Origin of the sequence: Paraflavisolibacter caeni, assembly GCF_025628885.1 — a bacterium.
GTDB lineage: Bacteria > Bacteroidota > Bacteroidia > Chitinophagales > Chitinophagaceae > Flavisolibacter > Flavisolibacter caeni.
In genome coordinates, this window is the sequence record NZ_JAOTIF010000002.1 from 57,672 (window position 1) to 115,342 (window position 57,671).

Annotated in this window: 47 protein-coding genes (2 of these 47 cut by a window edge); 26 read left to right on the forward strand and 21 right to left on the reverse strand. The window is 42.6% G+C overall.

Annotated features, from left to right (window positions below):
- A protein-coding gene (locus tag OCK74_RS04335) for a sensor histidine kinase (RefSeq protein ID WP_279295775.1) crosses the window boundary here: on the reverse strand, positions 1-293 show its 5' portion. Its footprint begins 907 nt before the window's first position; 293 of the gene's 1,200 nt are visible here — the first part of the coding sequence; it begins with the start codon at positions 291-293; the stop codon falls past the left edge of the window.
- On the reverse strand, positions 268-1,272 hold the full coding sequence (locus OCK74_RS04340) for a Kelch repeat-containing protein (RefSeq protein ID WP_279295776.1): 1,005 nt from the start codon (positions 1,270-1,272) through the stop codon (positions 268-270). Before OCK74_RS04340 ends, OCK74_RS04335 begins: the two co-directional genes overlap by 26 nt.
- Before the next feature lie 309 nt (positions 1,273-1,581).
- Here OCK74_RS04340 and OCK74_RS04345 point away from each other — a divergent pair, with 309 nt between their 5' ends.
- The 4 genes from OCK74_RS04345 (at position 1,582) to OCK74_RS04360 (ending at position 7,306) form a co-directional block, all read left to right on the forward strand.
- A complete protein-coding gene (locus OCK74_RS04345) occupies positions 1,582-2,910 on the forward strand; it encodes a DUF4270 family protein (protein WP_279295777.1) in 1,329 nt (442 codons plus the stop codon).
- A gap of 4 nt (positions 2,911-2,914) precedes the next feature.
- Positions 2,915-4,177 (forward strand): BamG family beta-barrel-assembly machinery protein, encoded by a 1,263-nt coding sequence (gene bamG, locus OCK74_RS04350; RefSeq protein ID WP_279295778.1) that lies wholly within the window; start codon positions 2,915-2,917, stop codon positions 4,175-4,177.
- A 41-nt stretch (positions 4,178-4,218) separates the two neighbouring features.
- Positions 4,219-4,560 (forward strand): SRPBCC family protein, encoded by a 342-nt coding sequence (locus OCK74_RS04355; RefSeq protein ID WP_279295779.1) that lies wholly within the window; start codon positions 4,219-4,221, stop codon positions 4,558-4,560.
- Positions 4,561-4,852: 292 nt separating this feature from the next.
- Positions 4,853-7,306, forward strand: a complete 2,454-nt coding sequence (locus tag OCK74_RS04360) for a hypothetical protein (protein WP_279295780.1) — start codon at positions 4,853-4,855, stop codon at positions 7,304-7,306.
- A gap of 98 nt (positions 7,307-7,404) precedes the next feature.
- Here the strand turns inward: OCK74_RS04360 and OCK74_RS04365 are convergent, their stop codons facing one another.
- Both OCK74_RS04365 and OCK74_RS04370 read right to left on the reverse strand, forming a co-directional pair.
- A complete protein-coding gene (locus OCK74_RS04365) occupies positions 7,405-12,198 on the reverse strand; it encodes a RecQ family ATP-dependent DNA helicase (protein WP_279295781.1) in 4,794 nt (1,597 codons plus the stop codon).
- A gap of 17 nt (positions 12,199-12,215) precedes the next feature.
- Positions 12,216-13,250 carry a GntR family transcriptional regulator gene (locus OCK74_RS04370; RefSeq protein WP_279295782.1) on the reverse strand — a complete coding sequence of 345 codons (1,035 nt, stop codon included), beginning with the start codon at positions 13,248-13,250 and terminating at the stop codon, positions 12,216-12,218.
- A gap of 160 nt (positions 13,251-13,410) precedes the next feature.
- Here OCK74_RS04370 and OCK74_RS04375 point away from each other — a divergent pair, with 160 nt between their 5' ends.
- Positions 13,411-14,628, forward strand: coding sequence for an acyltransferase family protein (locus OCK74_RS04375; protein WP_279295783.1), 1,218 nt, complete (start codon positions 13,411-13,413; stop codon positions 14,626-14,628).
- Between the two features lie 3 nt (positions 14,629-14,631).
- Here the strand turns inward: OCK74_RS04375 and OCK74_RS04380 are convergent, their stop codons facing one another.
- From OCK74_RS04380 to OCK74_RS04400, 5 genes are all read right to left on the reverse strand, one after another.
- Positions 14,632-15,141: a hypothetical protein gene (locus OCK74_RS04380; RefSeq protein ID WP_279295784.1), complete on the reverse strand. Its 510-nt coding sequence runs from the start codon at positions 15,139-15,141 to the stop codon at positions 14,632-14,634.
- Positions 15,142-15,283: 142 nt separating this feature from the next.
- Positions 15,284-15,805: a GNAT family N-acetyltransferase gene (locus OCK74_RS04385; RefSeq protein WP_279295785.1), complete on the reverse strand. Its 522-nt coding sequence runs from the start codon at positions 15,803-15,805 to the stop codon at positions 15,284-15,286.
- 12 nt (positions 15,806-15,817) lie between these two features.
- Entirely contained in the window at positions 15,818-16,633 is an 816-nt protein-coding gene (locus OCK74_RS04390) for an alpha/beta hydrolase (protein ID WP_279295786.1), read from the reverse strand.
- Between the two features lie 42 nt (positions 16,634-16,675).
- Positions 16,676-17,203: a GNAT family N-acetyltransferase gene (locus OCK74_RS04395; RefSeq protein WP_279295787.1), complete on the reverse strand. Its 528-nt coding sequence runs from the start codon at positions 17,201-17,203 to the stop codon at positions 16,676-16,678.
- Between the two features lie 152 nt (positions 17,204-17,355).
- Complete coding sequence (locus tag OCK74_RS04400; RefSeq protein WP_279295788.1) at positions 17,356-17,832, reverse strand: DinB family protein; 477 nt, start codon at positions 17,830-17,832, stop codon at positions 17,356-17,358.
- A 281-nt stretch (positions 17,833-18,113) separates the two neighbouring features.
- On the opposite strand from OCK74_RS04400, the gene OCK74_RS04405 reads away from it, so the two are divergent.
- From OCK74_RS04405 to OCK74_RS04445, 9 genes are all read left to right on the forward strand, one after another.
- Positions 18,114-18,689: a nuclear transport factor 2 family protein gene (locus OCK74_RS04405; RefSeq protein WP_279295789.1), complete on the forward strand. Its 576-nt coding sequence runs from the start codon at positions 18,114-18,116 to the stop codon at positions 18,687-18,689.
- 646 nt (positions 18,690-19,335) lie between these two features.
- Positions 19,336-20,451: an L-rhamnose/proton symporter RhaT gene (rhaT, locus tag OCK74_RS04410; protein WP_279295790.1), complete on the forward strand. Its 1,116-nt coding sequence runs from the start codon at positions 19,336-19,338 to the stop codon at positions 20,449-20,451.
- An 82-nt stretch (positions 20,452-20,533) separates the two neighbouring features.
- The gene (locus OCK74_RS04415) at positions 20,534-22,654 is read left to right on the forward strand and encodes a bifunctional aldolase/short-chain dehydrogenase (protein WP_279295791.1); all 2,121 of its coding nucleotides are present in this window, start codon (positions 20,534-20,536) and stop codon (positions 22,652-22,654) included.
- A gap of 106 nt (positions 22,655-22,760) precedes the next feature.
- Positions 22,761-23,075 (forward strand): L-rhamnose mutarotase, encoded by a 315-nt coding sequence (gene rhaM, locus OCK74_RS04420; protein ID WP_279295792.1) that lies wholly within the window; start codon positions 22,761-22,763, stop codon positions 23,073-23,075.
- Positions 23,076-23,195: 120 nt separating this feature from the next.
- Positions 23,196-24,470: a sugar isomerase gene (locus tag OCK74_RS04425; protein ID WP_279295793.1), complete on the forward strand. Its 1,275-nt coding sequence runs from the start codon at positions 23,196-23,198 to the stop codon at positions 24,468-24,470.
- Between the two features lie 168 nt (positions 24,471-24,638).
- The gene (locus tag OCK74_RS04430) at positions 24,639-26,024 is read left to right on the forward strand and encodes an FGGY-family carbohydrate kinase (RefSeq protein ID WP_279295794.1); all 1,386 of its coding nucleotides are present in this window, start codon (positions 24,639-24,641) and stop codon (positions 26,022-26,024) included.
- The gene (locus OCK74_RS04435) at positions 26,021-26,770 is read left to right on the forward strand and encodes a (Fe-S)-binding protein (protein WP_279295795.1); all 750 of its coding nucleotides are present in this window, start codon (positions 26,021-26,023) and stop codon (positions 26,768-26,770) included. The genes OCK74_RS04430 and OCK74_RS04435 overlap by 4 nt, the downstream gene beginning before the upstream one ends.
- A gap of 42 nt (positions 26,771-26,812) precedes the next feature.
- The gene (locus tag OCK74_RS04440; RefSeq protein WP_279295796.1) at positions 26,813-28,246 is read left to right on the forward strand and encodes a lactate utilization protein B; all 1,434 of its coding nucleotides are present in this window, start codon (positions 26,813-26,815) and stop codon (positions 28,244-28,246) included.
- A gap of 31 nt (positions 28,247-28,277) precedes the next feature.
- Positions 28,278-28,892 carry a LutC/YkgG family protein gene (locus tag OCK74_RS04445; protein ID WP_279295797.1) on the forward strand — a complete coding sequence of 205 codons (615 nt, stop codon included), beginning with the start codon at positions 28,278-28,280 and terminating at the stop codon, positions 28,890-28,892.
- A gap of 311 nt (positions 28,893-29,203) precedes the next feature.
- Here the strand turns inward: OCK74_RS04445 and OCK74_RS04450 are convergent, their stop codons facing one another.
- Positions 29,204-29,452, reverse strand: coding sequence for a hypothetical protein (locus OCK74_RS04450; protein ID WP_279295798.1), 249 nt, complete (start codon positions 29,450-29,452; stop codon positions 29,204-29,206).
- A gap of 269 nt (positions 29,453-29,721) precedes the next feature.
- Between OCK74_RS04450 and OCK74_RS04455 the strand changes: the two genes are divergently transcribed.
- The 4 genes from OCK74_RS04455 to OCK74_RS04470 all read left to right on the forward strand — a co-directional run bounded on the left by OCK74_RS04455 (position 29,722) and on the right by OCK74_RS04470 (position 30,898).
- Positions 29,722-30,222: an FRG domain-containing protein gene (locus OCK74_RS04455; RefSeq protein ID WP_279295799.1), complete on the forward strand. Its 501-nt coding sequence runs from the start codon at positions 29,722-29,724 to the stop codon at positions 30,220-30,222.
- Positions 30,209-30,358, forward strand: a complete 150-nt coding sequence (locus OCK74_RS04460) for a hypothetical protein (protein WP_279295800.1) — start codon at positions 30,209-30,211, stop codon at positions 30,356-30,358. Before OCK74_RS04455 ends, OCK74_RS04460 begins: the two co-directional genes overlap by 14 nt.
- A gap of 120 nt (positions 30,359-30,478) precedes the next feature.
- The gene (locus OCK74_RS04465; RefSeq protein ID WP_279295801.1) at positions 30,479-30,682 is read left to right on the forward strand and encodes a hypothetical protein; all 204 of its coding nucleotides are present in this window, start codon (positions 30,479-30,481) and stop codon (positions 30,680-30,682) included.
- A gap of 54 nt (positions 30,683-30,736) precedes the next feature.
- On the forward strand, positions 30,737-30,898 hold the full coding sequence (locus OCK74_RS04470) for a DUF6728 family protein (RefSeq protein ID WP_279295802.1): 162 nt from the start codon (positions 30,737-30,739) through the stop codon (positions 30,896-30,898).
- Between the two features lie 12 nt (positions 30,899-30,910).
- On the opposite strand, the gene lpxB is transcribed toward OCK74_RS04470, so the two are convergent.
- Entirely contained in the window at positions 30,911-32,017 is a 1,107-nt protein-coding gene (gene lpxB / locus OCK74_RS04475) for a lipid-A-disaccharide synthase (RefSeq protein ID WP_279295803.1), read from the reverse strand.
- A 74-nt stretch (positions 32,018-32,091) separates the two neighbouring features.
- Between lpxB and OCK74_RS04480 the strand changes: the two genes are divergently transcribed.
- Positions 32,092-33,090: an MBL fold metallo-hydrolase gene (locus OCK74_RS04480; protein ID WP_279295804.1), complete on the forward strand. Its 999-nt coding sequence runs from the start codon at positions 32,092-32,094 to the stop codon at positions 33,088-33,090.
- 5 nt (positions 33,091-33,095) lie between these two features.
- Here OCK74_RS04480 and OCK74_RS04485 read toward each other — a convergent pair whose 3' ends face one another.
- The gene (locus OCK74_RS04485; RefSeq protein ID WP_279295805.1) at positions 33,096-33,392 is read right to left on the reverse strand and encodes a hypothetical protein; all 297 of its coding nucleotides are present in this window, start codon (positions 33,390-33,392) and stop codon (positions 33,096-33,098) included.
- Entirely contained in the window at positions 33,382-34,167 is a 786-nt protein-coding gene (gene surE, locus OCK74_RS04490; protein ID WP_279295806.1) for a 5'/3'-nucleotidase SurE, read from the reverse strand. Before surE ends, OCK74_RS04485 begins: the two co-directional genes overlap by 11 nt.
- A 234-nt stretch (positions 34,168-34,401) precedes the next feature.
- Here surE and OCK74_RS04495 point away from each other — a divergent pair, with 234 nt between their 5' ends.
- Positions 34,402-35,151: an XRE family transcriptional regulator gene (locus OCK74_RS04495; RefSeq protein WP_279295807.1), complete on the forward strand. Its 750-nt coding sequence runs from the start codon at positions 34,402-34,404 to the stop codon at positions 35,149-35,151.
- A 359-nt stretch (positions 35,152-35,510) separates the two neighbouring features.
- A complete protein-coding gene (locus tag OCK74_RS04500; RefSeq protein ID WP_279295808.1) occupies positions 35,511-38,024 on the forward strand; it encodes a DUF5916 domain-containing protein in 2,514 nt (837 codons plus the stop codon).
- A gap of 28 nt (positions 38,025-38,052) precedes the next feature.
- Here OCK74_RS04500 and OCK74_RS04505 read toward each other — a convergent pair whose 3' ends face one another.
- Positions 38,053-38,970, reverse strand: coding sequence for a histone deacetylase family protein (locus tag OCK74_RS04505; protein ID WP_279295809.1), 918 nt, complete (start codon positions 38,968-38,970; stop codon positions 38,053-38,055).
- Positions 38,970-39,659: a ligase-associated DNA damage response endonuclease PdeM gene (pdeM, locus tag OCK74_RS04510; protein ID WP_279295810.1), complete on the reverse strand. Its 690-nt coding sequence runs from the start codon at positions 39,657-39,659 to the stop codon at positions 38,970-38,972. Before pdeM ends, OCK74_RS04505 begins: the two co-directional genes overlap by 1 nt.
- Before the next feature lie 147 nt (positions 39,660-39,806).
- Here pdeM and OCK74_RS04515 point away from each other — a divergent pair, with 147 nt between their 5' ends.
- A complete protein-coding gene (locus OCK74_RS04515; RefSeq protein WP_279295811.1) occupies positions 39,807-41,003 on the forward strand; it encodes a hypothetical protein in 1,197 nt (398 codons plus the stop codon).
- Between the two features lie 48 nt (positions 41,004-41,051).
- Here the strand turns inward: OCK74_RS04515 and OCK74_RS04520 are convergent, their stop codons facing one another.
- Positions 41,052-43,580: a ligase-associated DNA damage response DEXH box helicase gene (locus tag OCK74_RS04520; RefSeq protein WP_279295812.1), complete on the reverse strand. Its 2,529-nt coding sequence runs from the start codon at positions 43,578-43,580 to the stop codon at positions 41,052-41,054.
- A gap of 310 nt (positions 43,581-43,890) precedes the next feature.
- On the opposite strand from OCK74_RS04520, the gene OCK74_RS04525 reads away from it, so the two are divergent.
- Complete coding sequence (locus OCK74_RS04525) at positions 43,891-46,530, forward strand: T9SS type A sorting domain-containing protein (protein WP_279295813.1); 2,640 nt, start codon at positions 43,891-43,893, stop codon at positions 46,528-46,530.
- 327 nt (positions 46,531-46,857) lie between these two features.
- On the opposite strand, the gene OCK74_RS04530 is transcribed toward OCK74_RS04525, so the two are convergent.
- From OCK74_RS04530 to guaA, 4 genes are all read right to left on the reverse strand, one after another.
- Positions 46,858-48,534, reverse strand: a complete 1,677-nt coding sequence (locus OCK74_RS04530; RefSeq protein ID WP_279295814.1) for an ATP-dependent DNA ligase — start codon at positions 48,532-48,534, stop codon at positions 46,858-46,860.
- An 83-nt stretch (positions 48,535-48,617) separates the two neighbouring features.
- Complete coding sequence (locus tag OCK74_RS04535) at positions 48,618-49,634, reverse strand: ligase-associated DNA damage response exonuclease (protein WP_279295815.1); 1,017 nt, start codon at positions 49,632-49,634, stop codon at positions 48,618-48,620.
- A gap of 3 nt (positions 49,635-49,637) precedes the next feature.
- Positions 49,638-50,822: an ABC transporter substrate-binding protein gene (locus OCK74_RS04540; RefSeq protein WP_279295816.1), complete on the reverse strand. Its 1,185-nt coding sequence runs from the start codon at positions 50,820-50,822 to the stop codon at positions 49,638-49,640.
- A gap of 84 nt (positions 50,823-50,906) precedes the next feature.
- Entirely contained in the window at positions 50,907-52,529 is a 1,623-nt protein-coding gene (gene guaA / locus OCK74_RS04545) for a glutamine-hydrolyzing GMP synthase (protein ID WP_279295817.1), read from the reverse strand.
- 268 nt (positions 52,530-52,797) lie between these two features.
- On the opposite strand from guaA, the gene OCK74_RS04550 reads away from it, so the two are divergent.
- Together OCK74_RS04550 and OCK74_RS04555 are read left to right on the forward strand one after the other, a co-directional pair.
- Entirely contained in the window at positions 52,798-53,010 is a 213-nt protein-coding gene (locus OCK74_RS04550) for a YgaP family membrane protein (RefSeq protein WP_279295818.1), read from the forward strand.
- A 311-nt stretch (positions 53,011-53,321) separates the two neighbouring features.
- Positions 53,322-54,044, forward strand: a complete 723-nt coding sequence (locus tag OCK74_RS04555; protein ID WP_279295819.1) for a head GIN domain-containing protein — start codon at positions 53,322-53,324, stop codon at positions 54,042-54,044.
- Between the two features lie 34 nt (positions 54,045-54,078).
- Here OCK74_RS04555 and pbpC read toward each other — a convergent pair whose 3' ends face one another.
- Entirely contained in the window at positions 54,079-56,415 is a 2,337-nt protein-coding gene (gene pbpC, locus OCK74_RS04560; RefSeq protein ID WP_279295820.1) for a penicillin-binding protein 1C, read from the reverse strand.
- 280 nt (positions 56,416-56,695) lie between these two features.
- On the opposite strand from pbpC, the gene OCK74_RS04565 reads away from it, so the two are divergent.
- On the forward strand, positions 56,696-57,671 hold the beginning of the coding sequence (locus OCK74_RS04565; protein ID WP_279295821.1) for an alpha-2-macroglobulin family protein. 4,436 nt of this gene lie beyond the right edge of the window; 976 of the gene's 5,412 nt are visible here — the first part of the coding sequence; its start codon is at positions 56,696-56,698; the stop codon falls past the right edge of the window.

The following is a 57,671-nucleotide window of genomic DNA, read 5'->3' on the forward strand; positions in this document are numbered from 1 at the left end:
AAATAAGCTAAATGCTTCTTGCTGATAAAGAATCTGGGAATTAAATAGTAATGATTGAAATAAAAGAACCCGATAACGAATAGTTTATCAAGCACCTGTTTGTAAATAAACCAGGGACTGCTGAATCGGAGCGGGTAAAACAGTAAGGGAAGACAAAGAAAAGTCAGCCAGCCAATAATATGAATAAAAACTACCCATATAAATTGAAGCCGGCTGCTGATCTTTTTAAATCCGAACACATGATAAAAAAGGTCTGAAGCCTTTCGCTTAATCGTCGGTGTCTTGCTCCTCATCAGGGTGAAGTTCATACATATTATCAAACGATAAAGTGCCACTTCTTCCGGTAAGCACAAAGCCCCTTTCATTCATACTGAATGCAACGGCCCCTGTTCTTGCTGTTCCTTCAAATGCTGTCTTTTGTTTCCACTGATCAGTAGAATAATTATATTCCCAGGTAGTCGACAGCATAGAACCAATCTCCCCTGTAGTAACATATGCATGGTCATTCATGACGAATGCTACACCATTATAACGTTGGATGGAATAATCATCATCATAATCGTCGTCGCTTACATTAGAGATCTTATTTTTCTGGGTCCATGTATCCGTTGTGGCATCATACATCCATAGGTCATTCAGGGAGCTTCCGTTATTGTTACCGGAGCATACATAGGCATTGTTGTTTAGCACGAAAGCCATAGCTGCAGACCTTTTAGTTCCTCCCAGGCTGGCCTTTTGCGTCCAGGCATCTTTAGTCGCATCATATTCCCACAAATCTTTTAAATAATTACCATCATAACCAGAGCAGATGTAGCCTTTATTATTGAGACTGAAAGCTACTGCATCATATCGCGCTGTACCTGGAAAATTTGCTTTTTGTGTCCACACGTTAGTAGCAGGGTCATATTCCCAAATATCATTGAGCCTATTGCTGCCATCATACCCGGTTCCTACATATCCTTTCCCATTGATGACAAAGGCAACTGCGGAACTTCTGGCATTACCTGGAAAGTCTGCCTTCTTGGTCCAGTATTTCTTGTCAAGATCGTATTCCCATAAATCGGCAAAACGCTCCCTGTCTGTTGTGCCCGTGGCTAAATAAGTCTTATTGCCAATTGTAAATGTAACAGCCTCACTACGGGCGTTACCATCAAAATCGGAACTTGTTACCCAGTTTCCTACCACTTCCTCACTCTCAGTAGTTTCTTTGGTACATCCAAATAATAAAAGACTGCTCATTAATGCAGCATAAACAAAAGGTGTTTTTGCCATTCGTATAAAAATTTCCGGCTAAAGTATTAGGCAGTCTGTGAAACATGCTCTTAAAATATACAAAACACTATTTTGTCTAGACAAGTAGTCTATTGATATCTATTGGTTCCTTTCAGTCGCTTAAAAGCTATGTGAAATCAGCAATTGTCAACCCCATTTTCAAGTTCCTAAATTTTCAAGTTCCTAAATTCCCACATTGTCTGCAAATTCTTCTGCCTTGTATATTTTTTTTCAGCACTAATCTAGTATAACAACTTAGCTGCACTACGTGCTAATACTTTGCACCCTCAATTCATTAAACACTTGTTCATGAACATGAAATATGGAAAACTCCTGCTGCTTGTTTGTATACTCTCTGTGATATTTTCTTCGTGCTATAAGAAAGACATTCAATTCGGTACAGACTTGGGCGAAACCTATACAAACCTTCTTCAAATCGATACGGTAGGTGTGGAAATGTCAACCGTGCTGCTGGATTCATTTGAAACAACCGCACCTTCATCATTCCTGCTGGGTAGGTACAAAGACGAAGTTTTTGGTGTAGTGGCTGCCAGGCCTTTTTTTCAAATTGGACTTCCATCAGATGTAACCATGGAAACCGGCGCAGTATATGATTCACTAGTCTTCTTTTGCAAGACCAATCAATATTATTATGGCGACACGACCCAAAGCATGACCATATCTGTAAATGAATTGTCAGAAAACCTGGAGTATTCTTACTCGGATGAGTTTTACAATACAACCAGCATAGCTCAAAAGCCAGTGCCTTTAGGTACAAAAACACTGAACGTAAGGCCGGTGAAAGACACCATGATTACCATAAGGCTGAATGATGCTAAAGGCCTGGAACTATTCAATAAACTGGTGCAAAAGAGTGATGAAATACAAAGTTCAGATGCTTTCATAGCCTATTTTAAAGGTATTGCACTTGGATTGGGCTCAAATGATAACGCTGTGATCTACGGCCTGAAAACTGCAACAGATGCTATAGCCATCAGGCTATATTATCATACCACCACACCCTACCAGGAAGAACACTACAAGGATTTTACATTCCTGTCTAATAACAAGTTTTTCAATCAGGTGCTTACCGATCGCTCCAACACATTGTTGGGAGGTAATGACTTGAAATTCATCGAGATACCGGCTTCTAAAACCAATAATTTGGCTTTTTCACAAACATCCACAGGTACTTTATTGAAGATGACTTTCCCAACGTTAAGAGAGTTACTGAAGATAAGTTCCAATGTTCAATTATTAAATGCAAGTATTGTGCTTCGCGTAGCCGAAGGCTCTTATAATACAGGCACAAGAAATCTTCCCGATTCCTTTTACTTGGCTCAAACAGATGGAAGCAATGCAATAGGTAGTTATGTGATCGATGCCAGTGGTACCAGTATTTTATATGCGGCACCGCAAATGGACCATATATACAACACCAATGCAACTTATACTTTCGACGTTACTGCTTACATCAAAAAAATCTTATCTACCCCTGGTAGTAGTGATAAAGGATTTTTCCTTTTGGAAAACAGTCCGAAAGAAGGTGCCCAGGTGAATAGGGCAATTATAAATGCAGCCAGAAATGGTAGTACAAGCTCACAGTTGATTCTTTCTGTTCTAACCGTAAAAAACTAAATTGATGAAATTTGTCCCTTATTTTACATATACCGCCATTGCTGCCATTTTACTATTGAATAGTTCCCAATCTCTGGCCCAGAGCATGAGCACACCTTATTCCGTATACGGTGTTGGAGACATCGACCCTCGCACGTATAACCACAACATCGGTATGGGATCCACAGGATTGGCACTGAAAACTACCTTGTTCTCATCTGGAAACAACCCAGCTTCGGTCGCAGGCATGCAGCGTAGCTTCTTTATGTTGGAAACCAATGGAACTTTTAAATCTGTCGGCTACAGCGGTAAGGCGATCACAAATGATAATAAATCCAACAGCGACTTTACCATCAAGAAACTTTCCCTTTCTACAAAGCTGAATTCAGTTTGGGCTAGTGGTATTGGATTTAAACAATACAGCAGCGTAAACTATCAGTTTCAGACTACAAAACCTATAGAGGGCTCTGAGCAGAACTATCTGATACAATACAGTGGCGACGGGGGACTGAATAGCTATTATTGGAACAATGCTTTTGCCTTAGGCAAAAATCTTTCATTGGGTGTTACTTCTTCCTTTCTGTCTGGCTCTGTTAACCAGACAGAAACCATTACAGAATCTTCCGGCAACGTGGTCCAAAGCCTTCGAAAAGATTACTACAAACAGTTTCACTTCGACTATGGTTTGATATATACAGCCGCTATTAGTAAAAAGTGGAACCTGGCATTGGGAGGTCGCTTTGCGCAACAAACAAAACTGAATAAAGAACGTTCTCTTACTGTGATTGCTAACAGCGATTCCCTGATCAGCCAGGATGTGATTCAAACCAGTAGCTTTTCATTGCCGCAATCTTATGGCGCTGGGATCGCCTTCTATAACAAAACTGGCACCACCACCTTCGCAGCTGACTATAGTCATGACAATTGGACTTCACTGAATTATAAAGGCTCCGGGTGGAAACTGGTAAACAGTGACAGGTTCTCTGTCGGTGCTGAATTTGCTTCATTTAAACAAACCTTGAACAAAACAGCTCAGAAAAGATCATTTCAACTGGGTGCATTCATCAACAATTCTTACCTCCAGGTTAAAAACTACCAGATCAACGATTACGGTATTACAGCTGGCCTTACTCGTTCATTGAACAATGGCCTGCTCTATACCATCGGCGCAGAAGCTGGGACAAGAGGTACAATAAACTCAAACCTTATTAAAGAAAATTATGTCCAACTCTCACTGACTCTTTCCTTTAGAGATTATTTATTCAGCAAAGGAAGAAAGTATGATTAAATCAGGACAACTACAGCGTATGGGCCAACATGGATCCTCAAATGAAAAAAGAATACAAAGGTACCGACGGAACCGTAGGTTTCGTTTCTGCCTGGGATAGTGAAAAAAGTGATGTTGGTAAAGGCGAGCAGGAAATAAAGAAAATTACAGAAGGTGAAAGAATTGACTTTGAACTGCGATTTATCAAACCTTTCGAATCTACCGAACCTGCCTATATGATCACAGAGCCGGTTTCTGATAGCCAGACGAAAGTAAAATGGGGATTTAGCGGCGAAATGAAATACCCTATGAACCTCATGCTTCTTTGTATGAACATGGAAGAAATGGTGGGTAAAGACCTGGAAACTGGTTTGAATAACTTAAAAAATACATTAGAGAAATAATTCAAACAGCAAGCGAAACTAAAAAGAGACCGCGTTTTAAGACGGTCTCTTTTTCATTTAATAGGCTCTGGGCGCACTTGTTTCATCGCTTCGGGTGGTAAAAATAGCATCAGTATTGGTCAATTTAATAGCAATATTCCTGCTATTTGAATAGGACCTTTATGCCATTATTTATTAAACAAGATCGATCAGCATGTTGTCTATTCTCAATGCTTCCCGAAGGCTTATCCTGATATTAGCGGTTGGTTGTAGCCTCCCAGCCATGGCGCAATTGAATTTACAAACTAAATTCATGAGTGTCAGCATCAACAACAAAGGATTTGTAACATCCATTAAAGACAAACGTACCAATAAGGAATATAGTCCTTCTGGGCGCGCTTCTGCTTTGTTGAGCATGCATGCCAATAAAAAAATCCTGTTGCCTCAATCGGCCCGGTTTAGCCAAACAAAACAGCAAATAGAATTATCTTATCTCAATGGTGCCAAAGCAGTGGTCAAAGTGCAGCTGAAAGACCAATACCTACGCCTGCAGTTGGAATCGCTGACCAACAGGGGTGATATTGACAATATTGTATGGGGACCAATAAATACAACCATTTCACAGACAATTGGAGATATTATCGGTGTTGTGCGTGATGGAAAATTTGCTTTCGGTATGATGGCATTGAACGATATTACAATTTCAGGTCCTCCTACTGAAAGTGATTTGGCAGAAATGTATTATTACATTCATAGTCCCGATCCTGTTAAATATCCCATCGATCCTAAATACAAGGAGGGCCAGCGATTTGGGATTGGCGGAGATGGCCATAGTGATGTGGCCTTTTATTCGCATCCTGAAGAATATTTTAGAATGAATGGCGGCAACGGTGCAATATTAGAACCTGCATTCGGGTCTTCTGTATCCATGCATGCCCGTGATAGGCGAAAACCATATACTTATTTATATTCGCTCCTTCCCGATTTCCCAAATGACGGCCATCCTCGTCATCAGGTTTCCGACACCATGGATGTGGATGTAGTGGGTTCTGCCATTGCACTTTATGGCTGCCCTGATGAGAAAGGCTTGCAGGTTATAGAAGATATTGTGCTGACAGAAGGTCTGCCCCATCCAACCATTGACGGAAAATGGATAAAAGATCCTGCGGCCTATAAGCCAGATATGGCTTGGTCAGGTGTACATGATAGCACCATCAGTTATGCCAGTCAATTAGGATTGAAAGCTATACAGGATGAAGGGCTGGGTGAATATTATGCAAATCCTGCTGATCGATGGGGCGGTAAAAGGATCAATTTTTCCAACAACAGGTTCCAGTCGATAAAGGAATTTACTGACCAAACCAATAATCATGGGATTCGTTATGGATTGCATACGCTTTGCGAGTTTATTCAGCCGCACAGCAGCGATGTGCATCCTGTTCCCAATGATGGGTTGCAAACTGTTTTGCGTACCAGGATCACCAATAATATAGCTCCAACAGATACCATCATAACTGTTGCCGATACTTCCTTCCTGAATGAAAAAGGTACCTGGCACAAAAACGGGACCAATGTGTTGAAAATTGGTAAAGAGTTGCTTACCTACGATGGGGTAACCACTTCCAGGCCTTATACATTGTTGCATGTAAAGCGTGGGCAGTATAAAACACAGGCATTGTCTCATCAGGCAGGCGATGTGATGGGAAAATTGCAGATAAACTGCTATAATGGTTTTGTCCCCGATATGAAGCTGCAACTGGAATATGCCGACTTCTATGCAAAGTTGTTGGTCGATGGAGGTATGGATTATATCGACTTTGATGGATTGGAAAGCTGCATGTATCAAAACCAGGGAAACTATTCATTCAAAAGTTTCTATAGAAGATTATTTGATACGTACCACAAATTAGGTGGAAAGTACCTGCGGGTAATGGGATCTACTATTGTGGAAGGCAACTGGCATTATATGAGTGTATGTAATGTAGGTGGAGGCGATCATATGTTTAGCCCGGTGCTGAACAAGTGGGGGATTGAAGGTAAAGATGTTCGGTATATTTGGGAAAGCAACTATTTGCCCGCCACTTTTGGGATCATTAGTCTTAGCCCTGATTGGAGTGTATATGATGCTGAAAACCTGCAGGCTAAATCAATAGGTTGGAATGCCACTTACATGCTGGGGCTCAGCCAGAATACAGTTGAAAAATGTGCCGAAAAGCAGGCTATCTTCAAGGCTTACCGCACCTGGGAAAATGCAAGAGCTGCCAATGTATTTACAGATGCTCATAAGCAATTGCTCAAAAACCTGGATTACAAATTCCATTTGGAGGAAATAGGCAATGGGGTATTTAATTTGTACCCTATCAGAGAAAGCCGGTTTAGCGTATTTGCCAATCCTGATAGCAGCAAACTATTCAGTGTCCCGAATGAGTTTAAAACACAGTCGCTGCAGTTTGCTGCAAAATTGGTAGGTACCAAAGGGGGCAGTGTTGGAGGCGCCACTATAAAGCTGGATAATAACAATGCAATTACTATTAATGCATCAATTAGTGAAGGGCAATACCTGATTACAGAAAATGGCAAACTTTACCTGGCCGACAGGAATAGAAAGAAATTACAGGAAATCCAGGATATTAAGCTGCCTCTGTTGTCGGCCGGCACCAATAAAATGCAATGGGAATTGCGCTCTGCCAGTCATGCTGACATGAAGTTTGAAGTAGTGATCAGCTCCATGGGAACTGCCCAAAAAATTGGAAATAAGAGAATATAATTCATAGAGCCAAATTAAATATTACAGATCAGCCGGTTAATAATCGTTGCTGGCACTTGAAATAAATAAAAAAGGCAAGCCGCTACAGCTTGCCTTTTTTATTTGGAAAGTTCCACCTCCGGCAAAACGATCATCACCTCCTCTTCTCCCTTCCAGTAAACAACCGCCTGGACGCTGGCTGAGTGCAGTTGATACCCACTGCTCCAATATTTCTTCAACTCCTCTTTAAAACGATTCGAAAACCTTACTACTGTACTTCCGTTAAAACTGCACCCAAAACCATCTTCTGTAAACTGTAGGGACATCCCTGGCAGCAAACGCTGAATCCTCCTTTGCGTATTACGGTTTTGAAAAAAACTTAACCATACATCTTCATGCGTCAACACCAACGAAAGAATAGGAGGTGCCTCAAATTCATGTTGGTTACATACATAATCTGTAACATGTCGGCTCCCCTCAAAATAACAGCCATTAGTATGAATATGCAGGTGATGACTGGTGCGTGTAATAGCAACATACAACAGCCGCTTATCTTCTTCTGAAAGTGGCTTATGATTGTTCAGCAACAGGAACACATTGTCAAACTCCTTGCCCTTTGCTTTATGAATAGTCGACACAAAAACGGTGCTTACATCAAGTGTATAAAACTCCTCCAACTTGGACTCAGCCAGGAAACTCCGCCAGTCGGTTTTGTACATCCGCTGTGGATATGTTTTGCGGAATTGCACAACGACCTGCAATACCAAAGCTGCCTTGGTTGAAGCATGGAACTGCTGTTGAAATTGCTGCACACAACTTTCAAAATGCTCTTTGCTGATTCGTGGATGGTCTGGTTGGTAATTCAGTAAGCAATCAGATAAAAACCGCAACTCCAATAAGTTATTCAACGGAAAACCATCATTGCTCTGCACCAACTTAACAGGATAACCGCTCCTGCGCAGCAACCCTGCTACTAATGCGGCTTCCTCATTGGTCCTTGTTAAAACACAACTGCTCCCTTGAAGGTTGGCCTGTATCAGATCTTCTACCAATGGCACCACCAGGTGCTGGCTGCTGTATTGTGTGATCCTCACCGTGCCACCTTCACCCTGTTTGGAGAGAATAGGCTTTGTTTTTAACCGGTTGCGGATACCAATTACAAATTCATTGGCGAATGAAACAATGACTTCCTTGCTGCGGTAATTGTCGACAAGCGTATAGGGACTTGCCTTTTTCTCTTTTAAAAACCATCTCATGCAAGCAATGGATGCTCCCCTCCATTCAAAGATGTTTTGATCATCATCACCTACCAGCAACACCCGCATATCTTCATTCCTTTCAGTGAGCAGCTTAATGAGTTCAAATTCTTCATCATTGATATCCTGTGCTTCATCAATTACAAGCACGGCTTTGGTGATCCGGTTTTGAATGATCTCGTTGCTCCTGATTTTGGCAATGGCTTCTTTTATGATGAGTTCCGATTTTTCCAGGTCTCCTACCTTGCCCAACAGGTCAAAGCAATAGGCATGAAATGTCTTGATCTCGGTAAAATAAGCAGCATTACCTACCAGGCCCAGCAACCTGCTTTTAAACTCCGTGGCTGCGGCTCTTGAAAAGGTGAGCATCAATAGTTGCTCATGCTTCACATCCTCTACCTGCAGCAGGGAAGCAAGCTTGTGCACAAGAACCTTGGTTTTCCCACTACCTGGACCAGCTGCAACAACAATGTATTGGCTTTCATTGTCAGTGATGATTTTGCTTTGCTCCAGGGAAAGTCCACCATACAGTTGCTCAAATTTTTGTGGCGTCAGCGTGCGGCTGATTTCAGCCTTCCGGCCTGGGAAATATTTGGCCAGGAATGATGCATAATTCAATTGAAAATAATCATCCACAAAGGAAATGGCTTCCTGGTAGTTTCGGATCATGCGCTGGGCATACTCGCCAACAATATGTATCTGTTGTACCTTGTTGGCATAGAACGCTTCCAGTTTCTGGTAATCTTCTTTTTTGTATCGGGCATGTGGATTGGTCTCTTTCCGCTCGATCGTTAAACGATTATACAACACCATAAAGCCGCCCTCTATTTTCACGGCCTCTATCCGCGATAAATAAAACAGGTTATCCTCTACATCCTTTGCCGTCACAACGCCTTCATACAACTGGTTAGTTGTAACCAGGTACTCCTGCAACTCCTGCACCGAAAACTCTACCAACACTTCATCCGCCATTGCCCCATCACCATTGCCCCCTACAGTCTGTGCCTTTTCAAACAGATACCGGATAATAGTCCCAGCAAATGCTCTTCTCAATTGCAGCTTATGCTGTAACTCCACCACCGGGTGTTTGGGTCTGATATAGTAAGAGTCGAAATCCTTTCGGTCTTTCTTGATCCATCCCTGTATGGCCCAGATGTTAAGTATGCACTTAATATGATAGGGCGTGATGTCTGTATGCAGTGCCTGTGAGGCTTTCTCTGTCCATTTTTTCAGGTGTATCCATACAGGTTCATCTCCAAGAGCTGTAGCCAGGAAATATTCCAGCGCAACAAGCTTCGACGTCTGGTTCAGTGCATTGCTTTCTGCTTTGGGATTTCGCTTTATAAACGCGTTCAGGTCCTTGGTTTCTGCCAGTATCTTTTCTTCGCGCAGCAGGTTAATAATGTTGATGACACTTTCTTTCTGCAAACCCAAATGGTCTGCTATATAGTCAATCCTGCTTTCTGCTTCTTCATCTGAAGCTTCCTTGGCGCGTTTAGTAGCAAATAGTTTCTTGATGATACGGATAGCTTTTACCTTATCATCACCCACAATCTTTTCCGAACCATTAATTTTATCTATGGCCTCTCCGGCTGTTTTGGAGAGTATACCGGTAGCAAATACTCTAGGTGAATTATTACTCCTGCTCAGAAAACCGCTTTCTTCTAAGGCAGCAATAGCAGTAGTGATGCGGGTCTCCATATCAGCCACTTCATCATCCCAGCCCGCTTTGCGGGCAATTTCCAGTGCAGAAGGGTGTATTGGCCGCTTGTTCTTTGTCAGATCTTTTACAGCTTTCCATACCTGTTGAATTTCCTTTAATGTAAGCTTGGTCTGGTTCAGCAACAGGAAATGCTTGTTCAGGTCTTCTTCATTGAACAGCACATAACACCTGGCCTCTATGCTTTCATCCCTTCCTGCTCTCCCTGCTTCCTGTATATAGTTTTCCAGCGAGTCCGAGATCTCGTAGTGCACTACCATGCCTATATTGCTCTTGTCTACGCCCATCCCGAATGCCGACGTCGCCACCATAATATCTGTTTCACCGTTCATAAACGAGTTCTGGTGCTCCAGTCGTTCCCTTACATCCATCTTGCCATGGTAATGTTTGGCATTGAAGCCATCTTTGAACAGGGTAGTAGCCAGGTCTTCAGCTTTGCGGGTTCGGGATACATACACGATTGTAGGGCAATGGTTCCCCTCCAGCAATTGGCGCAAAGTCTGGTATTTGTCTTTGTCATCTCCCTGTTGCAGTACCTTATATTCCAGGTTGGTCCGGGCTACCTTGGTGGTAAACAACGCTAAATGTAACCCTAGCTTCTCTTTAAAGTAACCTTGTATATCCTCAATAACTTTTGGCTTGGCAGTGGCCGTAAAACACGAAACAGGAATGCTATAGTTTAAATTCTTCTGCTCTTGCAGCTTTTTGATAAAGTCGCCGATGTATAAGTAATCGACGCGGAAATCTTGCCCCCAGGTACTAAAACAGTGCGCTTCATCAATCACGAAACGGGCAATAAGGCGGCCCGTCAACAAACGCTCTATAGTATTGCTGCGCAGGCTTTCCGGAGCAATGTATAAAATGCTGGCACCACCTTCTGCAATGCGTTCAATTGACTTTGCCCGTTCAATAGGGTCCAGCAATCCATTGATGGTAACTGCTTCCGTTATGCCTTTCTTTTCCAGGTTATCAACCTGGTCCTTCATCAGCGATTGCAGGGGAGAAATAACAACCGTTAATCCCTTTTCTGTATCGCCACAGATCAGTGCAGGCAATTGAAAAGTAATGGACTTGCCACCACCTGTAGGAAAAATGGTGAGTAAAGACTTGTTTTCTATAGCTGCTTGTACCGCCCGTTCCTGCAAAGGCACACCCTCAAACTGGCGAAAGGCATCAAAGCCAAACCATCGTGCTAAAGCTCTGTGCGCATCCAGTTTTTCCTGGCAATAAACACAATCCTGTTCACAAGGTTGATTGCGCAATAAATGAAAGCATTCCTGTACCACAGGAAAGGTTTTCATCACCCACGGAGGTAGGATAGAAGTTTGATCATTGGAATGAATAAAGGAAAGGGTATAGGCCAGCGGAATAGGCATATTTATTATCAATTCATGAAGCGGTGCATGACTGCATATGCTGTTGCGGAAAAATGATGCGATCAAGCCCTGTAGATCAATGACTTCTGGCTTAAAATCAATGAAAGTAAAGAATCCTTCAAATTCTTTGGTGTCATGTAATAGCCCGAAAAAAATTTCCTTGAGGTCCAGCGGTAAACCTGCAAAAGCGATGATTTCATCCGCCAGCAGCTCTCTCGTCTTGAGTGCATCACTAAGGGGATTATTATATTGTTCCGGGTCCAGTTGATTGTCTTTTACCAAGCGGTGGTAAGGTCTGGCAGGAAATAGGAGAGGAGAGAGGTAAAGCGTATCAATGAATCTGAGGCCTTGTAAATTGAATTCTGATTTCCACTTCAGGTACTTGAGATCGTGATGCAACAGGTTGTGCCCACAAAGAAATGCCGTGCCCTGCAGAAATTGGTGCATTTGTGCAATAGAACTGCCTCGAAACTGCTGTCCATCTCCCTTCACACAACCAATATCTGCAATGCGCCCCGCCCTGGTAACTTCCAGGTCAATGAATGTTATTGCATCAGGCATTGAACAGCAAAGATAAACTACAACGACGGTCTCAACGTCAGCTTGAAAGGTATCTTGATATGTTCCCTCGTGTTATCCAAAACCAGTTGCGCAGCCTTTTCTCCCATCATCTGGAAATTGGTCGAAATAGTAGTAATGCCATTTAAAATGATCCGCTTCATGGGCGATTCATTATAGGAGATCACGCCAATGTCTTCACCCACCTTCAAATTCATTGAAATAGTGCGCTCGATCAAAGTCACTAGGTCCTGGTCCATAAGCGTAATATATGCTTCTCCCGGCTTGATGGGTTCTTTTTCTATGGTGTGAACTACGCTGCTGCCAAAAGCATATTCCTGGCAGAAATGTTGGAAGCCGGTGAGTATTTCATCGGGAAAGTAAGTGTATTCTGGAAAGATGATCTTTAGCTTTTGGTATTTGCTTAAATGAGATTTTGCCTGCTCCAGGGCACTATAAATATCACTTTCGAAATCTTCATATACAGAGGCATGTTCACCCCTGATACCAGGTAATTCCTTATCCAGCAGGATCAATTTTTCCTTCGGAATGTCGTTGATGATATCGTGAGCCTTTTCACCTCCCTCAAGGAAGTGCGGAATAATAACGTAATGAGTATATTCCTCATGTTGCTTTTGGCTTAACAACTGCTTGAAAAGGTGAAAGTCATTGTTGTATATGTAAAAGTCAATTGCCGCCATATCGCCAAGGCCCTCAACAAACGCATCATAGATAACCTTCTTATGCGGACTTAGCTTATTGAAAAGAAGAAAGATTTTCAGCTTTTGGCTGGTCTCAGTGCTTTTGATAAAATAGCCCTTGCCCGGAATGGAGCCAAGCAGCCCCCTTTTTTTCAGGTACTTATATCCCTTTTCAGCCGTATCACGCGAGATCTCAAACTCAAAACTCAGCTCGTTGATAGAAGGAAGGCTATCATTCAGCTCAAGCTTTCCCTGCCTGATACCCTCAATGATCGAATTGGCTAGTTGAAGGTATTTCGGAGTAGCCGAAAAATCATCAATCGATAATAGCTGGTAAATATTTTGAGCCTTCATTGCACGTTTTTCTGTTTTTGGCCGGGAATGCCCAAAGTTAACCACAACAATGTTAACAAAGGTTATTTTCCTCTTCACTCACCTCCCCTGATTCGTCATTCCCAATTCGTCATTCGAATCATTCTTCATTCTCACTACATTTATCCAAAATTCGCTTGCTTTGACCCCACGCTACTACTCCCTCGACGTATTCCGCGGTGCAACCGTTGCCTTCATGATCCTGGTCAACAATCCAGGTACCTGGTCCCATATCTATGCACCCCTTGAACATGCAAAATGGCACGGTATTACCCCAACCGATTTAGTATTCCCCTTTTTCCTCTTTGCCGTAGGTAATGCCATGGCCTTTGTGATGCCTCGACTAGAATCCGCCGGTAGCACTGTTTTCTGGAAAAAAATATTAAAACGCACGGCCCTTATTTTTCTCATCGGGCTCCTCCTCAACTGGTTCCCCTTTGTACATTGGCAGGATAATGAATTAGTGGCAATCAGCTGGACCTGGGTCAAACCGGATGGCACTGTCGCCGGCGTTCGCATCCTGGGTGTACTCCAGCGCATTGCCCTATGCTACTTCTTTGCATCGGTGATCATCTATTATGGGAAAACTAGAGGCGCTTTTGTGACCGGACTGATCATATTGTTGCTTTACTGGGCGCTGTGCATTGTCGGCAATCCTTCCGATCCCTATAGCCTCCAGGGATGGTTTGGAACTGCAATCGATAAAGCCATATTAGGTGAAGCACACATGTACAAAGGAGAAGGGGTTGCCTTTGACCCTGAAGGTCTAATGAGCACCCTGCCTGCTATCGTGCAGGTGATCTTTGGTTTTCTCGTCGGTGACTACATTCGTAGAAGAGGGCTCTTTGTATTGGAAACTGGCTTGGATAAAAGCCCTGTTAATCCAATTTATCATACCCTTACTGTTTTATTGATGGCTGCCGTAGCCTTATTGTTTACCGGCTATATTTGGGATTATTCATTTCCCATCAACAAAAAGATCTGGACCTCTTCATACGTAGTATACACATCAGGATTAGCAATATTGGTACTATGTACCCTGGTCTTCTTCATTGAAGTACGGAAAGCCTCAGGCTGGTGGAGCCGCTTCTTCGATGTCTTTGGCAAAAACCCCCTCTTCATTTATGCCCTGAGCGGACTGATCCCTGAATTACTTTGGCTCATTCGCATACCTAGTGGTGTTAATACAGCCGGTGAAACAGAATATACGAACCCCTGGAGCTGGTTCTACCAAAACGTTACAGCCAAAACACCCGGCCTTCCCGAAAATGGCTCCCTGCTTTTCGCATTAACTTTTGTCGCTCTATTATGGGCTATCGCCTATTGGATGGATAAAAAGAAAATATATATAAGGGTATAAACACTAATATATCAATTGCATTTCCTTTAAAAACTTTGATGATTGAGTAGGCTCAATTTCATAATCTTTATAGGTAGCGTCATAATGAAATCTAATCAATACTACAGGGCTCGATTTCAACTGGTTAATAGCATTTTCATCTAACTGATATCTTGGTGAAAGTGAGAAATTGTGTAAATCAATAGGTGTTTCAGAATAAAATACATCAGGCTTACTTTCAAAAGTATGAGTTGCGTATAATGCAATAATTTGCCCGTTCGCTAATCTGAAGTTTAGCTCTGAACCCTTTTCAACTTTCGGTAAGTACTCGGAAAGTCGAACCTGAAGTGTTAAATAATTTAGCTTCTTTTCTTTTGTCAAAAAGTAGGAAAATGCAGTAGAAAACTTTGACCCGATTTCCTCATAAGTTGTATAAATAATTGTATCACCGGTTAGTTTATCTATACTGGTTTTTATACGCTGCGCTGATGTAAACAGGGGCAGAAAACAGATCATCGAAATCAGTCGTTTCATAACGTTCTATTTGAAACAAACATAATGGGCCAATTAAAGAATAACAATGATCTGCTTTTCTGTAGTGGTAAAATAAAGTTAACAATTCAATTATTATCTTAAGCATGGCAAGGAAGATGCGACAGTTATATTATCTTATCAGTTAAAGTAAAGCGGAAACATCATTCCAGATATATCTGCATACACGTGAAAGAGTTTGATCGGGATTCTGCTTTTCAACCGTTTCAAGCTTGACTCCTCCTAATCGTTCATAAAACTTCCTGGCCTTGATGTTTGACTCATAAACCCATAAATACATCTTATCGCTGGTACAATTATCAAAAATTTGTGTTGCACACGATCTGATCAATAAAGTACCTATGCCGGATCCCTGCACACTTGTTGAAATGTGCAAATTGTCTAGTAACGATCCGAAATTCGGATCATCATTGTAATAGAGGCAGGAGAAACCTACAATACTCCCATCCTGGGTTGCAATAGTAACCCGTTGGTTTTTGCTTGGAAATTGAAGCCTTTGGTGCCAGACATCAGAACGGTCTTGTTCAACCTCATTGTCCAAAAAGTGATCACTGTATATACCTCGATAATTTTGCTTCCAGCTTTCAGCGTGTAGTTTCGCAATTGCAGCATAGTCTGAAAACTGCGCCTCCCTCAATTCAATCATTTCAGATATAGCTTAATTTTTATTGAATGTTGTTGTGTCTGGGATTAAAAAAGTAAGAATACTCTTTAATGTTTCTTCCTGTTGTTGATCCCGCGAAATATCTGCTTTATGATCTCCCAACTGGAATCCGTAATACCCAAATTGTGAATGATTGGCACCTCTGATAAGTATATATTTCGTAGTCTTAGGTAACTTGGATTTATTCCGGTTAATAGTTTCCATATCTGCAACGCCGTCCTTCGACCCGTAAATTTTCATGACAGGGATCATGATGCCGGAAAGAGAAATATCCCTTGGATGAGTACTTCCTATCAAAATCAGTTTGTCAATCAATCCAGGGTGCTCAAATACAAATTGAGCAGCCATTTTTGCACCCTGTGAATGTCCTGCCAGGATGTATTCTTTTGAAGTATCTGCAAAAAGGTTGAGCTCAATTGGTTTATGATATCCTTTCGATGCAAGCCTCCATGGCATCTTCATCAAAAGGACTTTTATATCATGATCAGCAATCTTCCTGCAAAGGGGCACATAAGCTTTAGGATCGACCATAGCTCCAGGATAAAAAATAAATATCTCCTTAAAATCCTTAGTTGGAGTAAACGAAATATAATCTTCATTCTGTTCTACAGTAACACCTCTGCTATCCTGGAAATTAGCTTCATCAACTCCCTTTGCCTGGAAAGAATAAAACAACCATATAGTAAATCCGATACCCCCAAACGCCCAAACTGCCCTAAAAATCTTCCTGGGTGTCCATTTCCTGCTCGACTTCAATGCCAACTGTTTAAGTTGTTCAAGATCGTTAATATTACCTTGTCTGTAAATCATTTTCCCTTAAAATGTGTAAACATGAAAAAGTTTTATGTTGGCCTAATCAAGCCTTAACCTGAAACCACAAACAGGAAAACCGCCTTGGATGAAATCCAGATCCTCTGATCTTCTGAAGCCAAGCCCCTCATACATTGTCCACGCTGTTTGCATCGCCTTAGTGCTATGAATGATCATTTGGGCAAGTCCTTGTTCTTTAGCCTTCCGGATACATTCGTTTGTCAGGTGTTTGCCAATACCATATCCCCTGGCGCTTGGATCAACAGCTAGCAATCGGAAACCCGCGGCATTTTGTTCCTTTGTTGCAATACCTCCAGACCCATAATATTGCATATCGCTAAAATAAACCACCCCACCTAGTATCTTACCCTCTGTAGAAACTGCCACTAGGAGTTCAGTCCCTGGTTTATAGGTGAATGTTCCTATATTCGAAAGCATTTGATAATATTCAGGTTGTTCCGATTGTTTAGGAAATCCCTCCAGCTGCGAATAAACTTCCACCATCAGTTTCCCGATCTCCTCAAACTCACCAGGCTCCGCATTTCTTATAGTATAATCAAGTCGATTCATAATTCAAAAGTACTGCAGACAATGATCAGGCTATGTTATTCAAGTTGGCTTCTTGCTATTACAAATAACGGCAACACATACGTTGCACAGGTACAAGCTCATGTGGTCATTTGTGTATGTGCTCTCTGTTAAAGGCCTAGCCCGGTGTCCTGCTATAAATCCTCTTTCTGCAAGAGTATTTTTTTGATTAGGACTATTTGCCCTAAGTGGTAATGAATATGTTCAATGATGCCATGAAGGTTTCGGTAATAGTTGCCGTATTTTTCATCCACAAAAATTTCCTCAAGTTTGTTCTCTGGTAAATGTTCTATCAGACCGGCAAAGTTTTCAGCCTCTTTCCACGTTAGATCCAGGAGGTTTTCCCAATCCGTTTGCGAGCGAACAGGTGGATGATTAAAACTATATTGATCCTTGGCATTCAGCGGTTCTCCCTGTAAAACTTTGGCAACTGCGTTTATATAATAATTGGTATGATAAACAAGAGTGGCAATCGTATTCAATGAATAAACCTGTGCGGTTGCTTGTTCCCAGGTTACATCTGCTAAAGTTTTTGTAAGGTCAACAGAAGTCCAGTTCCCTCCAAAATAGACTGCTCTTAAGTGTTGCGCTATTTGTGCAGGTAGATGCATGTTCTTGGTTTTGAATTGTGAAAGTGTAATTTAATGCAGACAAGGATAAGCGAAAATTTAAATGGGTTTGGCCTCGGAACTTATATAATATATGAACCGCTCCTTTGAAATTTGCTAATGAAAATTTATAATACTCTTTTTATGAAGCAATAGGATAGTTGGATTTAATAGTAAAATGGCGGGTTGATGATATTTCTTAATATTTCTTCAGATTTTATTCTTAAATTTTCAAGTAAATCGCTACAACACCAGCCACAGCCCTTAATACTAAATAACTAAGTATGAAATATATAACCTTATTTGCGCTTTTGGCTATTATAATCTCCTGTACACAGCGTAATAAACAACAACAGTCGGAAATTTCCCACCAGGACACTGTTGCTGCATTACCGGAAATTAAAGAATATGATTATCCTGTAAGGCTGAAACACTGGCAAATAGGTAATCATGAAAATATTAGAACAGTATTGAAAATGTATAAAGCCTGGGATGAAAAATCTATAAGTGAAATGAAATCATTGATAGCTGACAGTATGACTTATGATATGCCAGATGGAAGAAGAGGTAAAGCAGACCGGGATGCGATGATAGACAGGCTTCTCAAAAAACGTGCAGGATTGCAATTTGCATCCAATGATGTTATTGCTGCATTTCCGCTTAAAAATCTGGACGAAAATGAAGAATGGGTCATGGCGCTGGTCTATAATAAATGGGCTTATAAGGATAGGATTCGAGACTCAATGCTTTACCAGGATATCTGGAAAATAAAAGACGGGAAAATAAGTTATCTGTTGAGTCTTGAACAATCACCTTCGCGCGTTGGAGCTAAAACCTTGGAAAAAATGATAAACAGATGATTTGGGAAATCTAATCAAAGGGTTTTTTCTTCACTTTGGTGGAAGATAATATAGTTCATCAGTACAATACTTCATCATTCGTAGATTCAGTATACATACAGTATACTTAAAGTAGGGCTAGAGTATTCCAACAGCGTCCCTCCATTTCCTCTACTTACCCCATACTTACTCCATACCTAAGCCGTACTTTAGGTATACATCAGCCGTACCTAAGCCTAGGCTACTTCGACCATCTTTCGACTATCTTTCGACTATGCTTCGATCTGAATTGAGCAAATGCTCATAAATAAGGGGAAAACAACCTATAGGCAGAACGCCTTCAAAGCCCTGAACGGAGTCAATGGAACTGCGCCTAAAGGTACAAAACCAACCCCCACCTTCCAAGTTTTGATCCCCCTCCCTTAACTCTACAATCCAAACTCCGAACCTCAAACCTTAAACTTCAAATCCCCATATTCCGAAATCCCAAATCCCAAATCCGAAATCTCCTTAATCTTCCCTCCCCGTCTCTTCCTGTTAAAAAATACTTAAAGCCATTTTTTAAAGTAAATTCGACATGACAGTCCATGATAGTCACGTTGACAATTGCTAATACTTTTATGCGCGTTCTACTATAAATTGTGCGCCATATAGAAAAAATCTAACTATGCAAGCTATTTTAGGAGTTATCTTTCATTTTATTGGCGGTTTCGCCTCGGGCAGTTTTTATATTCCCTACAAAAAAGTTAGGGGTTGGGCTTGGGAATCTTATTGGTTGATCGGAGGTCTCTTTTCCTGGTTGATTGTTCCGCCATTAGCCGCTTATCTCACAATTCCAAACTTTGAAGATATTATCGCTGCTGCCGATGGCAGCACGCTCTTTTATACCTACCTCTTTGGTGTGCTCTGGGGTATTGGTGGCCTTACTTATGGGTTAGGAGTTCGTTACCTTGGTGTATCGCTGGGTAGTAGCATCATCCTCGGATTGTGCATGGTTTTGGGTTCCCTGGTTCCCTCAATTTATTACAATGTCTTTCCAAAAGAAGGTAAGGATACATTTAGCCAGCTCACCGGCACTTCATGGGGGCAGATCGTATTGTTAGGTTTGGCCATTTGTATTATCGGCATTATACTCTGTGGCCGTGCCGGTATGTTAAAAGAAAAGGAATTAACCAGTGGGGTCGCAAAAGATCCGCACGGTATGGTTGTAAAAGCCGAGTACAAATTCGGTTTAGGCCTTACCGTTGCAATCATCTCTGGCTTACTCAGCGCTTGCTTCAACTTTGGCCTCGAAGCTGGCAAACCTATGGCTGATGTGGCTAACGTACTTTGGCAAAAAGCAAATCCAGGCCAGGGCTCGTTCTTGTATCAAAACAATGTGACTTATGTAGTAGTTTTGTGGGGTGGTTTAACCACTAACCTTATCTGGTGTATGATGCTGAATGCTCGCAACCGGACTTTTGGTGACTATGCAGATAGCAAGGCGCCGCTTGCTAAAAACTACATCTTTTCTGCCCTGGCAGGTCTTACTTGGTTCTTACAGTTCTTCTTCTATGGCATGGGTGAAAGTAAACTGGGCAATGGTCCTTCTTCATGGATCCTGCACATGGCATTTATTATCCTGGTTGCCAACGCATGGGGGCTCATCCTGAAAGAATGGGGTGGCGTAAGCAAGAAAACAAAAACGTCAATTATCTTAGGTATCCTTGTCATCATCGCATCTGTACTGCTGGTAGGCTATGGTAACTCATTAAAACCTGATGCAGTAGCTGCATCTCATTAAAATAATGAATTGTGAAATGCCTGGTTAACATTTCACATGTATCGTCAATTGTATTCGAATATTCAACTATAAAGTAAACAAAATGTCAATCCAAACTTCAACCTTTAAGCATGTAAGCTATTTGTGGGACGAAGCCAAGGCAGCCGAACTGGCTGGCGATGAAGTGGCTCTTCTGATCTATCGTTCTAACCTCTTGGGAGCAGACCTGCGCCTGACCAACTATGGTGGTGGTAACACCTCCTGCAAGGCAATGGCCAAAGATCCCCTGACAGGTAACGATGTGGAGGTAATGTGGGTAAAAGGCTCTGGTGGTGACCTGGGCACATTGAAAAAAAGCGGACTTGCGGCTTTATATGTAGACCGCCTGCGCGCTCTTAAAAATATATATCGTGGCATCGAGCATGAAGATGAAATGGTAGAACTGTTCAACCACTGTATCTACGACCTTAATTCAAAAGCTCCTTCTATCGATACGCCTTTACATGGTTTCCTTCCTTTCAAACACATCGACCACTTGCATCCCGATGCAGCGATTGCAATTGCTGCCGCTAAAGATGGTAAGAAGATCGTGGAAGAGCTGTTTGGCGGCACAATGGGTTGGGTAGGTTGGCAAAAGCCCGGCTTCGATCTGGGGCTGCAATTAAAGCAGTGCCTGGACGAAAACCCTGGCATCCGTGGTATCTTCTTAGGATCTCACGGTTTGTTTACTTGGGGCGATACTGCTTACGAAAGCTATATCAACACGCTTGAAGTAATTGAGCGTTGTGCTGAATACCTGGAACAAAATATTGGTAAAAAACGCCCTGTTTTCGGTGGCGCTAAGATCCAGTCTTTACCTAAAGAAGAGCGCCTGCAAAAAGCTGCTGCTTTAGCACCCGTTCTGCGTGGCTTCTGCTCTTCTCAAACTAAAATGATTGGTCATTTCACCGATGACGATCGCGTACTGGAGTACATCAACTCCAACGACTTAGAGCGTTTGGCTCCTTTGGGAACTTCTTGCCCTGACCACTTCCTGCGCACGAAGATTTCTCCGTTGGTGCTGAACCTGGTTCCTGGTGAAGACCTGAGCGATGTGGCTGCTCTGAAAGCTAAACTGGCTCCTCAGTTCGACGAATACAGGAAGATGTATGCAGACTATTACAACACCTGCAAGCATCCAAACTCTCCGGCTATACGTGATGCCAACCCGGTAGTGATCCTGTATCCTGGTGTAGGTATGTTTACTTTCTCAAAAGATAAACAAACTGCTAGGGTGGCTGCTGAGTTCTACATCAATGCCATCAATGTAATGAAGGGTGCCGAGGCTGTTTCTGAGTACACTTCACTGCCTCGTCAGGAAGCTTTTAATATTGAATACTGGCTGTTGGAAGAAGCCAAATTGCAACGCATGCCTAAGCCAAAAGCATTAAGCGGACGCATTGCATTGGTGACCGGCAGCGGTGGCGGTATCGGTAAATCAATCGCTAAGAAATTTGCTGAAGAAGGCGCCTGCGTGATCATCAACGACATCAACCTGGAAAGAGTGCAAGCCACTACCGAAGAATTCAAAAAACAATTCGGTAAAGATGCTGTTGCTGCTACCTCATTGAACGTAACCGATGCTCAAAGCATTGAAAAAGCAATGGTAGACGCTGTACTGGCTTTTGGTGGTGTGGACCTGATCGTGAACAACGCTGGTATCTCTATCTCCAAATCTATTACAGATCATACAGAAGAAGAGTGGGACAGGCTGTACGACATCTTGGTAAAAGGTCAGTTCCTGGTTTCTAAAGCTGCAGTAGCTGTAATGCGCAAGCAAAACATCGGTGGCGATATCATCAACATCGTATCTAAGAACTCTGTAGTGGCTGGTCCTAACAACGCTGGTTATGGTTCTGCAAAAGCAGCACAAGCTCACCTGACTCGTTTGCTGGCTGCTGAATTGGGTGGCGATAAGATCCGTGTGAACACAGTAAACCCGGATGCGGTAATTGCTGATTCTAATATCTGGGCCGGTGGTTGGGCCGAAGGTCGTGCCAAAGCTTATGGCATTACCGTAGAAGAACTGCCTGCTTACTATGCAAAACGTACATTGTTAAACGAAGTGATCCTGCCAGAAGATATCGCCAATGCCTGCTTTGCTTTTGCAGGTGGCTTGATGAATAAATCAACTGGTAATACATTGAACGTAGATGGTGGCGTAGCAATGGCCTTTACAAGATAAAAAGACCATTTTGATTGATAAAAGTCACTAAGTTTTACAAAGCCAATACGTTCTTTTGTAGCTTGGTGACTTTTTAATTTATATATCATACTCCAAACCCCATTCTATGCAGCGAGTAGCTTTCAAAATGCAATTGTTCAAAGGTTTTGAAGAAGAATACAAAAAACGCCACGATGAGATTTGGCCCGAACTTCAGGCTCTGTTAATAGAAAGCGGCATCTCCGAATACTCTATCTTTTTGGACGAAACTACCAACAGCCTCTTTGGTTTCATGAAGGTTGCCGATCAGGAAGCAGTAGATAAATTACCGGAAAAACCTGTGATGCAACGCTGGTGGAAGTACATGGGAGATATCATGGCGTCAAATCCTGATAACTCACCCGTTAGTACCCCTTTGAAAGAAGTTTTTTATTTACCGTGATGACGCTCAAACGTGAAAGGGATTTCCTCATGTTGACATTTCATCTTTGAAGAATTCTCCATTCACCATTGACCATTCACGTTTTTTATTATAACCTGAAAATTATCAATCATTGTTTCTATGTTATTAGAGAAATACAAAATCGAAGAGTTCAACCAGGCTGGCTTGGCTGAGCACAAACGCAGATTTGACTTTGCTGCTTCCTATGTAAAAAACATTGATGAAGTATTACAAAAGTTAATCGACTTCCAGGTAGCTATCCCTTCATGGGCCCTGGGTACCGGTGGTACTCGCTTTGGTCGTTTCGCTGGAGGTGGTGAACCCCGTAGCCTGGAAGAAAAGATCGAAGACGTAGGTTTGTTGCATCAACTTAATAGGTCCAGCGGTGCCATTTCTTTGCACATTCCTTGGGACATTCCTCAGAACCCTGCTGCCATAAAAGCATTAGCTGCACAGCATGGCCTGAAATTCGATGCGGTAAACTCTAACACCTTCCAGGATCAGCCCGATCAGAAACTGAGCTACAAGTTTGGTTCTATGCAGCACGTGGACAAAGCCGTGCGCAAACAAGCGGTTGACCACAACATCGAAGTGATCAGGCATGGTATAGAACTGGGCTCTGAGTCACTGACTGTATGGCTCTCTGATGGTTCCAGCTTCCCTGGCCAGCTCAATTTCCGCAAAGCCTTCCAAAACACACTGGAAAGCCTGCAGGAAGTTTATGCTGCCCTTCCCGACAACTGGAAGATGTTCGTAGAATACAAAGCCTTCGAGCCTAACTTCTATTCTATGTCTGTTGGCGACTGGGGCCAGTCTTACCTCTATGCCTCTAAACTGGGTGAAAAAGCTTATACGCTGGTTGACTTAGGACACCACCTGCCCAATGCCAACATCGAGCAGATCGTTTCCCTCCTCCTCATGGAAGGTAAACTGGGTGGCTTCCACTTCAACGACTCCAAATATGGTGATGATGACCTGACGGTAGGTTCTGTAAAGCCTTACCAGCTGTTCCTGATCTTCAACGAACTGGTAGAAGGTATGGATGCAAGAGGTATGAACCATGCTACCGATCTGGGTTGGATGATCGATGCTTCTCATAACGTGAAAGATCCGCTGGAAGACCTGCTGCAATCGGTAGAAGCGATCATGATTGCTTATACCCAGGCGTTGCTGGTTGATAGAAAAGCACTGGCTGAAGCACAGCAAGCTAATGATGTAGTTCGTTGTCAGGAGATCCTCCAAACTGCTGCCCGTACAGACGTTCGCGCTATTGTGGCAGAAGCCCGTCTGCGTAGTGGTGGCGCCCTGCAGACCCTGCAGGCTTTCCGTCAACTGGAACTCCGCAAGGCTCTGATCGGAGAAAGAGGCCTGAAAGCCGTTTCCACAGGACTGTAAACCTTAGATGACAATACTTAACTCTGCAGAATTAGCCGGATTTGTTGAATATCCGGCTAATTTTTAATCATATCCCTACTTTTGCTCCAATTAGCTTTGGACAGAACTATTGAAACGAAGAGAAATTCCGACCATCTCTAATTTCAAATTTCAAATTGCAACGCACTAATGAGCACTCCTGTTATCGCGATATTTGATGTTGGTAAAACCAACAAAAAACTGTTTTTGTTCGACGAGAACTACCAGATGGTTTATGAGCAGTCGGCCAAGTTCATCGAAACTGTGGACGAGGATGGTTTCCCTTGTGACAACTTGGAAAACCTGCGCCTATCGGTCTTTGATTCCCTGAGGGCTGCCTTCAGCAAAAAGGAATTTCAGATCAAGGCCATCAACTTTGCCACCTACGGTGCTTCCTTTGTCTACATTGATGAAGAAGGCAAGCCTCTTACCCCTCTGTATAATTACCTGAAGCCTTATGATCCCGCGCTTCAAAAACAGTTTTACGACACTTATGGTGGTGAACAGCAGTTTTCTATGCTCACAGCTTCTCCGGTTCTTGGCAACCTTAATTCCGGGATGCAACTCTACCGCATGAAATATGAGAAGCCGGATGTGTACGCTAATATAAAATATGCACTGCACCTGCCCCAGTACATGAGTTACTTACTTACTGGACAGCCGGTTACCGATATTACTTCCATTGGTTGTCATACCAACCTTTGGGACTTTACTAAGAATGATTACCACGAATGGGTATACAAAGAAGGTATCATAGAAAAATTGGCTCCCTTGGTTCCTTCTGATTCTGTATTAGCACCCACATTCCCAGGCACTGGCTACAGTGTAGGCATTGGTCTGCACGATAGTTCCTCTGCCCTGATTCCTTACCTGGTGAGCTTTCACGAGCCCTTCATGCTCATCTCCACAGGCACTTGGTGCATCAGCATGAATCCGTTCAACAACACGCCGCTTACTGAAGAAGAACTGAAAAGTGACTGCCTGGCGTACCTCACTTACAAAGGACAGCCGGTAAAATCTTCCCGCCTCTTTGCTGGTTACGAGCACGAGCAGCAGGTAAAAAGGATTGCCGAGCATTTTAATGTGGATACAGCCAAATACAAAACTGTTGGTTACGATCCTGAAATCATAGCCAAACTGAAAGGCCGCAGCGATGCAGGCTTGACATCTGTAAGTAAAGACGGACTCAAGGAATCTCCATTCGCACAAAGAGACTTGGCTTCTTTTAATACTTATACAGAAGCTTATCACCAACTCATCTTGGACTTGGTAACCGCCCAGAAGGCTTCCACTGAGCTGGTGATGAACAGTAGCGTAAAAAGATTGTTTGTGGATGGCGGCTTCAGCAAAAACCCCATTTACATGAACCTGCTCGCAGCAGCTTTTCCAAAGCTTGAGATATTCTCCGCTTCCATGGCACAGGCTACAGCAGTAGGCGCAGCATTAGCTATCCACTCAGAGTGGAACAGCAAACTATTACCAACAGATATCATTGAATTAAAATACTATTCAATTACTCAAGACGTTAGTCTATGACCGTAGGTTTATTTATCCCATGTTATGTAGACCAGTTTTACCCGCAGGTAGCAAAAGCCACTTTGTCACTGCTCGAAAAACTTGGTGTGAATGTAGTGTTCCCAATGAATCAAACCTGTTGTGGCCAGCCAATGGCCAATTCCGGCTTTGAACACCTCACTCATGGCTGCAACAGCCTTTTCATCAAAAACTTCAAAGACTTCGATTATATCGTTTGTCCTTCCGGTAGCTGTACGCTTCATGTTAAAGACCACTTACATGATGAAGAGCATGAAGAAATAGCAAAAGCCATCCGCGGCAAAGTGTACGAACTCACCGAGTTCCTTACTGACGTTCTAAAAGTAGAAAAGCTGGATGCTAAATTCCCATATAAAGTGGGTATGCACCAAAGCTGCCATGGACAAAGAGGCCTGAAGCTGTCTCAAATGACCGAATTAGTGGCGCCTCCATTCTCTAAGCCCGAAAAGCTGTTGCGCATGGTAGAAGGTGTCGAGATCATCCAGCTCAGTCGTAAAGATGAATGTTGTGGCTTTGGTGGAACATTTTGCGTTGCCGAGGAAGCCGTGTCTGTAAAAATGGGTAAAGACCGTGTGGAGGACCATGTAAGCAATGGTGCACAGGTAATAACTGGTGCTGATATGAGCTGCCTGATGCACATGGAAGGAATCCTGCGCCGACAGAAAAGCCCCGTCAAGGTGATGCATATCGCAGAAATCCTTAATGGAGATATTGAGAGCTTAAATTGATGACTGGGAATAAGTCTTATTAAAAGTATTTTGTTCAAGTATATGAAAAAAGATCACGCTGCCCTCGCCGATAAATTCAACCAGGATGAGCCTCGGGTGGATTGGCATGATGAAACCTTGTGGTGGATTCGACAGAAGAGAGATAAAGCCGCTTTCGGAATCCCGGAATGGGAAGAACTGCGCGAAACTGCCTCTCGCATCAAATTCAACGTACTTTCTAACCTCTCCCAATACTTGGAACAGTTCGAGAAAGCTGCGTTAGATAATGGTGTTCAGGTTCACTGGGCCGCAGATGGAGAAGAGCACAACCGCATTGTTCATTCAATCTTGCAAAAGCACGGAGTGGACAGGCTCGTAAAAAGCAAGTCCATGCTTACGGAAGAATGCCACCTGAACGAGTACCTTCAGGAGCATGGCGTGGAGGTAATCGACACCGATTTAGGCGAACGCATCGTCCAATTAGCCAAAGAGCCGCCGAGCCATATAGTACTGCCTTGTATTCACTGGAAAAAGGAAGAAATAGGGGAGTTGTTTCACCAACATCTGGGGACTCCAAAAGGAAATGCAGATCCTCAATACCTCACCAATGCAGCCAGGCTGCACCTGCGCGAAAAGTTCCTGACCCGTAAACTTGCTATTACTGGTGTCAACTTCGCAGTAGCAGAAACTGGTGAAATGGTGGTATGTACCAATGAGGGTAACGCGGATATGGGTGCTCATCTTGCAGACGTGCACATCGCCTGTATGGGGATCGAGAAAATTATTCCGCAAAGAAAGCACCTCGGGGTATTTCTGAGACTGTTGGCGCGAAGTGCAACCGGGCAACCAATAACTACCTACTCAAGCCATTTTAAAAAACCACGCAAGGGGCAGGAAATGCATATTGTATTGGTGGATAATGGTAGAAGCCGCCAGCTGGGACGCCCCGAATTCCGTAATTCATTGAAATGTATCCGTTGCGGTGCATGCTTTAATACTTGTCCTGTTTACAGGCGAAGTGGTGGTCATAGCTACCATAATGCAGTGGCAGGTCCTATCGGTGCTATTCTCGCCCCCAACCTGGATATGAAGAAGAATGCCGACCTGCCGTTTGCTTCTACACTTTGTGGTTCTTGCAGTAACGTTTGCCCGGTAAAAATTGATATCCACGACCAACTATATAAATGGCGACAGGTACTGGTAAAAGATGGCTACGTGAGTAGCGCAAAGGCTGCCAGTATGAAGGCTATGGCAGCTACGCTCTCTAACCCTGCACTGTTTAAAATCGCAGGAAAACTGGGACGCTGGACCATCAAACACGCTCCTTTTGTGGTGAATAACGGATTAAACCCATGGTTCAAAAACAGGGAAATGCCCGAACCTCCAAAGGAATCCTTTAGAGAGTGGTATCAAAAAAATAGATCCGGTACACCGCAGCCCTCTGCAGGCAGGGAGCCGCAATACAAAGAACCTTCAAAGTCAAAAATTCCCCATTAATTGAATAAAGATGTCTGCAAACAACAAAAGTATGAATGATCTAAACTCCTCTTTAAGGGGTGGGGGTAGCCGGGAGCGCATATTGACAGCAGTGAAGAAAAACCAGCCAGAATTGATGACGCTACCTGTTGTTAAAAACTTCCCGCAGGGCTTCAGCAGTCCTGTTGAAAAGTTTAGCGAGGTACTGAAAGGCATTGGTGGTAGTGTTTACGAAGTAGCAAATTATACTGAAGTACTCCATATACTAACAGCTAACTTTCCCGGAGCAAATCGTATCATGTCCACAGTACAGGAGCTTTCCTCTATCAATAAAGGGGATACTGGCTATGAGGATCCCCACAGCCTTGAAGATGTAGACCTTGCTGTTATTTCATCACCTTTAGCAGTAGCTGAAAATGGTGCTGTGTGGACGATGGATAGCCTGGTGCCTCAACGCGTGCTGCCTTTTATTTGCCAGCACTTGGCAGTGATTGTAAATAAGGAAAATTTGGTTTCATCAATGCATGAGGCCTATGATAAAATTGGAAATGCAGATTATGGTTTTGGTGTTTTTATAGCAGGTCCTTCTAAAACAGCAGATATTGAGCAATCATTGGTGCTAGGTGCCCACGGTCCCAAAAGCATGACCGTCTTCTTGATAGGATAATGTTAGGGTGACAGATGGTAGTTATAAAACTTCTACCATCTGTCATCTATCATCTTTTCTCTTCATCCCGCCTCCTCCAACATCAACATATCCGACCTTACACAGCCCTTGAACTTGGGCTTCGTCTTCTTCTGAAGGTCATAATAAACTTCTACAAAGAAATTATCGATCCTATAAAGGATGACCTTGTATCCATGTATGATATTTTCGCATAACATTATGCCTTTAAAGCACACTAACTCGTCTTTCCCAATCTCACTCAGGCACACAAAATCACGAAGTGTCATAACAGTTGATTTAAATAGAAGGTTTTAGTTTAAAAGAGATGATATGTTGATGTTTGTTAAGTAGGGTTCCAACTCATCTACACACTCGAAGCTTTTTATCCAAACAATCTCATCACTTTCACGGATAAAAAATATCTCTACATAGAACTTGTCTATTTGGAAAAGGTAAACGCAAAATGCATCAGTAGTGCGGTCTGCAACAAATGCTCCTCTTTGAAGCAGAGCTCTTCGTTGCTTATCCTGCGCAAGCGCTTTAAAGTGATGGAGCGTCATTAGTTTTTCTTTAGCAAGACTAAATTTGCATCAAAGTAAATGCCATATTCGCCGGCGAAATATAATTCTAATATCAAGGCTTACTAAGTTATATAACAATTATCAAGTTCTGACATTCCAATATGCCAATATTTTAAAATCACAATATCTCTAACGCCCAATATTAAATTCATTGTCTTCTGGCTCAAAATTTATCCTGCACAGGTTTATGAAAAATACATTTACCACTTTGAGTTTTGATAATTGGGCAGAATATAAAAGTTTCGTGGATGAACTTTCAGAAAACTGGGCATTTCGTGGACAGGCTGATGCAACACCAGGGAGCTCCCACCCGCCTGCTTGATTTTACTAAATCACCATTTATTGCAGCTTATTTTGCTTTCGAACACTGTACGTCAAGGCGTGATTACAATATTGCTATTTGGGCAATCAACTTTTCTTATCTCAGGCAAAGATCTCTGGAAGTACTTTCACAGCAATTTGCAGAAGAATTGAAGCTTTCAAATAATCTCATCAATGAGGAGGTATTTGAAAAAATCTTTTACCTCAACAAATTATACCTCGTATTTCCAGTAGAACCTTTCCGCTTGAACAGGAGATATTCATTGCAGCAATCCATTTTTGTAAGTACTGGCACCTCCGAAGTTCCTTTCATGCGTCAGCTGTCTTTTTTGGAAGATGCAATGGAACCAGGCAGTTATAAAAATAGAAATGCCTGTAAGAATGCGAAAGGAAGCTTTGAGAAATCTGCAGCGGATGAATATCAATAGAGCCTCGCTCTTTCCTGACCTGGATGGTTATGCCGCTTCCCTCAAATTACGCTACAACAGTCTGAAGATACCGGAGGAAGTCCTGAAACAACAATTAAAATTGCTGGAAGATGAAGGCTTTAAGCTGATGCCCTAGTACCTATTAGTTGCCGATGTTTTTCCCGCTTTTATCTATAAAAACAAATTATTTATCGAAATAAATTGAAAACACATGCCTTTTTCTGCCTTTTCTGTTGTAAATTGCGATTAAAGAAGATTGAAAGACGTGAAAGGGCTGTATATTTTAAATATTATTAATTTTTCTTTTATTAGCCATCCTGCTGGCGGTTGGTTCAAATCTGGCAAAGCTGATAAAAATAAGCGAAGAGGTCAGAAAGGAAGATCTGCTGCTTTGTCTCCAGACAGTTTTCATTTGAGAGGTAGCTCTAGTAGCAATAGCCGTTCTAATCCGGCGCCATAATTCAAAGGATTTATAATGAGAAAGTAAGCTGTATCTTTATGATACAGTTTTTTTATGGGTGTTTGGAAACAAATTGCTGAATATTTATATATACGTAAACCTGATCCTGACCGGCCTAAGTCGCTGTTTGTTAAATACATGCATGGCATCAACCGCCTCAGTATCTTTCTCTTTATTATAGCACTGATCATCCTCGCTATCAAACTGCTGAGGTAATCAGAGATATTTCTACATTACGAAATCTACAATTATCCTTGCCGCTTTTTCAGATGAATTTCCTCCTTGCTGAAGCAAGTTGCTCAAACTTCGATAATCTTCACTGATCTGCTGGATGCGCTCCTTATTGTGTAAAATAGTTTCCAACTCCCTTACCACGTTTTCTTTAGTCAGTTCATGCTGGATCAACTCTTTCACTATCATTTTATCCATAATCAGGTTCACTAGCGAAATATATTTCACCTTAATGAGCCGCTTAGCAATTTCATAGGAAATGGCCGACCCCTTATAACATACTACCTGGGGCACACCAAACAATGCTGTTTCTAATGTCGCCGTTCCTGATGTTACAAGCGCTGCAGTTGACCTAGACAGCAGCCTGTAAGTGTCTCCCTTTACAGTTGTAACATGGGGATAGCCTTTAAGAAACTCGTTGTAAAAGTTGTCATCAAGCGATGTTGCCTTTGCCACAACAAACTGGTAATTGGGAAAAGCTTTGGATGCTTCGAGCATAATGGGAAGCTTCTTGGCTATTTCCTGCTGGCGGCTGCCGGGCAATAGGGCCACAATTGGGTGTTCCTTATCTTTTTCGACAGGATTGTTTTGGAGGAATTCTTTGACAACTTGGGCCAGCGGGTGCCCCACAAACTCTACTTTATAATTCCATTTATTCTCGTAATACTCTTTTTCAAAAGGTAGGATTACCAGCATCTTATCCACCACGTCTCTGATTAGTTTGACACGGCTTTCTTTCCACGCCCATACCTGCGGTGAAATGTAATAGATCACTTTAATCCCCTGCTCTTTGGCCCATTTGGCAATGCGTAAATTAAACCCTGGGTAATCAATGAGCACAAGTACATCGGGCTTGAATTGTAAAATATCTTCCTTGCAAAACTTGAGATTATTGAGGATAGTAGGTAGGTTTTTGATAACTTCTGCAAAACCCATGAAAGCCAGATCCCTGTAATGTTTCACTACTATACCACCTGCGGCTTGCATTAAATCGCCGCCCCAGCAACGAATATCAGCTTGGGCGTCAAGCTTCTTGAGTTCTTTCACCAAATTGCTGCCATGTAAATCTCCCGAAGCTTCTCCTGCTATGATATAGTATTTCATCTCTTGTAATTGCCGGCTAAAGATAAGGGGATTGCAGTAAGGACACATCTATTCAGAAGTTTAACTTTGGGCCAATGAAAAATAGAGAAAGGATCTTGCAGTCCGCGAATTTTAAGGGAGGTGCGTTTCAGAATCTTTCCAAAACTTCCGTTTTAGCCAAGGGGGTTACTTACTTTAAGATGATAAAAGATAGTCTCAACAAGCCTGAAGATGTCAAGCCACCAGTAGCGCTTCCCTCTGTAAAAACAGATTTAAAATCAATACAGTCTGAAAAACCAGTTATTATTTGGTTTGGCCATTCTTCTTACTTCATTCACATGAATGGTATCAATATATTGGTAGATCCTGTTTTTAGTGGGTTTGCTTCTCCTTTTTCATTCATGATAAAAGCATTTCCTGGGTCAGATGTTTATACGGCCGATGATCTGCCTGCCATTGATATCCTCATTTTAACACACAACCATTATGACCACTTGGATGTAAAGACCATTTCGAATATCAGGAACAAGGTTAAATCTTGTTATGTCCCCTTAGGTGTTGGTGAAAAGCTTGAAAGACTCGGATTGAATGATCGCCTGATAACTGAATTGGATTGGTGGGAATCTGAGGACGTAAGAAATGGTATTGAATTGACCGCAACCCCTGCCAGGCATTTTTCTGGCAGAGGCTTTAGGCGCGGCGGCTCCTTGTGGACTTCATATGTATTGAAGATTTTTGGATACAACCTCTATCTGGGTGGTGACTCTGGCTATGATAGCCACTTCAAAGAAATAGGGGATAAGTTTGATTCTTTTGATTTAGCTATTTTGGAATGTGGTCAATACAATGCCAATTGGCCACAAATTCACATGATGCCCGAAGAAGCTGTTCAGGCTTGCATTGATCTTCGAGCGGCAATGCTTTTCCCTGTGCATTGGGGTAAATTTGCCTTATCTACCCATTCATGGAATGAACCCATTATAAGAGTAGCAAAGGCTGCATTAGAAAAAAAAGTCGCCTTTACAACGCCAATGATTGGAGAGCCCATAATCATCAATGAGCATTATCCCCACGCCACATGGTGGAATTTGTGATCCGGTCAATTCAATAACTTCAGCAACAAAAAGAGAACACCATAGACGATCGTAATAATAAAGATGCCTTTGGATGTTTGATACTTATTGTTATTGATGTATAGTGTAAAAAGCCCGATATTGGCTACAATGCACCAGGCTGCAAAGAAGGTGATAAGCCTGCTTTCTTCGCCAATTGCTTTGATAAACTCAGAAACAGGATAGCTGGAAAACTTCATGAAATAAAGTAATACAACAACAAATAGTGGCAGCAAAAAGCCAAGCAGTATTCCTAGTTTTAGGTTGTCTTTTTTAAGAATCAAATTTCCAGGTTTTTTCAAGTTTCTCTTTTAAACTGTAATGTGTAAGGTCAAACTGAACAGGTACAATGCTTACATAATTATTAGCTAATGCCCATACATCTGTATCGTCACCTTCATCAAAATTCACAAATTCTCCGGTAAGCCAATAATATTTTCGGCCATGTGGATCATGGCGTTCAATAAAGTCTTCTTCATATTTCGCATAGGCTTGCCTGCAAATTTTTACCCCTTTGATCTCCTCTGGCCGTGCACTGGGTATGTTCACATTCAGTACCGTATGCTTGTCAGAAGGTGTGCTAAGCATTTGTTCAATAATCATCCTGGCATACTTCCGGGCTGCTGTGAAATCAGCTTCCAGGCTGTAATCAAGCAAAGAAAATCCAATTGAGGGAATGCTTTCTATTGCTGCTTCAACAGCTGCCGACATAGTGCCCGAATAAATTACATTAATACTGTGATTAGCGCCATGATTGATCCCGCTAATGCAAATATCTGGTTTGGAATGCAATACTTTATCAACTGCAAGCTTTACACAATCTACTGGGGTGCCAGTGCATTGATAGGCTTCAATGTCACCAAAGATGTTCACTTTATTCAATCTTAAGGGAATTCCTATGGTAATGGCATGTCCCATGCCTGATTGGGGCTTGTCTGGGGCTACTACAACTACTTTTCCAAGGTCTTTTACAGCTTCTATTAGGTTTCTGATTCCAGGTGCAGAAATACCATCATCGTTAGTGACTAGTATCACTGGTTCATGTTTGTCTTTTACCATCCAACACAAATTAGTATATGTCAATGAAATTAAATATCAGGAATGAGTTAAGGGTTCGGAACGCTTTACTTAAATCCTGCCACTCCAAAATTGGTTACTTTTTCCCCGTTCGCCAAAATTTGAACCAAATACTTATCAATAAGATCATTTTCTACCTCAAAACTCCAAATTAAAAAAATCTAAACTAAAAATGTCTAAATAAATTAGTATTTTGCAGCTAAATATATTAGTCTTATGGCTCTTGCTAATAAAAATATAAAGTACCTGCGTAAGCTGCGTGGCTGGACGCAAGAGGAGTTTGCCCAAAAACTGCGCATCAAAAGATCCCTCCTGGGCGCTTATGAAGAAGAAAGGGCTGAACCCAGGACAGAAGTACTGGAAGTAGTGGCCGATATGTTCAAACTGACATTGGATGAATTGATGAGGAAAGACCTGAGTGAAACAAAAGGCAGCTACATCGCCAAACGCAGGGCCCAAAAGCTGGCTTCAGGCCGCACCGATATCCCCTTCGTTCCGGTAAAAGCTGCAGCAGGTTACCTAAATGGTTACGCCGACCCTGAATTTATTGACGAACTGAATACTTTTACCCTGCCCATGCTCTCCGGCGGCGACTATAGGGCTTTCGAAATCATTGGCGATTCAATGATGCCTACTCCAAGCGGTTCTGTTATCGTTGGGGAGAAAGTGAATAGCCTCGAAGAGGTAAAGAATAACAATACCTACATCGTGGTTTCTAAAACAGAAGGCATCGTATATAAACGGATGCTGAAAAACAACCGCCAGAAAAATAAGTATACACTCGTTAGCGATAATCCTACATACCAGCCCTATACAATCAGTGCCGAAGATATATTAGAAGTATGGCAGGCCCAGATGATTCTTTCAAAAGCAAATACGCAGCTGAATTGGGACGTAAATCAACTGGCTAGCATCGTGAACAACCTGCAACAACAAGTAAGTGTGCTGAAAAAACGGATAAATTAGCAATCTCATTTATATAGGCGTGCCGGTACCAAAATAACTGGCACGCCATACTCTTCCAACTACTTCATCAACATCTCATTTTACATTCCCATTCCCTGCTTCCCACAAATACACAACTTCAATCACTATATTGCTACCATCTCTCATTCCCCTTTATTCTTTTATATGTTGTTTTTATAGCTATATACATTTCAATTCTTATTTTTTTTCTGTATAAATAACATTTCTGTTTTTAATACACTACAAAATTGGTAGAGAAACCCATGTTTTTTGCAGGTTTTTAATCATAAACTGCGAAAGTTATTATTTATGTAATGTGTACACTATATATTTGCTTTACCAAGCCGGCTTACTGACATATGAGAATATTCTTTTTGGTACTGTTAACAACAGTTTTCTTCCGTACTTTTTCTCAACAAAAACATATTCCTGCTATAAGGACTATGCAGCCTCCGGTATTGGATGGTAGCCTTGACGATTCAGTTTGGAAATCAGCTCCGGTTGCTACCGACTTTGTTCAATATATTCCCCTTAATGGATCCTCGGCTTCAGTACGTTCAGAAGTCCGTATTCTATATGACAACGATGCTGTTTATATAGGCGCATACTTATACGATGATGCTGCTCAAATAAGGCGGCAATTGACTGCCAGGGACGATGAGCAGCAGAAAGACGTAGACTTTTTTTCCTTATTCCTGGATACCTACAATGACCATCAGAATGCTTTTCAATTCCTGGTCACATCAGCCAACGTACAAACAGATGCAAAGCTTAATAATACCGACTTAAACGTTTTTGGAACTGGTGGTGACCGCTCTTGGGATGCTGTGTGGCAGAGTAAGACGGCTGTGACTGAAAATGGTTGGATTGCAGAAATTCGGATTCCTTATATTTCAATTCGCTTTGCCCGTAAAGATGTACAGACTTGGGGCATTCAATTCATGCGCTTTATGCGCCGCAATACTGAAACTTCTTTCTGGAACCCCGTAGATCCTAACACAGCCGGCTTTGTCAACCAGTTTGGTAATCTGGACCTCCTGCAAAATATTCAACCACCCCTTCGCCTAAGTTTGTCGCCTTATTTATCAGGTGGTATTAGGTTAAATCCTGATGGCTCTGCTCGTGATCTGGAATTTCTGCGCAATGGTGGTATGGATATAAAATTCGGTATCAATGAAAGCTTTACGCTCGATGCTACACTGATCCCTGATTATGGTCAAACCGTTTCTGATAATGTGGTAAATAACCTTTCTCCATTCGAAATAAAGTTTGATGAGAATAGACCCTTTTTTACAGAGGGAACCGAATTGTTCAACAAGTCAGGATTGTTTTATTCAAGGAGAATTGGGAGCACACCATCAGGCTATTATAATGTCTCAGACTTCGAATCGGCAAATCCTGATTGGAAAGTGAAGAATAATCCTTTTGTAACCCAGCTTTACAACGCATTCAAACTGTCTGGCCGTACAGATAAAAAAATAGGTATAGGAGTCTTTAATGCCTTGGCTGCACCTATGAAAGCTCGTTTATACAATGAGACAACTGGAAAAGATACAACCCTCTTGACCGACCCCTTAACGAATTATAACATCATTGTACTGGACAAGGCGCTGAAAGGACGGTCATTTATAACATTTACCAATACCAATGTGATACGCGAAAACACAGGTCGTGATGCTAATGTTTCTGGTCTGGATTTCGCATTTTTCAATACTTCAAACCGGTATTCCATTTCAGGCAGCGCCCGGAAAAGTGACATCCTGGGAAATACACCATATTCAGGCTTTACTTCTACTGCTTTTGATACCATTCATACTGATCAAGGTATTTTTTTAAAGCCTTACAGTGGCTATCTGGCTAAGTTAAAGCTGGGGAAAGTAAGTGGTAAGTTGCAATATTCCCTTGCGGGGAAGATTACTTCCGACAAATATGATCATAATGATCTTGGCTATTTGGGATACGCTAATAATATCGTTTATTCAGGTGGTATAAGTTATAACCAATACCAGCCAACAAATACATTTGTTAATTATTCATACAGTTTAAATGTAATCGGTAGCTGGTTGTATAAGCCATATGCCTTTTCTAGCTTTGATATCAATACGACCGCATTTTGGTTGTTTAAAAACATGTGGGATGTTAGCCTGACTTTTGGTGGAGAACCATTCTGGAAAGACGATTATTATGAATTGAGAACGCCAGGCAGACGATTGAAGATTCCCAAATATTTTTATACCCTATTGAATGGAAGCACAGATAGCCGCAAGCGTCTGTTTGCAGAATACAAATTTTCTTTTGCCGAAGCTGCAATGCCCAACAATCCATATGTTAGTATCAGTACCAACCTTCGCTACCGCTTCAACAATAAGTTTTCATTAACCTGGGGCTATACACGTAATTACGATCAAAATCAGGTAGGGTATGTTACCAGGGAAGCGAATGGGGAGCCCGTTGCCGGCTTTCGCAATGTCAAAGAGTTGACAATGATAGCTTCCGGTATTTATAATTTCACGCCCAGGATCAATTTTACTTTCCGTACGCGCCATTATTGGAGTTCAGTACACTATAACAACTTTTTCCACGTGAAAGATGATGGTTATTATGAGCCGCGTTCCTTTATAAGTGGCAGAGACTATAATTTCAACGTATTCAATGTAGATGCCTTTTTTACCTGGGATTTCAAACCCGGTAGCAGCATCATCGCGGGATGGGAGAACTGGCTGGGGAATGACTTCACTGTTTCAGATTATCAAAACAACAATTGGCACTACTACAGGAACTTCAAAAACACGATTGACCTTCCTCACGGAAATGAACTGACATTAAAAATCATATACTTCCTTGATTACAACCAAATACGAAAACGGAAATAACGAAACAATATCTCAATATCCCAACACTTCACAGCTCAAAAACCTCCTTCGCTACCTTGAAAGTATTACAATGTGCTTCCACAATTGTTTTAACCAGGGGAGAATAACCGCCTCCCATTGCTACAACGCATGGAATACGATGCTCTTTTAGTGTTGAGAGAACCACTTCATCCCTTTGTCTGCAACCGTTGATACTTACTTTAAGCTTGCCGAATTTATCAGTCGACAAAATGTCCACACCGGAAAGATAAAATGCAAAGTCTGGTTGCACCTTTTCAAGAAGCTGCGGCAGCGATCGATGCACGATATTTAGATACTCGGCATCCTCAATGCCATCCGGCAGTTCAATATCCCAATTACTCTTTTCTTTATGAAAAGGATAATTATTCTTGCCATGCATGCTGAATGTGAAAACCCGTGGTTCGTGTTCAAAGATCTTTGCTGTACCGTTACCCTGGTGTACATCTAAATCAATAATGAGAATTTGTTTTGCCAAACCATTGTGCAGTAAATAATTGGCAGCTACGGCAAAGTCATTCAGCAGGCAAAAGCCTTCTCCTTTTTGAGCAAAGGCGTGGTGCGTGCCGCCGGCGACATTCATTGCAATACCATTTTCAAAGGCATAGTGGCAACAATCAATTGTCCCTTGGGTGATCATCAATTCTCTTTCTGTAAGTTGAGGCGATTGCGGAAAGCCAATATGGCGTTGCTCGCGGGCTGAAAGGGTTTGCTTCTTTAGCTTGTTTAAATATTCCTTCGAATGTGTCCATAAAACGACTTCGTCTGGACAAAGGCCCGGATTAAATAGGTTATCCTGTTTGATAACCCCTTCATACAGCAATTGGCCCGGTATGAGTTCGTATTTCAACATAGGAAAACGGTGACCCTCAGGTAGCGGATGCGCATAAATAGGATGGAAGGCAATATGCAGCTTGCGGTGTTTCATTACATTCGAATAAGACTGTTCTCAACTACAGCAAAAACAGATTCAGCTTTTGAAGATTCAACAATAGCCAGGCCGGTAAACTTACTATAAGCAGGAAGAATGCAATGGTCTTTGGCAAAATAAAAGCACGGAAAGCGAAGGCTCTGCCTCGCCAACCCATGGATGACAATGCCTGGGTGCAAATGACCGCAAAAAGTATATATGGCTTTTTTTCCCTGGCAGTGTTCATGTGTAAAACAAAAATTATTGATAATGAGATCATCATCCCATACTTCAATATCAGCCTCTTTATACCATTCATCATGCAAAATATCATGGTTGCCCCTGACTAAATGAAAGTGGGCCGCAAAATCACCACGCCAGCGTTTAAACCATTCCAGTTCCTGGTTAGCCTTGCTATGAAAAAGATCGCCAACAGCAATGATTTGCCTTGGCTGAAAATACTGTAACAAATTCACCAACCGCTGCATATCCTCTTTATATATAGCCTGCGGCACGGCAATCCCCGCTTTCCTGAAATGCCCGGTCTTTCCAAAATGCAAGTCCGATAAAATAAGGGCTCTTTCTTCTTCCCAGAAAATAGCCCTTAGCGGCGAGAGCCATAAAGTCTGATTCTTGATCTTATGTAAAACCGGCGGTTGCATCAGGTGCAAAGGTAAGTTAGGACACTGAGCGTGTTCCTTGCCCAAAATGTGGAAGATGTGTTTTGGTTCGGTTTATGTAATTAATTAATTCTTAAAAAAAGTTTAAAAAATAATATTAGCATCAGTAATAATAATTAATTAAATACATATATTGTGAGCGAACCATTCTTCTATCACCTAAACACCAGCCATATGAAACAACTTAAAATTCTGACTGGCATCACTATCACTTTTGCTATTCTGTTTACTGCCTGTAAAAAAGATATTTCAACTGACACCAGTGTTGCTCCTCAAGTAGTAAAAGCAGACAGACTTGCTGTAGTAAGTCCCTCAACTAAAATTTCTCCTGCACTTAGAGATAAACTTGCCAAAATGCCTGCCGGCTATGAAAAACGATTGGCAAATAATCCCGTTCTTTCATTAAAGATCCAATCTGAATATCATGAAATGGCGCTTAAAGCCATGAATGTAGTTGAGTCAACTCCTTGTGATGGGAACACACTTCTTTACCAATGGCTGGACAAGCAAATTGCAGATTGGGATGGGGAAACTCTTTTCTGGGCTGCAATCTCCGGTATGTTATCCTTCCCTTCCTATGATGCTTTATTTTTTGAAAATAGTTCTGCGAACCAGTTTTTTGGGGTGAACCAGGAATATACTCATAGGGTAACTAAAACTTTCGGGGATCTGCAACGTTTCTGGAATATTCAATCCAATAGCATTGTATTGGATGCTGTGCATGGAAATATGCTGCATGATAGAAATAAGTTGATTAGAATGGATATGATTCTTTTTGGTGATAGTCAGGAGGCTGCGGAGTATTGGGCCGACCTGATAATGATGTTGGTAGAAGAAGTGCCACAATACAGGAATGGCAATCACCCTATTTTCACCTTTAATGCCTATGCCCAGTCTACATTTGATTTTCCTCCTTATGGAAAAATCCCTGACAAGATTGTAATTGGGGATGGGATTATGGAAGCTTTTAGCGCCATAGGTTATGCAGATGTCGCTCCACAGGCTATAGCAGCCCATGAATTCGGGCATCATATCCAGTATCAGTTACATTTATTAGATGGTCAAATCAGTCCTGAAGCTACACGCAAAAGCGAGTTAATGGCTGATGCCTATGCTGCTTACTTCCTATCACACTCAAGAGGGGCTTCCATGCAATGGAAAAGGGTAAAACAATTCTTGCAAGTATTCTTTAACATAGGCGATTGTGCATTCTCCGATGATAGTCACCATGGCACACCTACCCAAAGAATTGCTGCAGCCGAATGGGGATATCAGGTTGCTGAAAATGCACGTAAACAAGGGCATATATTGCCAGCCCAGAAATTTACTGCACTCTTCAACGCTCAATTACCCATGATTTTGAAACAATAACAATTGGCCATTATGCGCTGATGCTCTCCGCCTATGGCGGACCGGGGGTTAACTTTCTAACTGCTGCTGCATCTTCCTTACCCTGTCCTCCAGTTTCTCAGATGTCAGGTTTTCCCGTAAACTATCCACTTTAATTGGAAAGCAGAAGGGCGTAAGCCGTTTAGGATACGTAATAACAATCCTTGAGCGCTGTATGCGCTCCAACATCTGCCGTAGGCGCACTTCTTCCATTTGTTGATCAAATACCTCTTGGAAAGCCTGCCGCAGCAACACGTGATCCGGTTCATATTCACTGAACACATTAAATATCAAACCGGCCGAGGACTGCAAATGCCTTGCTTTTTTATATTCACCGGGGTAGCCTTGGAAGATCAGACCACCAATAACAGAGATATCTCTGAACTTCCGCTTGGCCATTTCTGTCGCATTCACACTATGTTGAATATCTTCCATTAAATTGTCTGAGGAAAAAAGTTCATAGGCGTTGCTGTCATCCAGCGGGATTGGCTGGTCGCTAAGCAATTCAAAACCATAGTCATTCATCGCTATAGAGAAGGTGATAGGAGTGATCCTGGAAATCCGGTAGCCCAACACCGCCGCCATTGCCTCATGCACCAGTCGCCCTTCAAAAGGATAGACAAAAAGGTGAAAACCATCCCTTGTCTCGATTTGTTCAATCAGCAACTCATTAGGAGCCGGTACGAGCGATAACTTTTGTTGCACTTCAAATAACGGCTGCAAAACGCTCAATTCAATTTCATCACCATTCACCATCCCTGCCTTTCCAAACGCCTCCCTCAACACCTTCCCCAAACTCGCCGATAAGGGAAGTCTGCCGCCCATCCAACTCGGTACGATAGATTTCTTGGCATTCGACTTTTTAACAAGGGCCGTCATTTCTTTGATCATGACAAGTTCCAACTGTCTTCCCGCTAATGTAAAGCTATCACCAGGCTCTAAACGCGAAAGGAAGCTTTCTTCCACCATCCCCACATAGCCTCCTGTAATGAATTTTACCTTCAGCATAGAGTCGCTTACAATGGTACCAATATGCAGCCGGTGACGCATGGCTATTCTTCGGCTTTTGATCCTGTAAATGCCATTTTCGATCTCTACTTTCTTGTATTCGTCATACTGTTGCAATGCATTCCCTCCTAAAGTAATGAAGAAGAGAATCTCCCTCCATTCCTCTTCCGTAAGTTCTGAGTAGCAATGAGTAGATTTCACCTCACTGAAGATCTCATCCGGTACAAAACCTTCTCCAACAGCAAGTGTGCACAGGTATTGAATCAATACGTCATAACACAGGATCATGGGCTCTCTGCTTTCTATAAACTCCTCTTCAATCGCCGACTTCAGAGCTGCTGCTTCTACCAGTTCTAAAGAATGCGTAGGCAGAAAATAGATCTTACTCACTGCATCAGGCTGGTGACCACTTCGACCCGCCCTTTGTAGAAAGCGGGCAACACCCTTCGGAGATCCCACCTGGATAACAGTCTCTACTGGACGGAAGTCCACGCCCAGGTCAAGGCTGGCTGTACAAACAACTGCTTTTAATTTGCCTTCATGCAACGCCTCTTCCACCCAGTTGCGCAACTCACTTTCAATCGACCCATGGTGCAAAGCAATAGCTCCCGCCAATTCCGGGGCCACATTTAATAGCGTCTGGTACCATAGCTCACTCATACCGCGCGTATTGATAAATATGAGCGTAGTCCGACTTTGTTCAATAATGGGCAATACCTTCTTGGCCAGCTTAATGCCCAAGTGTCCCGCCCAAGGATACTTCTCTATTTCATCCGGTAAAATAGACTCCACCTCAATCGACTTCGATAAAGAAGCACGCACAATAATTCCATTTTTATTCAACCAAGGCTTTGCAGCGCTGCTGCTCCCCTTTAGGGGCTGGGGGTGTGTTATAGGCCTTAATAATACATCCTTTGCTTGCTCTAGATTCCCAATCGTTGCACTAATTCCCCATATCGACAGTCCTGGTTTATCTTTCAATTGCGCATTGCTCAATCCACAAATTCGACTGATCGCCAACTCCACCTGCACACCTCGCTTACTTCCCATCAACTCATGCCATTCATCAACAGCTATAACCTGCAGATTTTTGAAAATCTCAGGATAGCCTTTTTGAGTCAATAAAAGGTGCAGACTTTCAGGTGTGATGATCAATACTTCCGGCATTTGCCGCTTTTGCTTTTGGCGGTCGGCAGTTGAGGTATCTCCACTGCGAATGCCTACCTGCCATTGCATACCCAATTCTGCAATCACCTCCTCCATGGCCCTTCCAATGTCCTTTGCCAATGCTCTTAGCGGAGTGATCCAAATGAGGAGTAGTCCATTCTTCCCCTTTGATTGGTAAGTCTTTGGATGTTGATTAATAAATTGGATCACTGTACCCAAAAAAACAGAAAAGGTCTTTCCGGTTCCCGTCGGAGCATTCACCAATCCGCTTTTACCATTAACAATATGCTGCCATGACTCTTCCTGGTAAGCAAAGGGTTGAAAGCCCTTTGAAGAAAGCCATTGATGAACAACTTGATATCCTTTCGTGTGGGTTAACTGCATAAAAGCGAAATTATTACACTGTATCCCATTTTTTTGACATTTATGGTGTTTACCAGTTTCCTAAAATGTTTTTAAGAAAATTATGAATTAAAAAAAATACATGATAATTTAGGCACCATGTTAATTCATTGTATTCTGGAAAGAATGCAATGCTTGCACAAACCAACTTCCTATCGTAATCCACCATACCATCTTCCACTACCTTGAAACAACTGCTTAGCTAAACTTTACCTAAAGTTTTACCTCAGAAAACATCACCATAATGCATCCTAAAACGATGCCTAAACTCGTTATGTCTAAACCGTTCTATATGTCACTAAAGTTGCGTATCCTCCTATTGCCATTATTTATAATGGCTTTTTCCATTTTCACTAATTGGGCTCATGCTCAGGATGCTTCCGGGCAAGCCAGCCCGTCCTCAGCAAGAGTAACATCAGATAAGGATGATTATGCCCCCCGCTCTAATGCTGTTTTTACTGGCAGTGGATTTGCACCCGGCGATAGTGTTGTATTAAGGGTCAAAAATTTAAACCGGCCATGTAATACTGTATCTGCAGACTCGTCTTATTTGCCTTGGACAGTGATAGCAGATGCCCAGGGTGCTTTTGTGACGAATTGGACAGTTTGTGATTGTAATGGGGATTCATTAAGACTAAAAGCGGTAGGGAAACAATCAGGTTTGATCGCGTATGCATATTTTACGGATGCCGACCAACCTCCTTCACTATCTGATGCAACAATAACGTATACAAGTGGAAGTGCAACATATGGAGCAGTTGGATCTATCAGTTATGTAGTTTCAGTAACAAGAACAAGTACTGGTAATGAAACATCTAATTTAAGTATTACATCTTTATTGCCTGCTGGAGTAAGTGCTAGTTTTAACCCTTCATCTCTCAACTTTAAAAATAATCTACCAAATACGTTAACATCAACATTAACGATTACTGTTACAGCTTCAGCAAGTGCTGTAATAAATTCACCTTTTACTGTTGAAGTTAGAGGTAATGGCAATACTACCAAAAATCCAACTAGTTTGTTTACAATATCAAAGGCAGATGCGACCTTCTCCATCACCGGCTATACGGGTGCTTACGATGGTACAGAGCATAAGGCCTCCGGTACGGCCACTGGTTTGAATGCCCTGGATCTGACAAGCCTACTGAGCTTTGGTGCTGGTCAGACCAATGCACCAGGCGGTAAAGCTTCATGGAGCTTTGCAGGTAACAATAACTACAACTCCACTTCAGGCGAGGTAGATATTACGCTCTCACCAATCAATGCGACCTTCTCCATCACCGGCTATACGGGTGCTTACGATGGTACAGAGCATAAGGCCTCCGGTACGGCCACTGGTTTGAATGCCCTGGATCTGACAAGCCTACTGAGCTTTGGTGCTGGTCAGACCAATGCACCAGGCGGTAAAGCTTCATGGAGCTTTGCAGGTAACAATAACTACAACTCCACTTCAGGCGAGGTAGATATTACGCTCTCACCAATCAATGCGACCTTCTCCATCACCGGCTATACGGGTGCTTACGATGGTACAGAGCATAAGGCCTCCGGTACGGCCACTGGTTTGAATGCCCTGGATCTGACAAGCCTACTGAGCTTTGGTGCTGGTCAGACCAATGCACCAGGCGGTAAAGCTTCATGGAGCTTTGCAGGTAACAATAACTACAACTCCACTTCAGGCGAGGTAGATATTACAATTTCGAAAGTTGATGCTTTTATAACTGTAAATGGTTATTCTGGTGTCTACGACGGCAGCTCCCATGGAGCATCGGGAAAAGCTACTGGTGTAAATGGAGAAAATCTGACAAATCTTTTAACACTTGGTAACATTTTTACTGATGCCCCTGGAGGTACAGCCAACTGGGACTTTGCTGGAACTACTAACTATAAGGCCACAAATGGTTCCGTTGATGTAAGAATATTTGCAATTCCTGTAGTTACGCTGTCAACTCCAAATCCTGTATCAGTTAATACCACGTCTACAATTACAGCAACAATGGGTGCTGACGTTTTCTATCCTAAATGGGTTTATACAATTCCAGGTAGTAATATCAATTTAAATAGTCAAACTCAGTTAGGTATTACAAGCTCAACTCCTGTTGTATATTCAGTTTCTTTAAGTTATCAAGATGGAATGGGTAAGTCATATACCTCACCTTCTATATACGCTGTATTTTATGATCCTAATGCAGGTTTTGTAACAGGTGGCGGTTGGATCAATTCACCGGCAGGTGCTTACAGAGCCAATCCTGAATTAACCGGTAAAGCAAATTTTGGCTTTGAGTCTAAATATGAAAAAGGAAAGTCCCTGCCAAGTGGTAACACGGAATTCCAATTCCAGGCTGGCGATCTGAAGTTTAAGAGCTCAAACTATGAATGGCTGGTTATTGCCGGATCTAAGGCACAATATAAAGGGACAGGTGCTATCAATGGTTCTGGTAATTATGGATTTATGTTGACTGCCGGAGATGGTGATCTGGGAACTACTAAAAAGCCGGATTATTTCCGTATCAAAATCTGGAATACACTTGATAACCAAATTGTTTATGACAACCAGTATGGAGCCGCAGATAATGCAGATTTAACAACACAACTTGGCGGCGGTTCTATTGTAATACATGAAACCAAATCTTCTGGTAAGTCAACAATCGCAGCCAATGTGCAAGGCAACGATATTCTTATAGAAGAAAGTTCAGAACTGTCTGTGAAGGTGCTGCAAAATCCAAGTGCAACAGAATTTGCTTTGGTAGTAAGTGGAAACAGTAACGAGCCTGTGGAAATCCGGGCTGTATCTTTAACTGGCAATTTGGTTTATGTTACCAAAGGGGCAGCTAACCAAACATACCGGTTTGGCAGAAATCTGTCAGCAGGCATGTACATTGTCGAAGTAAGACAAGGTAATACTGCGAAGACGATCAAATTGGTGAAGGAATAATAAATAAGTCATAACGGATGTAGGAAAGAGCCGTCGAAAGACGGCTCTTTTTCATACGTGACCGCCATCAGGCAGGCAGAATACTTTACGTATCCGCCTCAACCGGGTTTCGCTGAAGCGAAACCACCCTTCTCCGCATGGAGAAGGGGCTAGCGCACAAAGCCAGGGTTTGGAGGGGCGTAAGGATTACGTACGAGGTACGAAGTGTTGGTGTCCTTCTTTGGATAGGAGGCGTCATTCTGTTGAGAGAATTGACTGTTGTGATTGGTGGGAAGGATCACTTATATGCATATCTCAAATTGATAAACCATATTATTGTAAAGACCATCACTTTCCATACACCTCCAGCATCTTCCTCAAATCTTCCAGCGTATTGATCTCATCCACCTTCTTATCATGCCGCCATCTGCTGATTCTTGGAAAACGCAAAGCCACACCCGACTTATGCCGGTTACTCGCAGCAATCCCTTCAAATGCAATCTCAAAAACCAGCTCTGGTTTCACAGTCCTGACTGGCCCAAACTTCTCGAGGGAATTCTTCTTTACGAACGCATCCACTTGTGTAAATTCTTGATCTGTTAAACCGGAATAAGCCTTTGTAAAAGTTACGAGCTTGTCACCATCACGAACAGCAAAGGTGTAGTCTGTATAAAGATTGCTTCGTCTACCAGCACCTTTCTGGGCATATACCATAACGGCATCAATGGTAAGTGGATCAATTTTCCATTTCCACCAGTCCCCTCTTTTTCGGCCTGTCAGGTATTGAGAAGTTTTTCGCTTCAGCATAAAGCCTTCTGCACCCATTTCTCGGGAACTTTCTTTTAAGCGTCCCAGTTCATCCCAGTTGTCAAAAGGTATTACCGGTGATATCAGCAGGGTAGGGTGGTTCAGAGAAGTCACAAATTCCTCCAATTGGTTCCTTCTCTCTTCCAGCGGTTTGTTGCGCCAATCAATACCTTCATATTCCAACAGGTCATAGGCAAAGAATGCAATAGGCGCCTCTTGCAATTGCTTTTTAGTCACATTCTTCCTGCCAATGCGCGTTTGCAGCAAGGCAAAAGGAAGCGGTTTCTGATCTATTGAAGGAATAATCTCTCCATCAATTACAATTCCATTGGGCAATGCGTCCTTAAGGGTTTGATATTCTGGGAATTTCTCTGTCATTAATTCCTCACCTCGGCTCCAGACATATAATTCGTCATTTCGCTTAATGATTTGTCCGCGAATACCATCCCACTTCCATTCAACTTGCCATTCTTCTGGATTGCCAAGACTGGATGGTTCATCTTCCAATGCATAGGCAAGAAAAAAAGGGTAAGGTTTAGAATAGTCGGCAGCTATAGCCTGATCACTTACTAGCTCGGTAAAAGAAATGGTAGAAGGATCCCAGTTGCCACTGATATGGTGCGCGATTACTGAAGGAGCGGTGTTGGCTGTCTTAGCCAGCGCATTGACCATCAAACCTTGGGAAACGCCGATTCTAAAAGCGCCCGTAATGAGTTTATTGAACACAAACCGCTCTGCGCTGTTCATTTCATGCCAGGAATGGAGAATAAATCTTTTTTTTACTTGCTCCGTCTCTTTTTCAATAGCGATCAATTGTTCAATATAGTAATGTAGGGGATGCGGAGAAGACTGCTCCGGATCGTGCTCCGGCAACAATAATGCAATAGTCTCAGCCAGGTCGCCAACCGTGTGATATGATTCTTCAAATAACCAGAACGGCAGGCCAACTGCCTCCACGCACCAGTTAGCCAGTTGTGTGGTATTAACCGCTCTTTTGGGCCTTCTCCCACTGAATAAAGCAATCACCCACACCTTATCTTTATCATCTGCCGAAGAAAAGAATTCCACCATCGCATCCAGCTTCGCATTAGTCTTCGTACTCGTCCCCAGTTTCATAACCAATTCTGCAAAAAAAGCCATGCTCCTAACATCTCCTTGTACACTTCCCTTCGGCAAAGAAGGTTGCGGCATTTCTTCATTATTTTCAATTTCATCCATAAGAAACTCTTGCTCTTATAAGCATCTAATAATAAAAACACTGCACCAAACTTCCCCTTGGCTTGTGCGCTGATGCTCTCCGCCTAAGGCGGACTGGCGGTGTGGTCGGGAGTGGTTGTTTCTTCATTCCCAAACTCCGTCCTTACTTCCCCCGCCTCAAATCCCTGTTCTCTCAAATACCTGCTAAACGCAAACTGAAAACCATGCGTAGCATACACTCTTTCTGCCCCTGTACCCTTCACAGCTTCCAGTAATCCTTTCCAGTCTGCATGATCACTCAGGCTGAACCCCGCGTCTGCATTTTTACGCCTGAACGCTCCACGCACCTGCATCCAGCCACTGCAAATGCCAATTTCATAGGGCGCAAACTTTTTCATCCAGGGCGATCCTTCTGCACTGGATGGAGCAATTACAACGGAACCTTTTAAAAGACTCTTAGGGGTTTCTGAGGATACTTTTTGCACTGTTGGCAGGTTCCAGCCTGCATTGATCAAAGCTTCATGTATGTTATAGATGGCCCCATGAACCAATATGTTGTCAGTAACTTCGGCTATGCAAGGAAGTAATCTTTGTGCCTTACCTAGGCTATAAGCAATAAGAATAGAACTTTTGCCTTCTGCCTGGTTCTTGCTGATCCATGATTGAATGTCCGAAAAGATTTGTGCCTGGGGCTTCCAATGGTAGATAGGAAGTCCAAAGGTGGACTCTGTGACAAAAGTATGGCACTGTACAGGTTCAAAAGCTCCACTCAAACCGTCATTTTCTATTTTATAGTCACCGCTTATGACCCATACCTCCCCTCCGCTTTCCACCCTGATTTGCGCAGAGCCGATAATATGTCCTGCAGGGTGTAATGTAATGCGCACGCCATTAATATAAACCGGCGCATTCCATCCGATACTTTCATATTGGTTGTTTCCCAGGCGCTGCTGCAACAAGGGTTTTGTATCGTGATGGCAGAGATAGTATTTACTGCCCCACCGCGCATGATCGCTGTGAGCATGTGTGATCAATGCCCGTTCTACAGGCCGCCAGGGATCAATGTAAAAATCACCTTCACGGCAATAAAAGCCGCAATTGGAGAATTCAATTAATGGCATTCCTCACTCTACTACAGATTTAATGCCGTTATTGATCTTAATAAAGTAGAGTTTTTTGTTTTCAAAGTAATCCAGCGTCATGTTTTGTTTGTTAATGAAAACAGGCTGAATGTCAAACTGTGTGAAAATGTAATTCCCTTTACGCGAAAGGTTCGAAGCAATATCTTTTTTAGTATCCAGAAGCAGCAAGGCAAAACGCAGCATCGTTTCATAGCCACGGAAAAACATGTCAGTAGGGCGGCTATCAATTTTGGAAACAAATTCGTTAGAGATCTGCGTCATCAACCTGTTCGTCCGGTTATAAGAAAAGGGGGACGTATAAATGATCTCAATGCTCTTATATTCAGGCTTGCTGAACTCCTTGATTTCTTCCCAGGTAGGCATTCCTATTAAAGTAATGGGATAGGTTTCACCTATGGCGGCTAGTTGGCGAGATAGCTCTGTTCCAAATCCAATGTCTAAACTGCCAGCGATAACTACATTTCTTTTGGTGCTGTCCAATTTCTGAACAAGAGCACTGGTATTGGTAATAGTACCTGCATCTACAACATCAATTTTCAGCGGAGATGAAGTAGTTGACTTTGCAATATCTGAGAAATAATCTCTAAGCTGGTTCTCCTGTACCCCGTTCTTTCTGAAAAGAATGGTCTTGTCCTGGCGGTGATTCTTTTGCAGGTATTGGTAAATCCCTTCGCAGTGGGCACGAAGCGTAGAATTTAGTATTACTAAGTAGGGATTATTCTGGACGCCTGCATCATTGGGAAGCGTAGCGGAGATCAGAGGAACCTTCCTTTGGAGGGCGGTTTCTGCCAACATCCGCACCTCACCGGGATTTGCATGGGCAATCATCAATTCTACACCATTCATCGCAGGGTCATTGAGCTGCTGAGCTAATGGGTATCTTTTGGACTTGGAATCATAAATGAAAACTTCCAGTGGTGCGCCTGCCCGCTGCAACGAATCAAGGGCCAACTGCGCTCCCTGGTAAAACTCAAGTCCCGAATGTAAGAATTTAGGGAACTCCTTTCCGAATCGGTAATTGTAACTGGCATCAAAGACAGAGTCAAGATACAAAGGTGCAAAGAACGCAATCTTATGCCTGGCCGGCTGTAAACTTTGTGCTTGTACATTCACCGAATGCACAAGCACTATAATCAATAACCCTAAATAAAAAAGGCGTTGTTTCATGCTAATCCTTTAAGTCCTATAAATCCTTCCGGCCCGCACCCACTCAAAATTTTCAATTTCCTAATATCATCTATTCCCACTCAATTATTCCCACTCTATCGTCGCCGGCGGCTTGCTGCTAATATCATACACCACCCTGTTAATCCCCCTTACCGAATTGATGATTTCGTTGGAAACATGGGCCAGGAAATCGTACGGCAGATGCGCCCAGTCAGCAGTCATACCATCTACACTGGTTACGGCGCGCAGGGCGACAGTAAACTCATAAGTACGTTCATCTCCCATCACACCAACACTGCGTACTGGTAACAAGATCGCTCCAGCCTGCCATACAGTTGCATATAAGTTATACTTCTTCAACGCTTTAACATAAATATCATCTGCGGCCTGCAGCAGTTTAACCTTTTCTTCAGTCACCTCACCCAAAATGCGTATAGCTAAGCCTGGGCCTGGAAAAGGGTGGCGGTTCAACAAATCATCCGGAATCCCTAATTCGCGTCCCACTCTTCTTACTTCGTCTTTGAACAGGTAACGCAGCGGCTCCACTAGCTTCAGGTGCATCTTCTTAGGAAGACCGCCTACATTATGGTGCGATTTAATAGTAACTGAAGGACCATGTACGGAAACACTCTCAATAACGTCTGGATAAATGGTGCCCTGCCCAAGCATGGTTGCATCCTTATCTTCTTTAGCGGCTTCCTGGAATACATCGATAAAAGTCTTACCTATAGCTTTTCGTTTTTTCTCAGGATCAGTCTTGCCAGCTAACTTCTTGTAGAAAAGCTTACGGGCATCAATGCCTTTAACATTAAGACCAAGCTCTTTATAAACTTCCAATACCTTTTCAAATTCATCCTTGCGCAGTACGCCATTGTCCACAAAAATGCCGTGCAGGTTCTTACCAATGGCTCTGTGAATAAGCATGGCTGCAACTGTAGAATCTACGCCACCACTAAGTGCCATGATTACTTTTTGCTTGCCGATCTGCTTTTTCAGTTCTTCAACAGTCTCGGTAACAAAATGCGCTGGCGTCCAGTCCTGCGAACAGCCACAAATGTTTACCAGGAAGTTTTGAAGTATTTTTTTACCCTCAATGGAGTGATACACTTCAGGGTGGAACTGCAAGCCATACAACGGCTTCAGACCATCTTCCTGCGATTTAAAGGCTGCTACCGGTATGCTGTCCGTAGTGGCCAGCAACTGGAAATTGTCGGGTAATTTCAGGATAGAGTCGCCATGACTCATCCACACCTGCGATGCGGACGTAATGTTTTGCAACAGCGCTTCCTCTGTCTCCACGTGCAATACAGCGCGGCCGTATTCCCGCTTGTTGCTTTTTTCCACCTTGCCGCCAAATTGCTTTGCAGTAAGCTGTGCGCCATAGCAAACCCCTAATACTGGAGTGTGTGATGCCAACGCCTGCACATTTACCTCAGGTGCATTTTTATCGTTTACGGAAAAAGGAGAGCCTGATAGAATGATCCCTTTGACACTGGGATCGGGCTGCAACTCTTTCGAAAATGGTAATATCTCACAATAAACATTGGCTTCGCGAACAGCCCTCGCTATCAGTTGGGTGTATTGAGAGCCAAAATCAAGGATTAATATTTTTTCTGTCATACCGGGCGTGAAGGTAAGAACAAACTGTGAAGTACAGGCAGGATGATAGTTGAAGGGTTCATTTGCATTGACAAAATCTCGTCTCAAAAGATTGTTAGGTCTAAATATTGCATGAGCTTTAAATATCATTTACATGCACTTAAAAATGTGGCGTCCTTCCACATATTTGGGCATGACATAAATCACAAATTCCTATACAACCAATATTTATTTTTAGGGGAAAACCATTAAATTTAAGGTGCGATTTATTTTAGGTAAGACTCTTTGGATATGCACTAAGAATTGATGGAAAGACCCCTTACCCATAACCTTAGTTGAAAATTTTACTGATTTTAAAATCCCTAAAACATAGTTTATGAAAAGAAATGTGGGTTCTGCAGACAGGTCAATCAGGTTATTGGCCGCTGCAATCATCATCATCCTTTATTTTTCCAATATTATTACAGGTACTATTGGTAATATAACACTTACCCTGGCTATCATATTAATGTTAACCAGTTTTGCTGGTTTTTGCCCTTTTTATGCTTTATTGGGCGTCAATACCTGTGAGGTGAAAAAAGCACGCTAGTAACGTTTCGAATCCGATTGTCCCCCCTATTCCCGAGGTGTAGAGTTGAAATTGGCTTTGCTGTCAATAAGTAAAACTTTGCCTTCTCCATTTCACGAATTCCTATCTTCTGACTGCAAATGAAAGGCTTCCCGCCAGATAAATGCTGTTAGAATTAAATCCGTATCCCATTTAAACTCAAGTTGCTCCCTGGTAATCATTTCTCTTCTTATTAAAATTTCTCATATTCCTTCTGGGCTTTTCGGGAATTATTTTACAAATTGTAACCACAATGCTGTTATATTAGTCTAACAGATAAACATCATCATATTATGAAACGGACTGCTTTATTTTTATCAATACTGCTATTTACTTTTTGTTCTTGCACTTACATTGGTGGTAAACGCGTAAGAGGCAATGGAGATTCCGTTACCCAGGAACGCCAGGTGGGCAATTTCACAGGTGTCAGTGTAAGAGGGGGAATCGATGTTGTGGTTGCACCCGGACCGGTCTCTTCTTTTAAAATACAAGCCGATAGGAACCTATTGGATTATATTGATATAAAAAACAATGGAGGAATAGTTGAAGTGCGTACCAGGCACGGGTTTAATTTGCGGCCTGTAGCAGGCATGAAAGTGTTTGCAACAGCTCCCTCATTTTCTTCAATTGAAGTGGCAGGCAGTGGAAACATAACTTCCCAATCAAAAGTTCATGGCGACAATAAGCTAAACTTGGAGATTAAAGGCAGCGGCGATATCAGGTTGGACGTCGATGCTCCTAACATTGATGCAACGATTGCTGGCAGCGGTTCGATATCCTTAAACGGTACGACACAAAATTTTGAGGCAGATATTAAAGGCAGTGGCGACGTACGCAGCTTCAACCTGTTAAGTGAAAACACAAACGTAGACATTGCTGGCAGTGGTAATGCCGAAGTATTTGCCAGCAAACAATTGAACGTCGAGATCAAAGGCGCTGGCGATGTTCGCTACAAAGGCACCGCCGCCGTAAACCAAAAGATCATGGGTTCCGGCAGCGTCAAACAAGTCAATTAAATGTAACGATCCTGCCCCTCAAGGGGCAGGATCGTTACATATTCACATATCTCACGCTGATCCGCACATTCCTGTTTCTCCCCTTATCATCGGTACACGAAATCTTAACCGCCCCCTCTGTTGGTATGAAAAATTGCTTTTCGTGTACTCCTGTTGCCTTGTAAAACCGGTCATTGATATACCAGTACAATTTTGTTACATCATTGCCTGCAGTAGCACTCAATTGCAAGGGTTCTGGATCTTGTTTACTGATAAAATATTCATTGCCGTTCAAGGGTGAAGTAATGACTGGAGCATCACCCCTGAAGATCTTTTCACATTCAGGATTATGTGGTGGTATTTTTTGATAGGCAATACTATTAGCTTCATAGAAATCCTGCATTTCTGGCGCAATGAGAGGGTATAGCTTTTTGATATAACCGGATGCTGGTGCACAATCATTGCAAAATGAAATCGAACTGTCCACAGAAACCTTCACTTCCTGCATATGCTGGCAGGTGGCAGTTGATGAAACCAACGGTATAAAATAATCCAGGATCAGGTTAGTACAGTAGGGCGATGGTGGTAAGCCACTTACACTGCACACTTGTCGCAACGCACAATCTTCTGGCGGGGCAAACCAGCCTGCATCACTGTCGTAATCAATAGTGTTGAATATCTTGAATAGTAAAGGCGTTGCAGTATTAGCGCCACTCAACTCAGGAACTCCTTGTGCCGAAAAGTTACCTACCCAAATGCCTACTGTAAAATGCTTGTTGTAGCCAATACTCCACGCGTCCCTTCGGCCATAAGAAGTGCCGGTTTTCCACGCTATCTTCGGCATCCGCTCCGTTGCCTGCCAGTTCAGCGGAAAATCCGGTCTGTTTACTTGCGACAAAATATCACTGATCATATAACTGGCCGCCTTACTCAACACCTCCACCCTCTTACGCCCTCTATCCAGGTTTGCTCCCGTATTTCCCCTAACATATTCCGGCCTTTCATACACTCCCTCATTCGCAAAGGCAGAAAACAACCCCGTCAGTTCCTCCAAAGTAGTACCACAGCCACCTAGTATCATAGACAATCCCAGTTTGTTGCGGTCCTTTTTTACCTGCTTAAAATCTAATGCGGCCAACTGGTTCACTAGTTGCTCCTTCCCTAATAGTTGCAGGCACTTTACAGAAGGAATATTCAACGAATGTTCAAGTGCATACGCAACCGACACGTAGCCATTGAATTTTTGATCATAATTCTCCGGTGCATAACCACTATAGTTAATCGGAACATCATTGATAATGGTCTTAGGCGTCAGTAGCCCTTCATCTATACACACACCATACAACAATGGTTTCAACGTACTGCCTGGCTGCCGTATAGCCGCAGCGCCATTTACCTGTCCTCCATCTATTGTATCTGCAAAACTTCCGGAGCCAACATAAGTGATCACTTTATGTGTTTTATTATCAATGATCACTACGGCCGCATTGCGGATATTGTTCAGCCGCAGCGAACGCACATAGTCTTCCACCAGCTTTTCTACTTTCAATTGTGTATTAAGGTGTATGTTAGTTTTGATCAGGTATCTGTTAGCCTCTTTTTTGAGTTTATAAGAAAGATGTGGCACATAATGCGGCACCATACCTCTGTTCGCAGAAAGCGGTTCTGCCAGTGCATCTTCAATTTCTTTTGGGGTAAACACTTTTTCCTTAGCAAATTGATGCAGCCATCGATTTCTTTCCTGTACGATCACCTCATTATTCTGGCCCATCACCAGTGAAGAAGGGCGGTTGGGGATGATGGACAAAGCGGTGATCTCTGACAGGGAAAGATGATCAGGATTCTTTTTGAAATATAAGAGGGAAGCAGCCTTTACGCCCTCTATATTCCCGCCATAAGGCACCAGGTTTAGGTATAATTGAAGAATCTCATTTTTGCTGTATTTCCATTCTAATTGCAATGCCCGGAACATTTCAAGAAACTTTGCCGGCAGGGTCCGCTTCCTGGGCTCCAGCATTCTGGCAACCTGCATAGTAATTGTAGAAGCGCCTGAAGTCCTCTTTATCCTTACCAGGTTTTTCACCATAGCCCTCCCGATAGCCAGCACATTCACTCCCGGATGGTAATAAAAATAGCGGTCCTCCTTCGCCACAATAGTTTTGCGGAGCAACGGCGAAATTTCCTCCAATTCCGTCTTCATGCGCCACTTTTCATCCCTTGTCAGGTAAGCATTAATAACAGCATCTCGGTCATCTGTAACAATGGTAGAATACTCAACATTATCCGGTAGAGGGAAAACCACATTCAACAGCAAAAACAGTACAATAGCCCCAACGATCATAAGGCCAAACAATCGAACCGGCTTTTTAATATGGTATGATCGGATACGCAATTATATATGAATTATATGATTTTTTCTCCCCGGTCCATGCGCGCTGATGCTCTCCGCCTTAGGCGGACTGGGGGTTTTACAAATCATTTAACACCCGCCCCCTCACAAACCTTTGTAACTTAATAGGGCAATTCAAAATTTATGGACGCCCCGGGTCTGCCTCCATAGCTTTTCATCCCTAATTTCTGCTTTCTTTTTCATTCAGAAATTATTGTTTTATCATTTAACGCTTCATTTTTTGTTTTACCTTTTACTTCTGTTCTATTAACCCAAAAACTCTATGCGTAATAAGTTCTTTTTAGCAACTGCTTTGCTGGTTGCTATTTTTTTATCCGCTTGTAATCGCGATACCGTTGCGCTTTCTTTTACCAATGCCAAAGGCGAAGTGCCCCAACTCGGTAACCTTGTCTTTCGTTTCAATAAATCATTAATAGCCGATTCTTTATTGAATAACTGGGACTCCACCAAATACGTTTCCTTCGAACCAGACATTCCGGGCCGGTTCCGCTGGGAAACACCTTCCGAATTAGTCTTTTCTCCATTGCAGCCGTTAAAGCCCGCTACTTCCTATAAAGCAAAAGTGCGCAACGATGTATTGCAATACACAGACATTGATAAAGTAAAAGATGCAGATGAAATCTCCTTTTACACATCACCATTGCAACTGGCTGATGCGCAGGTAACCTGGGTGTTGAAGGAAGAAGGTAGCCGCACGCCTATACCCCAAATAGCTTTACAATTCAATTACCCGGTAAAGCCTGAAGAGTTAAAAGATAAGTTGGCGGTAGAAGTGGACGGAACAAAAATGGACTACACCCTGCAAACCATTTCTCCTTCTGATAAAGTGTCCCTGCGATTGGAACACCTGAAAGCTGAAGACAAAAACTATGAAGCCAAAATATCAATAGCTTCAGGACTGCTTCCGCTCAAAGGGTCTAACAAAACCGCAGATGAAATAAAAACAATCCTTTCCATTCCATCTCCTTTTGTTTTAAACATCAACAATGTTGAAGCCGAACACGATGGTACCGAAGGCATCGTCCATATTACCACCAGCCAGCAACTGACCGGTGAAAACATTGCCTCACTGATCTCCTTCGATCCTGCTGTAAAATTTACAACGGAGCAGGACGACTTTGGCGTTACATTACGCAGCAACGACTTCAGTCCCGACGAGGGGTATGCTTTGACGGTACAGAAAGGGTTACGCGGTAAAATAGGTGGAGTCCTGAGGGAAAATTATAATGGCAGTGTTG

Coding starts and splice junctions, on each gene's coding strand:
- OCK74_RS04435 (WP_279295795.1), top strand. CDS start 26,021: ATGACCGTAGGTTTATTTATCCCATGTTATGTAGACCAGTTTTACCCG.
- OCK74_RS04515 (WP_279295811.1), top strand. CDS start 39,807: ATGAAACAACTTAAAATTCTGACTGGCATCACTATCACTTTTGCTATT.
- lpxB (WP_279295803.1), bottom strand. CDS start 32,017: ATGAAATACTATATCATAGCAGGAGAAGCTTCGGGAGATTTACATGGC.
- OCK74_RS04450 (WP_279295798.1), bottom strand. CDS start 29,452: ATGACGCTCCATCACTTTAAAGCGCTTGCGCAGGATAAGCAACGAAGA.
- OCK74_RS04380 (WP_279295784.1), bottom strand. CDS start 15,141: ATGAAACGACTGATTTCGATGATCTGTTTTCTGCCCCTGTTTACATCA.
- rhaT (WP_279295790.1), top strand. CDS start 19,336: ATGCAAGCTATTTTAGGAGTTATCTTTCATTTTATTGGCGGTTTCGCC.
- OCK74_RS04340 (WP_279295776.1), bottom strand. CDS start 1,272: ATGGCAAAAACACCTTTTGTTTATGCTGCATTAATGAGCAGTCTTTTA.
- OCK74_RS04445 (WP_279295797.1), top strand. CDS start 28,278: ATGAATGATCTAAACTCCTCTTTAAGGGGTGGGGGTAGCCGGGAGCGC.
- OCK74_RS04360 (WP_279295780.1), top strand. CDS start 4,853: ATGAGTGTCAGCATCAACAACAAAGGATTTGTAACATCCATTAAAGAC.
- OCK74_RS04550 (WP_279295818.1), top strand. CDS start 52,798: ATGAAAAGAAATGTGGGTTCTGCAGACAGGTCAATCAGGTTATTGGCC.
- OCK74_RS04400 (WP_279295788.1), bottom strand. CDS start 17,832: ATGCATCTACCTGCACAAATAGCGCAACACTTAAGAGCAGTCTATTTT.
- OCK74_RS04540 (WP_279295816.1), bottom strand. CDS start 50,822: ATGAAACAACGCCTTTTTTATTTAGGGTTATTGATTATAGTGCTTGTG.
- OCK74_RS04520 (WP_279295812.1), bottom strand. CDS start 43,580: ATGCAGTTAACCCACACGAAAGGATATCAAGTTGTTCATCAATGGCTT.
- surE (WP_279295806.1), bottom strand. CDS start 34,167: ATGGTAAAAGACAAACATGAACCAGTGATACTAGTCACTAACGATGAT.
- OCK74_RS04370 (WP_279295782.1), bottom strand. CDS start 13,250: ATGAAGGCTCAAAATATTTACCAGCTATTATCGATTGATGATTTTTCG.
- OCK74_RS04525 (WP_279295813.1), top strand. CDS start 43,891: ATGTCACTAAAGTTGCGTATCCTCCTATTGCCATTATTTATAATGGCT.
- OCK74_RS04415 (WP_279295791.1), top strand. CDS start 20,534: ATGTCAATCCAAACTTCAACCTTTAAGCATGTAAGCTATTTGTGGGAC.
- OCK74_RS04430 (WP_279295794.1), top strand. CDS start 24,639: ATGAGCACTCCTGTTATCGCGATATTTGATGTTGGTAAAACCAACAAA.
- OCK74_RS04355 (WP_279295779.1), top strand. CDS start 4,219: ATGAAAAAAGAATACAAAGGTACCGACGGAACCGTAGGTTTCGTTTCT.
- rhaM (WP_279295792.1), top strand. CDS start 22,761: ATGCAGCGAGTAGCTTTCAAAATGCAATTGTTCAAAGGTTTTGAAGAA.
- OCK74_RS04555 (WP_279295819.1), top strand. CDS start 53,322: ATGAAACGGACTGCTTTATTTTTATCAATACTGCTATTTACTTTTTGT.
- bamG (WP_279295778.1), top strand. CDS start 2,915: ATGAAATTTGTCCCTTATTTTACATATACCGCCATTGCTGCCATTTTA.
- OCK74_RS04470 (WP_279295802.1), top strand. CDS start 30,737: ATGGGTGTTTGGAAACAAATTGCTGAATATTTATATATACGTAAACCT.
- OCK74_RS04385 (WP_279295785.1), bottom strand. CDS start 15,805: ATGATTGAATTGAGGGAGGCGCAGTTTTCAGACTATGCTGCAATTGCG.
- OCK74_RS04395 (WP_279295787.1), bottom strand. CDS start 17,203: ATGAATCGACTTGATTATACTATAAGAAATGCGGAGCCTGGTGAGTTT.
- OCK74_RS04405 (WP_279295789.1), top strand. CDS start 18,114: ATGAAATATATAACCTTATTTGCGCTTTTGGCTATTATAATCTCCTGT.
- OCK74_RS04460 (WP_279295800.1), top strand. CDS start 30,209: ATGAATATCAATAGAGCCTCGCTCTTTCCTGACCTGGATGGTTATGCC.
- OCK74_RS04535 (WP_279295815.1), bottom strand. CDS start 49,634: ATGCCATTAATTGAATTCTCCAATTGCGGCTTTTATTGCCGTGAAGGT.
- OCK74_RS04390 (WP_279295786.1), bottom strand. CDS start 16,633: ATGATTTACAGACAAGGTAATATTAACGATCTTGAACAACTTAAACAG.
- OCK74_RS04480 (WP_279295804.1), top strand. CDS start 32,092: ATGAAAAATAGAGAAAGGATCTTGCAGTCCGCGAATTTTAAGGGAGGT.
- OCK74_RS04425 (WP_279295793.1), top strand. CDS start 23,196: ATGTTATTAGAGAAATACAAAATCGAAGAGTTCAACCAGGCTGGCTTG.
- OCK74_RS04365 (WP_279295781.1), bottom strand. CDS start 12,198: ATGCCTGATGCAATAACATTCATTGACCTGGAAGTTACCAGGGCGGGG.
- OCK74_RS04530 (WP_279295814.1), bottom strand. CDS start 48,534: ATGGATGAAATTGAAAATAATGAAGAAATGCCGCAACCTTCTTTGCCG.
- OCK74_RS04495 (WP_279295807.1), top strand. CDS start 34,402: ATGGCTCTTGCTAATAAAAATATAAAGTACCTGCGTAAGCTGCGTGGC.
- OCK74_RS04345 (WP_279295777.1), top strand. CDS start 1,582: ATGAACATGAAATATGGAAAACTCCTGCTGCTTGTTTGTATACTCTCT.
- OCK74_RS04500 (WP_279295808.1), top strand. CDS start 35,511: ATGAGAATATTCTTTTTGGTACTGTTAACAACAGTTTTCTTCCGTACT.
- OCK74_RS04440 (WP_279295796.1), top strand. CDS start 26,813: ATGAAAAAAGATCACGCTGCCCTCGCCGATAAATTCAACCAGGATGAG.
- OCK74_RS04505 (WP_279295809.1), bottom strand. CDS start 38,970: ATGAAACACCGCAAGCTGCATATTGCCTTCCATCCTATTTATGCGCAT.
- OCK74_RS04455 (WP_279295799.1), top strand. CDS start 29,722: ATGAACTTTCAGAAAACTGGGCATTTCGTGGACAGGCTGATGCAACAC.